Source organism: Micromonospora rubida (assembly GCF_009908295.1).
Lineage (GTDB): Bacteria > Actinomycetota > Actinomycetes > Mycobacteriales > Micromonosporaceae > Micromonospora > Micromonospora rubida.
In genome coordinates this window covers 587,762-641,630 of record NZ_JAAALO010000005.1, presented here as the reverse complement: position 1 = coordinate 641,630, position 53,869 = coordinate 587,762, and the positions used below count along the sequence as shown (strand labels likewise).

Sequence of the window (53,869 nt, the reverse complement as noted above, 5' to 3'; positions counted from 1 at the left end):
TGTCTTGCGGTCACACTCACGACCTCGGACATCGAACGACAACCCGTATTCAGAAGCCCAGTTCAAAACGATGAAATACGTGCCGGACTTCCCGGAACGGTTCGGATCACTGGCCGACGCCCGATCCTTCTGCGACGCTTTCTTCACCGCCTACAACCACGAACACCGCCACTCCGGCATCGGAACGCACACCCCAGCGTCGGTCCACTACGGCACCGCCGCACAGATCCGCGAGCAACGGCAGGCCACCCTCGACGCGGCCTACACCACGCACCCGCACCGGTTCGCCCGCCGCCCACGACCACCCAGACTGCCGGAGACTGCCTGGATCAACCAGCCCGCCCAGCAGACACAACCCGTCTCAGTTTGACTTGACAACTACCGGCCTGGCGGTCAGCACGATGACCGGCGGTGGCAGCCGGACGCCCAGTAGGAAGGTGCGGCGGCGGGGCACGCAAGCTTGGGGTCATGATCTTCAGCCTGCTTTGGTCTGCTGAGGATTGGAAAGGGCGCTGGCCTGGGCTCGGGCAACGATGCGTCTACGGGCCGTGGACCAGCTGATCGGCAGCTCGCTCGCCGCGACTGGCCAGAAGTCGAATGTGGAGTCGGCCATTTTTGCGCGGTAGCGGGTCATGACGGTGCGGTGTGGCTCCTGGCCCACGGCCACCATGAGGGCTTCCCGATCACGCCACGCGCTCAGGGTCCAGAACTCGCGCCGCAGCGGGTGTGCCACGAGGGAAACCCCGAGGACGCCATCTGCGCGGCGGATCTGTCGATGAACACGCAGCGCGTCGAGGAGGAACGGCCCAACGTCGCGGAATCTGGTCAGTCGAAACCGCGACGCCATGACCAGGGCGGAATCGGACTCGAACCGGTCAGGCCCGGTCCACGGCAACGTCGGCACAGCACACCGCCTCGGCGTGGTCGCTGCCAGCGCTGCTCGGCACTAATTCGTGATGGGCGCTCACGGGCTTGCCCTTCTCTCCAATACCTGAACTTGACACTGAAAAGATGCCAGCTGGCACCCCGTCTTGTCAACGACAAGATGGGATGGATCACTGCGCCACGAAAAGGTGCGTTCGCACCCACGGGACACGTTGCGGTACGCCCAACAGGCGTTTCAACGGCGGTGGCCAACCGCCCCCGCGGAGCTGCGGCGGCGGGTACGGCTCAACCCCGGCAAGGAAGCGACTTCGAGGAGGTTCAGCAGGCCATCGCGGATGCCCTCATCTTGCCGCCCCAGCTAATAGTGGTGCTGTACGACCACGAGGGCGTCGAAGACGAGGAGCGCGAGCACGAACCACAACGGTCTGGCACCGACGGTGTGCAGGTGGAAGTCGAGTGGCGAGCCGCGCCGGTAGGTGCCGGCGTACAGGATCGGGTTGAGCACGAGGTAGAACACCACCAACGGGATACCCAGGCGGAACAGCCGGTCGCGCAGGAAGGCAACGCGGGCCTTTGCGGTCGTACGAGCCGGGCGTGAAGTAGCCGGAGAACAGGAAGAACGCGCCCATGAACCAGGCCTGGTTGACCAGCAGGAAGACCAGCAGGCCGAACCCGACCGCGTCGCTGGCCAGCTTCTCCGTGTAGTGCCAGACCTCGAGTCCGTACCTGGTCGCGATGTAGTGAAGGACCACCAGCGAGATCAGCAGGACCCGCAGGTTGTCCATGAACCACAGCCGTGGCGAGGACGCGGCGTCCCGGCTGAGCGCCGTGGCAGCGTCCCCGGTTGGGGTCCATCTCCGCCCTCGAGGGGCTCTGCCGGGCTGGGTGGTGCGATGCAGTCTCCATGTCGTCTTCTTTTCTCATCTGTCTGCGGTGATATTGACCGCATGAAGCGCGAGGTCGAGGCGGAATGCGGCTGGGCGTACAGGCTGGTGGGGCTAGACCTACTTCGCCGTGGCAGCCGTCTCAATCCGACATTCGAGACCGAAAACCGCCAGGAATTGGGTGATGTCCACTGTCGGCTCGACACATGTCGACCCTCACCTCACCTCCGACCAGCCCAGCGCACGGTGCGGCCAGCAGGTCTCCGCTGCTCGGCTGGTTCGCCGTCGCCTGCGCCGCGGCGCCCCGGTCATCGTCCGCGGCGTTCGCACGGCCGCGGACCTTCGCTACGGGTACCAGCTCGCTGCGATGAACGAGCGAGTGACGGCCATCGAGCGTGGCGAACCTGCCCGCGACACCGACGCGGCCTAGGTGCTCAAGACCCTCGTCGCCCCGATCTACCTGCGCCTGCTCCTCACCGCGGAACCGGTCGACGAAACAACTGCCGACAACGCGGTACGAGTCACCATGGCCGCCGCGCGGGCCGGCATCCTAGGCACGCCATCCGAAGACGTACCGGCCAGCGAGTAAGGGCCGCTGGCCAGCAGCAAGTCCACTCCCCTGGGGCAACCCCCCGGCAGTCGCCGACAGCGACAGCACCAGGTCCTCCATTCCGGACAACCTGCGCTGACGCTTCCTGACGATGGCCGGCTCGAACTGTCAACGCCGGCTGAAATTTGGCCCTGTCTCACATTCGGTGGTAGCAGAGAGTAGCGGCCCAGTCGGCCGGACGGCAGCACTGTCTAAACCTGCATTATCGGGGCAAAGGCGTAGCATCTCCATGGTTGCAGCCTTCACACGAAACCGGCCAGCCCTGAAGCGCCGACGTCAGAGGCTCGCGCGCACACCTGCGACGCCGCTACAGAGTGTCACCACCGAATGTGAGACGGGGCCGTTGTTGTTTTTACAGTCCCGTGGCGTCGTTATGAGCGGAAACGGTGCGTGTTGCGGGTGCACCAGTCGGAGAAGGTCCGAGGGGCGCGGCCAAGGAGGCGGCGGACCGTGTTGGTGCGAAAGCCAGTCGTGTCGGCGCGCATGAGGGTATAGCCCTCGATGAGGGCGTCAGCAAGCGCTGGTGGCGCCCCGCGCGGGAAGCGGGAGCGCACGGCTTCCTCGGGCGAGGCGACCGGGCGGACCTCGAGGTCGCGGCCGATAGCAGTGGAGAGGATCTGGACCTGCTCGATGACGGTGAGTGCCTCCTCCCCGGTGAGCACGTACTGCTTTCCCTGATGTCCTTCTTCGGTCAGGGCGACAGCTGCCACTGCGGCGATGTCGGCGGGGTCGATCGGGGCGAACCGGCCCTGGCCGATCGGGTTGAGAACGAAACCGCCCTCGCGGATGGTGGGCAGCCACTCCAGCGTGTTGGTCATGAAGGCGCCCGGCCGCAGGATGGTGGCTGGGATGCCCGAGGCGCGTACCAACTCCTCACGATCATGGTGCCATCGGCCCATGGCCGGCATAGGGTCGCCGAGCACGTTGGCCGAAGACAGGTGCACGATGTGCTGCACGCCCGCGGCTCGCGCGGCCGCGACGGCGTGTTCGGTCTGGGTGAGCCCGATACCCGGGGTGAGTAGGAAAAGCTTGGAGACGCCGTCGAAGGCGGGCGGCAGTGTCGCGGGATCGTCCAGGTCCGCGACGACATGTTCGGCCCGGCCCGCGGCCCGGGCCGGGTCGCGAACCAACAGACGCACCTTGGCCTGTTTGCCTTCGAGCGCGGCGGTGAGTTCGTGACCGATGTTCCCCGTAGCGCCGGTGATCAGTAACATAAGCCCTCCAGCGGTCGGTAACCTGTTAACGATCCTTCTCGCTGAACGTTAACTGGTTAGCGATCGACCGTCAAGAAGGAGACGCGGTGCCCGAGTTTCTGGACCTGCACAGCAGGACGAACAAGGTGCTACGCGCCGTCGCGGAGGTCGCCATGCAGCGCCACGGCCTGCACCTCGGTCAGGACCATCTGCTGGCGGTGTTGTGGAAAGAGGACGGCCGCACCCCAGGCGAGATCGCCGCCGCAGTGAACGTCTCGACCCCCGCGGTGGTGAAGATGTCCGGCCGCCTGGTCGACGCCGGGCTGATCACTCGTCGCCGCGACGACCGGGACAACCGCCTGGTTCGCCTCTGGTTAACCGGCGCTGGCCGCGCCCTTCAGGCGCCGATCGAGTCTGAACGACGCCACATCGAGAAGAAGGTGACGGAAGATCTCACCCAAGAGGAGCGCGAACTCCTGATGTCCGCCCTGGCGAAGGTCCACCGCTCGACGGTCGCTCTCATGACTGAATCCCCATGAGATCACCAAGGTCATCAACTTCCGACGCATATGGACTGACCCTCGATGAGGCAACCGCTCACGTGCGATCAAAGCAGCGTACGCGGCGACCAACCGCAACGTCGGGTATCCGGATCTGCCGCAGACAACGCGCGGTTGACCGCCAATCGCCGCCTGACAGGCGTGGGCTGCGGTTCAGGGCCCCGGTAAAGTCGTGAGGGTGTCCGGCTTGGGCGATTCGAAGTAGAAGCGTCGGTGTTGGTAGCAGCAAGACGAGCATGACCAGTTCAGAAGATCATCAAGGTTCTCTAGGCCACGATGATCTATCCGAAGTGAGCCATGCCCGCACTGCCATCATCGCTGACCTCTTCTCTGTCCTGCGCGCCGGCTCTGACCGTTCCCGGAACCGCTGGTGGGCTGCCCGCAGCACTCGCCGGTCTGCCTGATCCGCGAGCCCGGCGGGGTGTCCGGCACAGGCTGCCGGTCGTGGTGACCGCGGCGGTCTGTGCCGTGGTTGCCGGCTACCGCTCGTATACCGCGATCGCTGAATGGGTCGCCGACGCTCCGGACGCGACCGTCCTGGCCCTGGGCATCGCCCCGGATCGGCTGCCGTCCGAAGCGATGATCCGCCGACTGTTGCAGGCTCTGGATCCGCAGTTGCTGACTGCGGCGATCGGTCTTTGGCTCGACGGGCGTGCCGCGCCCAGCGCCGCGACGGGCCGGCGGGCGATCGGGGTCGACGGAAAGTCGCTGCGCGGATCCCGCATTACCGACGCTGCCGCCCGACATGTGATGGCTGCTTGCGACCAGGTCAGCAGCGTGGTCCTGGCCGACACCGACGTGGACGGCAAGACCAACGAGATCACCCGGTTCCAGCCGCTGCTCGACCAGATCGGCGATCTACGCGACAACGTGATCACCGCCGACGCGCTGCACTGTCAGCGTGAGCACGTCACCTACCTCGCCGAACGTGGCGCTTACTGGATCCTGACTGTCAAAGGCAATCAGCCTCACCTGCATCAGCAACTCGCCGCTCTTCCCTGGCGGGCCGTCCCGAACGCCACCCGCGACACCGACCGCGGCCACGGTCGTCGCGAGATCCGCACTCTCAAAATCCTGACGATCTCCACCGGCATCGACTTCCTGCACGCGGCCCAGGCCATACAGATCCGCCGCCGTCGACACCGACTCGACCAGCCGAAACGCTTCACCACCGAAGCGGTCTACGCCATCACCGACCTACGCGTGCACCAAGCGAAGCCCGCGCAACGGGCCGCCTGGATCCGGGGGCACTGAACATCGAAACAAAATTTACTGGGTCCGCGATGTCACCTACGACGAAGACCGCAGCCAGATCCGCACCGGCAACGGAACCGGGCTCATGGCCGCCTTACGCAACGCCGCCATCGGCGCACTCCAGCAGGTCGGCCGGGCCGGGCTCGAGGACCGCCAGCTTTCCGAAGTGGATGCGCACGGGCGGGCCGAGCTCGTCGACGTAGGCTGCCGCCATTAGGCCCATCACCTTCCCGTCCTCCTCGCGCTCGCCAGCAGGATGAGCAGGGCCAGGACGGCCCCGGCCGCGCCGATCGCATACATCGTGGGGAAGCCCCGGTGGAAGGTGACGCCGCCGAGGGTGGTGCCCAGCGCGATGCCCAGGTAGATGCCGGACGAGTTGAGCGAGATCACCAGCGGCGACTCGCCGGGCGCTGCGGCTATCAGGCGGTGCTGCTGCGGCGGCGTCTGCGCCCAGCTGCTCGCTCCCCACACCAGCGCCAGCAGCCCGACCAGGGCGGGCACCGCGGCGTGGGTGGCGGCGAGCCGGCCGAGTCCGGCCAGGGTGGCGGCCATCGCGACGTACGCCGTGCCGAGCACCACGGCCCAGCCCCAGCGGTCGGTGGCGTAGCCAGCCGTCAGGTTGCCGAGCACGGCGCCCACGCCGTACAGGAAAAGGATGGTGCTGGCCGCGGAGAGCGGCATGCCGGAGGCGTGCAGGGCGGGGACACTGTAGGCATAAGCGGTGTAACAGGAGGCCATGCCGATCACGGTCAGCGGGAGCACCACGAATACGCCGGGCCGGCGCAGCACGGCGAGCCGCTGCCGCAGCGGGGTGCGGGGGTTGCCGGGCAGCTCAGGCATTACCAGGTGGACGCCGGCGGCGACGAGCAGGCAGAGCATGGCGACGCCGGCCAGCACCGGGCGCCAGTCGAAAAGGCGGCCGAACAGGCTGCCCAGCGGCACGCCGAGCGCGGTGGCCACGGTCAGCCCGCCGACCACCACGGCCAGGGCCCGCCCGCGCTGCTCCTGCCGGACGAGGGCGGCGGCCGCCGCGCCGGCGTTGGGGGTGTAACCGGCGGCGCCGGCTGCCGCCAGCACCCGGGTCAGGATCAGGATCGGCAGGTTCGGCGCGAGGGCCGAGCCCAGGTTGGCCAGGAAGAGCACGGTCAGCGCGGCGACCAGCAGCCGGCGGCGGGGCAGCCGGGCGGTCACCGTGGCGACGACCGGGGCCAGCACGGCATAGGACAGGGCGAAGACCGTGACCGACTGGCCGGCCGCTGCGGTGGAGACGTGCAGCGACGAGGCCATCGCGGGCAGGAAACCGGCCACGATGAACGCGTCGGTGCCCACGGCGAACGTGCCGAGGGCGAGAACGGCGGTCGACTTCAGGCCGCGCTGGGGCGTGCCGGCCGGCGGTGGCGCGCCTGTGCCGGCAACACCTTGACTTCGGACATGTGAGACATCCCTTGCCTGTGCGCTTGTCGGGACGCCCGCTCAGCCGCGCAGTGACTGGTGACGGCGGCGGGTGCGGGCAGCCGCGGCCTGGGGTGCGGCCGCCATCAGGTCGGCCACCGTCTGGGCGGCCAGCTCGCGACGCCAGGCCAGGTCGGCCTTGCGCATCGCGGTGGTCACGGCGCAGGCGCGCCGGAACTCGGGCGCGGCGGGGTCGACCCCGCTGCCGCGCTGGCGGATCTCGGTGCAGCGGAACGCGTCCTCGCGCCCTTCGTGGGCCACGACGATGTCGAGCAGGGTGATCTGCTCGGGCGGCCGGGCGAGCCGGAAGCCGCCCCGTAATCCCGGGTGGGAGGTGAGGATGCCGGCCCGGACCAGCGCCTGCAGGCCCTTGTTGAGATAGGCCCGGGGCAGGTCGAACCAGGTGGACAGGGCGGCCACCGAGACCGGCTGGTCGGTCTCGATCCAGGCGAGGGCCAGGCAGCAGTGCACGCTCCACTCGACGCTCTGGCTCATCCGCATGACCTAGACATTACATATCTAGGTTCCGGAGCACAGGGGTGCCGGCGAACGGAATCTCCGGTGGCGGTCCGCCCAGCGAGCGGAGCAGCGCCGGGTACGCCTCGACGTCCCCCACGAGCACCCCGCCCAGCAGGACCCGGCCGGCGGCGTCGAGCACCAGGGCGGCGTACCGTCCGGAGCCCGCAACGCTGAACCGCAGGGCGCCCTCGGCGGTGGCGTGCGCGTCGCCGAAGCTGGCCACCGGGACGCCGGAGGCCTTGAGCTTGGTGGCGGTGCCGGGGCAACGCTGATCACCGTCCCGGTCAGCCGCCGCGCCCGGTCGAAGGCGTCCCGCGCGTCCTGTCCGGCGGTGACGGCGTGCATCGCCCAATGCGCGAAGACGCCGGGGATCATCTTGTAGGTCGAGCCGTTGGGCGCGGGGGTGGATCTACGGGCTAACCAGCAGCGGTGACCCGTCTTTCGTCGGGACCATGGTCAGCTGGCTGGCTGGCGCCGAGTGCGGGATCGAGATGACGCGCCTGGTCTTTCACGACATTGAGGAAGGCCGTGAGTGCGGGAGCCGAGGGGCCGTCTCGAAGGACGACGTGAAGTCTTCGTCCGAGCTTTTGTTCGGTGATGTCGCGGATCGCCAGGCTCAGGTCGGCGGTGGGTAGTGTCAGGGCTGGCAGGAGCGCGATGGCTTCGGTGGTGCGTACGAGTTCGAGCTGGACGTCCGCATCGTTGGAACGGTGTCGTAGGTCGGGCTCGTAGCCGCCGAAGGCGCGGCAGGTTTCCACGACCATGTCGTGATGACCGGTACCGCGATCCGCGGCCACCCACACTTCTTCTCGCAGTTCGGACAAGGCGATGGGCCCTTTCCGCTCGGCCAGCAGATGGTGGGACGAAAGGACCAGCCTGAGTGGTTCCTCGTGCAGCAGCGTGAACCGTAGGCCTGCGGGTCGGGGGCGGGGGTGACCGTCGTATTCGTCGCTGATCACCAAATCGAGCGCTCCGAGGCGCAGCCCTGGCAGCGCCTGTTCGAGCTCGAGTTCGGAGACCTCGGTACGGACCTGCGGGTACTGGGCCAGCATGCGTGCGACTGCTGGGACCAGCAGCCGTCGCGTCGCTGACTGCAGGCCGCCGGCACGCACGGTTCCCCGCACCTCCCCGGCCAATGCGGCCAGGTCCGCCGATGCCGCTTCAGCTGCTGTCAGCAGCACACCGGCGTGCTGGGCCAGCAGCCGCCCGGCGTCGGTGAGTCGCACACCGCGACCGGCTTTCTCCAGCAAGCACGTGCCGGCCTCCTTCTCCAGGATGTTCAGTTGCTGCGACACCGATGAGGGGCTGTAGCCCAGAGCCACGGCGACCGCGCTGAGGGTTCCACGTTGCTCAAGCTCGCGCAGCAAGCGCAGCCGCCGAAGGTCCCACATGACCATTCGGGAATCCTAACCAGTCAACCTTATGAATCGTCACTGGACCTGACGAGTAGACGCGCTGATGCTGGACAACATGGGTCCTGCACTGTGCCTGTTGTCCGCCGCGTGTTTCGGTGCCATGGCCATCTTCGGCAAGCTCGCGTACGCCGCGGCTGTCTCACCCGAAGCGCTGCTGCTGGTCCGCTTCGGCCTGGCCGCCGTCCTACTGAGCATGCTGCTGCTCCTACGACCGGGTCTGCGCCGTCACTTGGCGAGCCCGGGCCGGGTGAGCAGTTCCACACGCAGGGCTCCACGGCTGCTGATGCTGGCCCTCGGGCTGGGCGTGTTCGGGTACGCCACCCAGGCGAGCCTGTACTTCTCCGCACTGGAACTGATGGACGCCTCACTGCTGTCGCTGATCTTCTACACCTGCCCGGTACTGGTCACACTCACCGCCGCGGTGATGGGCCGGGACCGTCTGACACTGGGGCGGTGCGCCGCGTTGGCGGGCGCCTGCTGCGGGACGCTCCTCGTCTTCGCCGGTACCGGTGGTGTGCATTTTCACCCGCTGGGGGCAATCTTGGCGTTCGGTTCCGCTGTCACCTACACCAGCTACATCCTGGTGTCAGATACCGTCGTGCACCAGCTACCTCCGGTGATGCTCTCCGCGCTGGTCATGGCCGGAGCCACCCTCACGCTGACCGCCCGCGCCGCCGTGACCGGCGGAGTCGATCTCAGCTTCGGACTACGGGGATGGTTCTGGCTGGCGTGCATCGCGATCGTGTCCACCGTCCTGGCGATGCTGACCTTCTTCGCCGGCCTGCGCCGCACGGGGCCTTCGACCGCGGCGATCCTGTCGACGTTTGAGCCGGTCGTCACCATGGTGCTGGCGGCGCTCACGCTCGGCGAATTCCTCACCCCCCTACAGGTAGCCGGTGGTGTGCTGGTGCTGTCGTCCGTGGCCGTGATGCAGATAAGACGGACTGGCCGGGGCGCCGGATCGCGGCAGGTCCGGGATCCGGTTGAGTTCGATGGCCCGAAGCAAACGGTGGCTGGCGGCTGAGGCGATGCGGTAGACCGTGTCCGACGCCGCGTCGGGCGATGACCGGGGTGATGCCCCTGGCCCGAAGCTGTCGGCGGTAGCAGTCGTAGTCGTAGCCACGGTCGGCGTAGAGCCGCTGCGGTCGTTGCCGGGGACGGCCGCGGATGCCCCTGATCCGGGGAAGCTTGTCGACCAGGGGCTGGTCGGAGAGCACCTTTCCGACGAGCCCCTGGGCACCGGGGGCGACCCCCTTGTAGCGTCCGCCCGACGCCGCGCCGGTCCCGACGATCGTCGAGGCCACGTGGGTACCGTGCCCGTGCCCGTCGGCCAGGGCCGACGCGCTGGGCACGAAGCTCTGCGCGGCGGCCACTTTGCCCTTCAGGTCCGGGTGGTTGGCGTCGATCCCGGTGTCCAGGACCGCCACCTTCACCCCGGAGCCGTCGTAGCCGGCGGCCCAGGACTGTGGCAAAGGGCCGTACCAATGCGTCTTCCGACGGTGAAGGCGCTGCCTGGGCCACGGCGTCCTGCCGTCTCGGAGGAGAGACTCATCGCACTCCTCCTCTCCGGCATCACCGATGAGGCCATCGCCCGGCATCTCGGCATCAGCTACCGGACGGCACAGCGTCATATCGCCGCGCTGATGGCGGGGCTCGGCGCGGACACTCGGTTCCAGGCCGGCGTCCAGGCCGCCATCCGTGAGCAACGCAACCTCGGGATACCACCGGGCGTACGGGACGAGGCCGATGGTGAGCAGCACCAACCGTGAAGACGGCGCCGGCGGGACGCGCGCCACATCAGGGCCACACCATAGTGCGGTCGGCACGCTCAGGCGGGCTCTGGATCGAGGTCGGCCCGGGCAGTGTGGAGTCGTCGCAGGTGCTGCTGAACGGCGTCTCGGCTGAAGCTCAGACACGTGACCTGACTGTCGAGCCGGGCAAACTCAGCGGCGAACAGTGCGATCAGTTCGTCGTCTTCGTCGTCTGTCTCGTCCCCGTTGACCGGGCTCGGCTCGTGGAGCAGCGGCATGATCAGCCTGGTCGGCAGCCCTGATCTGACAAGGCTGCTCACCAGCGCCGCCTGTTCGACGTCCGCCTCCTGGTAGTGCCGGTAGCCGCTCGGTGTGCGCTGCGGTGTCAGCAGCCCTCGCTCCTCGTAGTACTGCGGCATCTGGAGGCGGTCGTGACGGACGCCGTACCAGAGAGGGCGGCCGCCGCCGCAACCGCCGCCGACCTGATCCGCGCCAACGTCAGCGAGTGGTTCGGCGCACCCCGGGTGCTGCGTACGGTCCGGCTTCCACGACCCACAGGAAGACCCGTCGGGGACTCGGGCCGCCACCGTTTGCGCTCGGCCGGGCCTGGCAGCGGTAGACGGGTGATGTAGCCCACCTCGGCTATCGGCACCCCAGTTCCGTTATGGCGCCGCATCGTGCTAAGTTCCAACCTAACGGGACTGCGGGCCCCTTAAGGGGTTCGGAATTCTTCGGCAATGCCCTGTCCTTGACTCTTCGTCCCCCTGTCCCTATGGGGTGGACTCGAATGGAGCAGCTGTCATGTCCACAACCAGCGCCGCCTCGCGACGCACCGCACCCCTCGTCGCTGACTCCCCGCAGTCGCAGCGGCTGACCGGCCGACTCAAGCTGGTCCTCGCCGTTCTGCTGGTCACCCAGTTCATGCTGGCCGTGGACTTCTCGATCCTGAACGTCGCGTTGCCCGCGATCGGCGACGGTCTCGGCTTCTCCCTGGCCAACCTGCAGTGGATCGCCACCTCGTTCGCCCTGTCCGCGGCCGGGTTCACCCTCTTCTTCGGCCGCATCGGCGACCTGCTCGGCCGCAAACGGATCTTCCTCGGCAGTATCGGTCTGCTTGGTCTGGCCTCCCTCGTAGGAGGCCTCTCCACCAGCCCCACGCTCCTGATCGTCGCCCGCGTCGCCCAGGGCCTGGCCACCGCAGCCGCCACCCCGGCCGGGCTCTCCCTGCTGACCACCGCCTTTCCCGAAGGCCCCCTGCGGCAGAAAGCCCTCGGTCTCAGCGGCGCGTTGATGTCCGCCGGGTTCACCACCGGCGCCATCCTCGGCGGCGTGCTCACCGACCTGCTGTCCTGGCGCTGGGCCTTCTTCATCAACGTGCCCGTCGCCGTCGCCGTCCTCCTGATCGCCCCCTCGGTCATCCAGGAATCAAGGCCCACCGACCGTCCCAAGCTCGACCTGCCCGGTGCCCTGACCGTCACCCTCGGTCTCCTGGGACTCGTCTACGGCCTGACCCAGGCCGGCGAACACGGCTGGACCAACCCACATGCCCTGACCGGGCTGATCGCCGGCGTCCTACTGCTGGTGGCGTTCTACCTCATCGAGCGAAAGGTGACCCAGCCACTGGTTCCCCTCCGGGTCCTCCGACGCCGCAACGTGGCCTGGGGCAACATGCTGGGCCTGCTGGCCTTCGTCACCGAAACCTCACTGGTCTACCTGCTCACCCTCTACATGCAGAAGACCCTCGGCTTCTCCGCACTGCTCGCCGGAATCTCCTTCGGCGTCCTGGGCCTCGGCACCGTGGTCGGCGGCCTGCTAGCCCCCAAAGCGATCGCCAAAACCTCCACACTGACCGTCCTGATCACCGGCGGCCTGATCCAGACCCTCTTCACCGCCGCTCTGATCTTCCTCGGCCCAAACACCGCCCCCTCAATGGCACTACTCCTGCCCGCCACCTTCTTCGGCGGCGTCGGCAACATGCTGGTCATCGTCGGTTTCATGGTCACCGCCACCAGCGGACTACCCGACAAAGAACAAGGCCTAGCCACCGGACTGGCCACCATGTCCCAACAAATCGGCATCACCATGGGCACCCCGATCATGGCCGCGATCGTCACCGCCGCCACCGCGGGCGCCGCCACCGCCGCAGCCGTCCTGGACGGCGTCACCACCGCCATCGCCGTCAACGCCGCACTCGTCGGACTCGGCGTCCTCATCGCCGCCACCTTCCTGCGCACCAAGCGACAGCACCAGTAGACCCGAACTCCAGCAGGCGAAGATTCGGCAGACAGACCCTGGCGGGTACGGCACCCGCGTCTGAACGACGGCGAAGTCCCCGGACAACCTCGCCACCGCCACTGACACACCTCGGGGGGTGCCGCTACCAGCGGGGCGACCGCGACGCCGGAGCAGGTGCGGGCCTGGTGGTGGGCGACAAGAGCGGCAGGCGCTGACCCGTCCGGCCCGGTCCCACTGCCGAGTTCCCTCGACTGCCACCACCAGTTGCCGGTACGGCGACACCGCATCGAACCGCCATCCGAGGGGCGGACGACACCCACCTCGTCCGCCCCTCACGCCCTCCACTCCTCGAGAGGAAAAACCCATGGACCTGCAGCTCACCGGCAAGGTCATCCTCGTCTCCGGTGCCACCAGTGGAATCGGCCAGGCCACAGCCCACCTGTTGGCGGCCGAAGGAGCCCGCGTGGTCGCCGTCGCCCGCGGCAGAGTCGACTCCCGTGCCCTTCCTGACACGGCCGACTTCCACCCCGCTGACCTCACCGACCCCACCACCGCCGACGAGCTCGTGGCCCACGTGCTGGACAGGCACGGGAAGCTGGACGGACTGGTCAACAACGCCGCAGCCCTGGTCTCCCGCGACAGCTTCGCTGACATCGACGACTCTCAGTGGCACGCCACCTTCGAACTCAACCTGCACGCCGCCGTACGCCTCACCCGTGCCGCCCTGCCCCTGTTGGCGACGAACCCCGGCGGCGGCAGCATCGTCCACGTCGCCAGCGAAGCCGCCCGCCTTCCGGACGCCTCGATCGCCGACTACGCCGCTTCCAAGGCCGCCGTGCTGTCGGTGTCCAAGTCCCTAGCCACATCCCTGGGAGCGAGCGGCATCCGATCCAACGTCGTCTCACCCGGTCCGACCCGCACCGCCCTGTTCGACGCCCCCGGCGGCTTCGCCGACCAGCTCGCCAGACGCTTCAACATGTCGGCCGACGAGGCTGTGGACCACTTCATCCGCAACGAACGCCGACTGCCCACCGGCCGCATCGGCACCCCCGAGGAAGTAGCCGGCGTCATCGCCTACCTCCTCAGCCCACGGGCCGTCCAGGTCACCGGCGCCGAATGGGCCATCGACGGCGGCGCCCTTCGCCAGCTGTAGCCGGCACGCCACCGCCGGTAGCCGCTCGTCCCATTCAGGCCCGCACCAACACTCGAGTACGCCGTACCCCGGGTGCGGGCCACCCTCCCGCACGAAGGACCTGAGACGTCATGTCTTCCACACCCCGCACCACCGGCACTCTGCTCGACTGGGAAGCACGCACTCTGCCGGCACCGATCCCCGTACCGGTCCGCGTGTACCGGCCCGCACCCGCCGCCCACAACCCAGCGAGCGGGTGGCTCGTGTGGGCGCACGGGGGAAGCTGGCAGTACGGCTCCGCCACCCAATGGCATACCGTCACCAGCACCCTGGCCACCCTGTCAGGCTGGACGGTGGTCAGCGTGGACTACCGGCTCGCCCCTCGCCACCGCCACCCAACGGCTCTGGAGGACGTGCTCACCGCGTTGTCGTGGACGCGCCGCCGGGCAGGAACGTCGCCAGTGGCGGTGGGTGGCGACAGCGCGGGAGGAACCCTCGCCGCGTGCGCGGCACTGGCCGAACGCGACCGCGGACGGCGCCTGGCCGCACAGCTGCTTGCCTACCCACCACTCGACCCGGACTGTTCGTCGGCCACCTACCGGCGCGACCTCACGGCGTTCCCGCAAGCAGCCCACCTGCGCCGGGCCTGGCGCACATGGCGCGGCACGACGAGCACGGCGCAGGCAGTTGACGGCACCACCCTGTACAGCACCCCGTTTGACGCCCCCACCCTGGTGGGACTCGCCCCCGCCGTACTGGCCGTCGGCCTCACCGACCCCGTCCGCGCGGAGGTGAACGAATACGCCCTCCGGCTGCGCGCCGCCGACGTCCCCGTACGCCTCCTGCAACCGCCCGCAGCCGGTCACGGTGACGTCCTGCAACCCGGCAGTCGCCTCCTCCAACAGCTCGCTGACGCCCTGCACCACCTATCCACCGCTGGAGAGGGAAATCCGCTGTGACCAGCAACGCCACCGAAACCGCCAACATCCCCGCCCCGTTGGAAGCTCTGGTACGCCACTTCACCGACCTGCGCGACGGCACCCACGGCGGTCATAGCACCCGCCCGGGCAAGGAGTCCGCCTTTCACACAGCGACCGACCTGCTGGACGGCCCCGCCCGCCAGGTGCTCGGCGAGTTCAACACCCATCTACTGCTGGGTACGGGCACGATCCGTGCCACCGGCTTACGCCACAATCACCACGGCGGAACCGAGGCGGTGTGGCAGCTGACCTGGCCCGGGCAGCGCCACGCCGGAATTTCCCCGCTCACCCTCCACGCCCACTACGGGGCCGGGTTCCACCACCCGCATCTACGCGGCGCCACGGTAGCCGACTGGCCCCTGAACGTCTCCAACACGGAGCAGGCCACGGAACTCGTCCCGACGCTACGCGCCATCGTCGCCTCCGACCTGCATAACCTCGTCTTCCAACGGGACTGGCGCATCGTTCCCGCACTGCGCCACCCCGGGCACGCCGAGCACCACACAACCCGACGAGACAACTGATCATGTCCACACGGCAGATCCGACTATCCGTCCTGCGCGGTCCTGACCGAGTCGTTCCGGCACCTATGCGAGTGCGGTGCGGGACGCAGCAAGTGCGCGCTCTACTGGTGCCCGGCGGATCTCGCGGCCAGCCGAGCCGCGGGAGCTGGCAACCTGGCTGAGCCCCGCGCGACGGTTTCGGCTTAATCCGGGCGTTCTGGGATACCACCGGGGGAGCGCAGTTCGGCTATCTACCGACAGACGACGCGGAGACTTTCGCCGCTCGAGTGCCTGGCTCGGATGCGCTGGTCGACGCCGCTGCGTTCCAGGGCGGCGGCACCTATACCAGCGCCGAATATTCTCTGCGGCACGTCGTAGCAGCGCCCTCTGTCCCCCTCCCGAGGACAAGCATCTACCCAACGGCGGTGACAGCCGCTCTTTGGCACGATCGCGCATCGACATCCGTGGACAGCGGCTCCGCTCTGTGACGGGTGGTCGGCGGCAGATGCGAATGGGGTGTGTTATCGGTTAGGACCGCTGGTGAGCGTGTAGACGCCGGCGTGGGCGGCTGCCGCTGCCGCTTCGGCGGCCCGGTCTGCCGTGGCCCTGTCGATGGGGTCTCCGCTGACGAGCAGTCGGTAGTAGAGCGGTGCCGAGACGGCGCGGATGACCTCGGCCGCGTCCGTGCCCTGGGGGAGTTCCGCCCGCCGTACGGCCTGCTCCACGCAGGGGGCCCACTCGGCGATGCGGACGGCGTAGAACCGATGGAGAGCCTCGGCGGCGCGGGGGTCGCAGGTGGCAGCGACGATGACCGCTCGGAACAGTGCACCCTGACGCGGATCGACCAGGGTGCGTTGCACGAGCCGGGCATTGGCGCGTAGGTCATCGATCAGCGATCCGGTGTCGGTGCGCGGCAGCGACTGCTCCGCCATGTCCGTCAGTAGGTCGGCGACGAGGCCGGCGACCGTACCCCAGCGGCGGTAGACCGTTGTCTTGCCCACCTCGGCACGGCGTGCTACATCGGCGAGGTCGAGACGGTTGAAGCCGTGCTCTACGAGCGCGTCAGCGGCGGCTCGGAGCACGGCGGCGCGGACCCGAGCGGTCCGTCCTCCGGGGCGGGTCGCACCGACGGTCATAACGGGTCTCCAGTTCCCTTAGCTGCGAATGGCTGACAGTGTAGCCGATGCATTAACGAAACTGGAGCACCCTTAACAACAGGCTGTGATCATGGAGTATCGATGACTCGGGCATCCGGACTCACCGTGCCCGCCCTCTACGGCCCACGAGCCGGCTGCATGCGACCGCCGCCTACGGCCCGCCGGTCGAGGACGAACACCTGTTCCGCGTCGTGGACGTCCTCGAAGAACTGTCCCGCGAGACCGGCTGAGCACCGTCTTCGGCCGGCTGCCGTTGCAGATGTTGCCCGCACCCGTCGCGGTCGAGCCGTGTTTCTCATAGCCGAGGTGCTCGGTCATCTTCGTGCCGAGCCCAGTCAGCCCCTCGTCACAGCCCGAATGCCGGCGTCGCTCACCCCAAGACCGCCGCGCGGTCGGCGACGATGCCGCCAACTAGGTGCCCTAGCGTTTCCGGCGCCTCGACGTGAGCGAGGTGACCCTGCCCAGGCAGGATGTGCACGGTCGCGTCCGCCAGCATCCGCTGGACCGCGGTGAAGGCGGTGCCGTAGGGCTCGCCATCCCGGCTTTGCTCACCGACGACGAGGTCGACCGGTATCCCCAGCCCGGCCCACCGCTCAGGCTCCGGTGCAAAGGCATTCAGCGCCGCAAGCTCCTCCGCCACCGGCGCCGCCCATAGCCGCAACGATGCCCAGGCGGGAGTGGCCCGCAACGCCGTGACATACTCCGGCGAGTACCTGGAGACGTCGAGGTTGACCACTTCGACAGCCCGGTCCAGGTCACCGGAGGCAATCGCCGCACGCAGTGTCGGCACAGCGGCGGCCCCGAATGGACGCAACACCGGCTCGTACGCGATGACATGCCGCACCGCCGCCGTCCGTGTTGCCGCCTCAATGGCGACGAGTCCGCCGTAACTCCAGCCGAATAGCCGCGCAGGCTCGTCCAGCCATTCGAGCCATGCCAGCAAGTCGAGCACCTCGGTCTCGACACCGTAGTCGATTCCGAGCTGCCCGCTGGGCGCCCGGCCTCGCCGATCGAGGATGAGGACTGGTTCGGGTCGGTCGACTGCCACCGCGACACGACGCCATCCTTTCGCGTCGGTCATGACGCCGGGGACGACCACCAGCGGCGTGCCGGTCCCCGGCTTCGAAAGAGCGTGCAGGCGGGTGCTGTCACGGTCGATATAACGAGACTCCACCCAAGAGAATTTATGTGGGCCCGAGCTGTCCCAAGCCGGGGCAGTCCCATAATGTGATCGCGATCAAGTCCGCTCATCCGCCGATGGTGGTGCGCATGAGCCGACAGCCCACTTGTCCGCTGGGCGCGTTCCGCACGGTTTGCGTCCCCCCGGTCAGCGCGATCGATGCGACCACTCGGGTCCATCGGACACACAAGCGCGTCGTCACTTCCAGCCACCTTCTCCACGGGCAGGCAACACCGGTCGATGGCGCCGCGGGCCACTATGCCCTGTCTGGAAAGGGTTGCGCGACCCACCTCCGACGCCGGCCGGAGGACGCAATCGATGCCCCTACGACTCCCGTACCCGGTTACGGCGGTGGTGGACGATCAGCGCGACCGCGCAGAGCGCCGCCACCAGGCCGAACGCCGAGCTGACCCACTGGTTGTCCGTGGCGGTCGACAGCACCACGTTGGCCGCCGCGCTGACGAAGAGCACCAGCCACAGCAGTGGACGTAGCAGGCCGCCCAGCTTCTTCGGTGCGGCGACCGGTGCGTCGGTGATGCGGTACGGATCGGTCATGACTGCCTCCTTCGGCGAACGTTCCTCGACGCCGTCAACGCTAGGCAGGCGGCGCGGCGGGGACGATCCCGCCAGCTCGACGACCCTGGTACAGCAGGCTGTACCTTCCGCGCCGGGCGTTGCCGGACGGGACCCGCGGTGCCCTATGTTGGCGGGGGAGGTGGGGTCGATGGCGTACGTGCGGGGCCGGCTTCGCGCCTCGGTCGACGCCCTGGAGCACCTCGTCGGCGGGCTGGGCACTGCCACGCTGGCGCTTGGCGCGTTGCTCTGGGCGGCGATCGTGGCGGTGACCTGCCTGGTCGGGGTGGGGCTGCTGGCGGTGCCCGGTGCGTTGCGGGCGGTGCGCTCAGTGGCCGACCGCGAGCGCACCCGGCTGTCCCGCTGGGGCGGGCCGATCCCCACCCCGGGGCCGGTGCCAGCCGGGTTGCGCACGGCGGCTCGCGATCCCTTCGTGCGCCGGGAGCTCGGCTGGGTCGCGCTGTACTCGCTCACCGGCCTGGTGACCGGGCTGGTCGGCCTCGCGCTGCCGATCTATGCCCTGCAGGACGTCACATTCCCGCTGTGGTACCGGCTGATCCCCGCCGACGCCGGCGCGCCGGGGATCGTCTGGTGGCGGATCGACGGATTGTCCGAGGCGCTCGCGGTCGGGTTGCTCGGGGTGGGCTGGCTGGCCGCCGTGATCTGGTTCAGCCCGGTCCTGGCCCGTCTCCAGGCATGGCCGGGCCGGTGGCTGCTGCCTCCGCCGCCGGGTGTCGACCTGTCGCTGCGGGTGGCCGAGCTGACCGCCACCCGCGCTGCGGCGCTGGACGCCCACGCGGTCGAACTGCGCCGGATCGAGCGGTCGCTGCACGACGGCACCCAGAACCGGTTGGTCGCGGTCAACGTGTTGCTGGGCGCCGCGCGGCGGGCCGTGCGCCGCAATCCGGACCGCGCCGACGAGATCCTCGGGCAGGCGCAGGACGCTGCGGAACAGGCACTCGGCGAGCTGCGTACGGTGGTGCGCGGGATCCTGCCGCCCGTGCTGGACGACCGGGGTCTCGCCGGCGCGCTGGCGGGCCTGGCCGGCAGCTGCGCGGTGCCCTGCCGACTTGAGGTCGACGTGGCCGTGCGGTGCGCGGTCTCGGTCGAGGCCACCGCGTACTTCGTGGTGGCCGAGGGGCTGACCAACGTCGTCCGGCACAGCGGTGCGAGCCGGGCGGACGTGGCCGTGCGCCGCGAGCGCGGCCGGCTGCTGGTGAGCATCGAGGACGACGGGCACGGCGACGCGGACGAGGCACGTGGCTCCGGGCTCACCGGTATCCGCCGACGGGTCGAGGCGTACGACGGTCGGATGACACTGACGAGCCCACCGGGAGGGCCGACGAGGATGGACGTGGAGCTGCCGTGCGGATCGTGATCGCCGAGGACGACCCGCTGCTGCGTGAGGGGTTGGCGCTGCTGCTGCGGGCGGAGGATCTGGATGTGGTCGCCACGGCCGCTACTCCGGGCGAGTTCCTGGCCGCCGTCGACGAACACGCGCCGGACGTCGCGATCGTGGACGTACGGATGCCGCCGACCCACACCGACGAGGGCATCGTGGCCGCGGTGGAGGCCCGGCGGCGCCGCCCCGGCCTCGCGGTGCTGGTCCTGTCGGCGTACGTGGAGCAGGCGTTCGCCACCGACCTGTTCTCGGTCGGCGCCGTCGGGCTCGGTTACCTGTTGAAGGAGCGGGTGGGCCGGGTCGAGGAGTTCCTCGCCGTGCTGCACCGCGTCGCGGACGGCGGCAGCGTGATCGACCCGGAGGTGGTGGCGCAGCTGCTCGCCCGCAACCGCCGGACGGACACGGCGCTGAGCGAGCTGACGCCGCGTGAGCGCGAGGTGCTGGGGCTGATGGCCGAAGGGCTGGGTAACAGCGCGATCGCCGAGCGGCTGTTCGTCACCGACGGCGCGGTGCACAAGCACATCCGCAGCATCTTCTCGAAGCTTCAGCTTCCACCGGACGACCATGCCGACCGCCGGGTCACCGCGGTGCTGCGCTACCTGAACGGGGATCGGCGGTAGCGCCTGCTGTACCCGGACCCGGCAGCCCGCGGGATGGCCGCCGTTCTCCCACGTCAATAGCGTTTCTGGTGCGCGCAGTTTTTGCCGATGACACGGAGAAAGGCCACCAGAATGCCGGATCATCCGGGACAGACCATCGAACCGGCGGTACGCGTCGAACACCTCACCCGCGTGTACGGCGCCGGGCGTAACCAGGTAACCGCGCTCGCGGGCATCGATGTCGGCTTCGACCGGGGCACCTTCACCGCGGTGATGGGGCCCTCGGGGTCCGGCAAGAGCACGCTGTTGCAGACCGCGGCCGGGCTCGACCGGCCCACCTCCGGTCGGGTGGTCATCGGCGGCACCGACCTGTCCGGGCTGTCCGAGACCCGCCTGACCGAGCTGCGTCGTACCCGGATCGGGTTCGTCTTCCAGGCATTCAACCTGATCGGCGCGCTCACCGTCGAGGAGAACATCGTGCTGCCCCTGCGCCTGGCCGGCGTCCGTCCGGACCGGGCCTGGCTGACCCAGGTGGTCGAGCGGGTGGGCCTCACCGATCGACTGCACCACCGGCCGGCGGCGCTCTCCGGCGGCCAGCAGCAGCGGGTGGCGATCGCCCGGGCGCTGGCCACCCGCCCCGAGGTGATCTTCTCGGACGAGCCCACCGGAGCCCTCGACTCGCGGACCGCGGCGGAGGTGCTGACGCTGCTTCGCGCGGTCGTGGACGAACACCGGCTGACCGTGGTGATGGTGACCCACGATCCGATCGCCGCGTCGTACGCGGACCGTGTGCTCGTGTTGGCCGACGGTGCGATCGTCGCCGACCTTCCGCAGCTCGGAGCCGCCCGTATCGCCGAGCACCTGGCGTCGCTGGATCGGCGGGTCCTCCGATGACCGGGCTCGCCGCTCGCCTGCTGCGGCACCGCGCCGGCCCCGCCGCCGCGACCCTGCTGGCCCTGATCGTCGGCGTGCTGATCCTGGTAGCGATGGGCACCCTCGTCGAGTCCGGGCTGCGGTTCCGCGCGGAGCCACGGCTCTGGGCGACGGCCGACGTGGTCGTCGCCAACCGCACGATCAGCCACACGTTCAGCGAGTTCGACGGCGACACCACCACGAGCACGGTCACGCTGCCCGAGGGCGGCACGGTGGACGCGGCCCTGGTGGACCGGATCCGCCGGGTGCCGGGCGTCGCGGCCGTCACCGGCGACGAGGGGGTGGTGATCGGCTCACCCGCCGCCGTGGGACACGGCTGGGACACGTACGCCTTCACCGGTCGTCCCATCGCCGCTGGTGCCGCGCCACGGGCCGACGACGAGGTGCTGGTCGACACCCGGCTCGGCGTGGCACCCGGCGACCGCATCGACCTGGTCGTCGGCGGGGCCGGGCAGTCGTACCGGGTGAGCGGAACCGCCGAGACCGGTGCTGCCGAGGTGTTCTTCACCGACGCGCAGGCCGCCCGGTTGTCCGCCCACCCGGGACGGGTGGACGCGATCGGCGTACGGATGGCGCCCGGCGCCGACCTCGGCGCGGTACGCGAGATCGCGTCGGCGGCCGGCGCCACGACGTACGCCGGGAAGGACCGTGGCAACGTCGAGGAGTCGGAGAACCAGGCCGCCCAGAAGTTGCTGGTCGAGGCCGGATCGGCTTTCGGGGGGTACGTCGTCCTGCTGATCGTCTTCGTGGTGGCCGGCACCATCGGGCTGTCGGTCCGGCACCGTCGGCGTGACCTGGCGTTGCTGCGCGCGGTCGCGGCCACGCCGGGGCAGGTGCGCCGTATGCTGATCGCCGAGGCCGCGCTGCTCGCCCTGGCCGGTTCCGCGATCGGCGTCCCGGCCGGCCTGCTGGCGGCCCGCTGGGTGCACGGCGAGCTGGTCGGGCGGGGGTTCGTGCCGGCCAGCTTCCCGATGGCGGGCGGCCTGTTCGCGGTGCCGGTCGCGGTCGGTACGGCGGTCCTCGTGGCGGTGCTCGCCGCGTTGGTTGCCGCGCGCCGGGTCACCGGGATCAAGCCGGTCGAGGCGCTCGGCGAGATCGCTGTCGAGCCTCGGCGTAGCGGCCGGGTGCGGCTGATCGCCGGCGTGCTGACGCTGGCGGCGGCCGGCACCTCCGGGGCGTTCACGCTCGGTGCCGCCGGGTCGACCGGGGCACTGGCCGGCGCGGTCGGCATGCTGTACCTGTTCGTCATCGCGGTGGCGCTGCTCGCACCGAGGATCAACGCATACGCGGCACGCCTGCTCACACCGTTGCTGCCGAGGGTGTGGCGGACCGGCGGCTACTTGGCCGCGGCCAATCTGCGGGCCAACGCGCAGGGCATGGCGACCGTCCTGACTGCCCTCGTACTGTCCGTGGGATTCGGCGGATCGGTCTGGTTCCTGCAAACCAACCTGGAACGGCAGACCGCCACGCAGAGCAGCGCGGGAACCCTGGCCGAGCGGGTGCTCGTCGCTCCGGGTGGGCTGCCGGCGGACGCGGCGCGGGAGATCCGCGAGTTGGCCGGGGTGCAGGCGGCCACCGGTGTGCACCGTACGCAGGTGGTGGTGCGGGCGCTCGACGGAATCGAGCAGATCAGCGCGCAGTCGGTCGACCCGGCGGGCATCACGTCGACGATGGACCTCGCCGTGCGCGAGGGCAACCTGGCCGACCTGCGGGCGGGCACGGTCGCCCTGTCCGCGATGCAGGCGTCCTCGTTCGGCTGGGACGTCGGCGACCAGGCGGAACTCTGGCTGGGCGACGGCACCCCGGTCACGTTGGACGTCATCGCGATCTACGACCGTGGCCTCGGCTTCGGCGACGTCACGCTGGCTGCCGAGACGGTCGCCGGGCACACGGCCGCGGATACCGACGACGAGGTCCTGGTCCGCGCCGGCCCGGAGGCCGACACCGCGTTGGCCACGTGGTCGGCCGGGCGACCGGGCACGCAGGTTCTCGACGCCGCTACCCGCACGCGCCTGGTCAGCAGCGATCTGGCGCTCGGCGCCTGGCTGAACCGGCTGCTGATCGGCGTGATGGTCGGGTACGCGGCGTTGGCGGCGACCACCACGATGGTGATGGCGGCGCTGGCCCGCCGCCGGGAGTTGGCGTTGCTGCAACTGGTCGGGGTCACCCGCCGTCAGATTCGGGGGATGGTCCAGGCCGAACAGGCCGGGCTGCTCGGCACCGCGGTGCTGATCGGCGCGACGATCGCGGTGCTGACCCTGAGCGCGATCGTCAACGGATTGACCGGCAGCCCGATCCCGTACGTCCCGCCGCTCGGCTGGGTGGCGGTGCTCGGCGGCACGACACTGCTGGCGTTGGTAAGCACGGTGTGGCCCGTCCGACGGCTGCTCAGCGCCCCTCCGATCGACAACATCGGTGTGAAGGAGTAGTCGCGGAGCTCTTTCGGGCCCTGGTGTCGTGTGAAGAGGGGACTTGCTGGCATCCCTTCGGCGCGATCATGGCCCAGGCCGCCGACGGCATTGACGACTCGGAACAGGGCCTGGCCTCCGGCTTGGTGCACTCCTCCGGCCAGGTCGGTATAGCCTTGGTCCTGGCTGTCGTCACCGCCCTGGTCGCCGCAGGCGCCGGCGGTGACGATTTCGGGCAGTTCCGCCCCGGCGTCAATCTGATCACCCCCGTAGCCGTGGTCGGCCTTCTCCTCAACCTGATTCCTCTACTCGCCCGGCGGCGTCGATCCTGACCCTTTCGGGCATCGCGCTGAGCGGGTCGCGCGGGTGATGCGCCGCTTCGACGTGCAAGGGCTGCGGCTGCGCAGGCGAGTTCGGACGACGGTGCCGGACCCGGCGGCGAAGGCCCCGGATCTGATCGGCCGGGACTTCACCGCCCGACCTGTGATCCGCGGGGCGCGCCGTAGGGGGGTCTTGAGTTCGCGGTAGTCGTGCTCGATGCGCCAGCGGCTCTTGGCCAGGCGGACCAGTTCGGTCAGTGGGGTGTCGGCGGGCAGGTCGGACAGCCAGTAGTCGGTGGGCTCGGCGTGGCCGGGTGGCCATTGCACGAGCAGCCAGCACTCAGGCAGGACACCCTCCTGGCCGCGTGCCAGTCCACGTTGGATGGCCCGGCCCGCGGCCGGACCCGCAGGGCGAGGAAGTGCCCGGCTAGTTTGCGCGTGGGTTGGCCGGGGCACGATCGGCGGTGGTGAGTCGGTCGCGCCAGCGCACCAGTCGTGTCGTGTCGTGTCGGTGCCGTGGGCCAGGGCGAGGTCTTTTGATGCTGCGGGCGGGGTGTGGGTACTTCGGGGTGGGGTGCTTGCCGGCTCCGGCGTAAGGGACCTCGACAGGTTGAGCGTCGCCGGGTTGGGCGGTGGTGGACGAGGCCGTCGCCACGATGTAGGGGATGCCGCGTTCGGTCAGGCCCTGGCGGAACTCCGCGACCTGCCCGTAGCCGGCGTCGGCGGTCAGCAGCGGCGGGCGTATAGCCCACCCGGCCAGCTCGTCGAGCATTTCCAGGGCCATCATCCACTTTGGCCGGTATCGCTTGGTCCTCGGGCAGCTTCGATGCCGCCCGTCGTCGTCGGAACCCGGGTGGAGATCCGGCCCCCCGAGTCGAAGGCGATGCATGCGCGGGGGTTCTGTGTTGCCTGGAATGGACATGACCTCGGCTGCGACGGCCGATCGGGCGCTGGCGATGCTTGCGGCCTCCGTCATTGGGGCGTCCGGTGGCCCTGTCCGCTCCAACGCACGTCCTCTGGTCTCTTCGGCCACTGGTCCGGCCTCTTCAGTGAGCTGCGGTCTCTGCCCCATCTCTCTAGATCTACGGGGAATGGTGATGGCTGATGACGGTACGCGACGGGATGAAGTATCGAGAGGACGTCGTCGAGACGACGGTGCGGCGAGTGGAACGTCGGCCGGCGGCTGCTGCTCCCGCGCAGCAGGCCGCTGGGATCGAGCATTCGGCCGGATCCGATGATCGGCTGCCGCCCGCCCTCGATCTCGCAACATCTACCGAACGGACCCGCCTCGACTACCAGACGCTGCGCAACTATGCCTGGGTCGCCAGGTGCTTCACGCCATCCCGCCGGAGGCCCATGCTGACCTTCCAGCACCACATGGAGGTTGCCGCGTTGCCGGAGGAGGAACAGGACCACTGGCTGGACTTCGCCCAGCGGATGCACTGGTCCCGCAACGAACTGCGCAAGCAGTTGCGAGCGAGTGTGGACAATCGCCACGAGTCAGAGGCGGAGAGTGTTCGCCTTCAGCTGCAGATCAGCCCTGAGCGGATGGAGCGCTGGGAGACTGCCGCCGCCCGCCACAACTGCACCCTGGCGGACTGGATGGCCCACGTGTTGGACCGCGCGGTGCAGACGACGCCGCCGTCGAACGCCTTGATGCAATGACAAGCCGTGGCCTGCGCGGCGGACCGCAGGCCACGTAACAAGGTACCGGCCCCGACCCGCCGAATAGGCTGGCCGGGGCCGGCGCCACGTCTGATCCGGCCTATGGCCGGCGGGGCGCGAGATCGTAGAAGCAGACCCTCGGTCCGGCTCCCGGCCGGCTGTAGATGCGACGGCACTGCAACCGGGTCTTCTCGAAGACCGAGAGCCAGGCGAATCGGTCCCGGGGGAGCCCCTGCCCGGACAGCAGATGCACCAGGAAGAAGTCATCGTGGTTCTCACTGTCTACGTACAGCATCTCTGGCTCGCCGACCAGCAGGATCTTCTGCTCGGGCAGGACTGTCGCATAGGTGTCGAGGATGTCGACGACGGCCTGTTCGCCGTCGCGGAAGTGCTCGTGCAACGCGCTGACCGAGCACAGTCCGTCCGCCGTAAACGCTGAGTCCGGCCAAGTCTGCGGCGCGAACCCGTCGGCCACCACGAACTCGACCCGGTCGTCGACCCCCTCCCGCCGGGCCAGGTCCCGGGCAACCTCGACGGCCTCCGGCGAGATGTCGAGACCCACGCCCGTGAGGCCCTCGTCCCGCAGGCAGGCGTCGACGAGCAACTGCCCGCCACCGCACCCGACGTCGAGAATGCGGGAGGCGCCCCGACCGCGCATGGCCGCCAGCACAACGGGCGTATGGAAGACGGCGAAGAGTGTGGCGCAGTGCTCGCCCAGCCGCGAAAGGACGCGCGGACACCCGCAAGTTGGCCGAGGCGGATGACAGGTGTCTGGCCCGGAGGGCTTCTGGGGCGGCGGTGATCAGACCGCGTATCTGGTTGAGTGCGGCGGCACGGCCAAATCGACGGTGAACCGCAGGATCATGTTCCGGTGCGTGGCGAAACGTTCGACCATCGCGCCGGCCCGCGACAGCCGGCCGTCCCGGTCGGGCGGGTTCTGTTCGCGGTCGTAGGCCACCGCCCCGGCGTAGCAGGTCCGGATGTGACGGATCTCGCGGCCGGGTCAGCCCGTCCGGCGCCGGAGGCTTGGAGGAGTTCGACGGGTTCAACCCCAGCCGACGCCGCAGTTCGGCGTTCTCGGCCCGCAGCAGCGCGTTGTCCGCCCGCCGTCGCTCAACCTCGGCCCGCAGCTCAGCCACCACCGCCACAAGCTGCTCATCCGGAGAAAGCTGAGGGCCTGGCTGCACGGCCAAGATCGCGTTAGCCCCAGTTACCACAGTGGACACGAGCCCTGCTCAGCCGATCATTTGAAGCTGGATACATATCATCGACGATCAGCTATTTCAACCCCGATCTGGCTAATTTGATCAGACACGCGTCGATGCGGCGCAACCCGAACGGCGCCCGTCACACCACATCGGACGGTTCCTCGAAAGAGTCGCACCCGTACGCTGTCGGTGCTCTGAGACTGGGTCTGACCAGCCCAACGAGCTGGAGCTCTTCCTGCTAGAAGAACGTCATCATGATCAACTTGACCCGGAAACCCGGGCTAGAGGAGCAACATGAGTAGTCGATATTGGCGGCGCCTAGGTGCTGTCACAGCGGTGCTGGCGGTCGCCGCGGCAGCCCCCACCGGGCTGGCCGCGGCGGCCCCCGGCGCGGGTCTTCCCGGTGCTGCGGTTCCAGCGACACCGCTGAACCCGGTCAACCTCGGCGGCGCTGCTGGGGCGGCGGTCACTCCGGTGGAGCTCGCCCAAGGTTCGCTCTCGGGCGCGACGAAGGTGACGCTGGTAACCGGTGACGTGGTGTCGTACCTGGCTGATCCTGCGGGTGGTGCCCCGCAGGTGCAGGTGACTCCTGCGCCGCGGGCGAACGGGCGCCTGGTGGCGTTCACGCAGGTGAAGGACGGGGACGCGTTCTACGTCATTCCGTCCGACACGCGGGGACTGTTGGGGTCGGACCGCCTGGACAAGAGCCTGTTCGATGTGGCGTACCTGGTGAACAACGGGTATGCCGACGACAAAGCCACCCAACTGCCCGTCATCGTGCAGTACCCCACGAGGACCTCCTCGGACGCGAGGGCGCTGTCCACCAAGGCCGACGCGCTGCCGGCCACGGCCAAGGTCACCGCACTGCCTGCGGCGCGTTCCGCTGCGGTGAAGGTGTCCAAGACCCAGGCCCGCGCGTTCTGGTCCGGTGTTGACGCGGTGAGCCCGACCTCGACCACGCTCGACGCGGGTGTGTCGAAGATCTGGCTGGACCACCGGACCAGGGCCACCCTCGATGTGAGCGTGCCGCAGATCGGCGCGCCCGAGGCGTGGCGGGCCGGCTACGACGGCACCGGGGTGAAGGTCGCGATCCTCGACACCGGTATCGACGAGAGCCACCCGGACTTCGCCGGAAAGATCATCGAGGCCCGCAGTTTCGTCGAGGGTGAGACCGCTAGGGACGGGCACGGCCACGGCACGCACGTCGCCTCCACGATCGTGGGTTCCGGTGCGGCGTCGGGCGGCAAGTACAAGGGTGTCGCCCCGGGGGCGAAGCTGCTGATCGGCAAGGTTCTCGGCGACGCCGGTACCGGTTCGGACACGGAGATCATCGCCGGGATGCAGTGGGCCGCCGAGCAGGGCGCGAAGATCGTCAGCATCAGCGTCGGCGGCGCGTTCACCGACGGCACCGACCCGATGTCCCAGACGGTGAACGAGTTGTCCGCCACGTACGGCATGCTGTTCGTGATCGCGGCGGGCAACAGCGGCCGCGGCGGCCCGCGCACGATCGAGGCGCCGGGTGTGGCCGACGCAGCGTTGACCGTCGCGGCGGTGACCAAGCAGGACGAGATGGCGGACTTCTCCAGCCGCGGTCCGCGGTTGGGCAACTTCGGTCTGAAGCCGGACATCGCCGCGCCTGGTGTGGACATCACCGCGGCGAAGGCCGACGGCACCGCCCTCGGCCCGGTCGTCGACGACAGCTACACCACCATCTCCGGTACCTCGATGGCCACCCCGCACGTCTCTGGTGCCGCCGCGATCCTCGCCCAGCAGCACCCGGACTGGCCCGGCCAGAAACTCAAGGCGGTGCTCACCAGCACGAGCAAGGACGACGGGTTCAGTTCCTATGAGCAGGGCGCCGGCCGGGTCGACATCGCCCGTGCCGGCGGCCAACTGGTCCACGCGACCAACAACGTCGACTTCGGCCGGGTGGTGTTCCCGTACCCGACCCCGGTGGGCAAGACCCTCACCTACGTCAACGACGGCGACGCACCGGTCACCCTGAACCTGACGAGCAGCCTCAGGCCCAACGGCGGCGGGACCGCGCCCGAGGGGATGCTCACCCTCGACCGCGACACCGTCACCGTCCCCGCGCACGGCAGCGCCGACGTGACGACGACGTTCGACGCCACCAAGGGTGGCGCGACCACCTGGTACGGCGGCGCGGTGGAGGCGATCGACGCGGCCGGCGCCGTTCGGGTGCGTACCGCGGTGGGCGCGTACAAGGAACCGAAGATGTCGAACCTCACGACGCGCTGGGTCGACCCTGCCGCCGCCAACGACATCCAGTACTTCGGCATCATGCTGCTGCGGCTCGACGCGGCGCCCGGCGTCGACAGCAACTTCATGTCGCTGCCGGCCAAGGAATACACCGGCCGGATCCCGGCCGGCACCTATGCCGTCGTGTCCGACGCGAGCTGGTTCGACGCGAACGGCCAGCTCAACTACGCGATGGTCGGAGAACCCACCGTCGTCGTCGACGGCGACACCACCGTCACCTTCGACCTGCGCAGGCTCAAGCGGGTACAGGTCACGACTCCGAAGAAGGCCGTCTCCTACGAGATGGTGGTCGGCGCCAAGCTCGTCTCGGAGAACGCCAAGTCCGTCATGCAGGACTTCTGGAAGGTTCCCTACGGCAACGACCAGAACATGTGGTCGTTGCCGTCGAGAAGCAAGGCCACGCTCGGCGACTTGACCTACTACAGCGAGTTCTTCCTCGGCCCCGACCCGGTCACCATGACAGTGCCCGGCCGGCGCGGCAGCAAACCGATCCGGCTGCACCCGAGGTACGCGAGTATCCACACGGACAGCTACGGCCAGCCGGTGGCCATGCTCGACAAACGAGGCTCAATGCCGCTGGTCCATGCCGGACACGGGCGGCCGGAGGACTTCACGAACGTCGACGCGCGCGGCAAGCTGGTGCTGCTCGACCTGTCCGACATCTGTCCCGCGGATGCCGAAGCGAAATTCGGCTTCCCGTGCGAGACCGGTGGTCTGGACCGGGTGGAGAACGCCCAGCGGGCCGGCGCTCTCGGGGTACTCGGCTACGGCGAGGTCGGGCGGTCGTTCCTCGGTGGGCTCGGCCGCATCGGCATCTACTTCGGCTGGGAGGTCTACCCCATCCCGACGATGGGCCTGATTGCGGACGAGGGCAGGATGCTCGCCGACCTGCTGTCGCGGCAGCCGGTCACGCTTGATGTCACCGCGTCGTCGACGACACCGTATGTCTACAACCTGTTCTACACCGACACCAAGCGGTTCCCCTCCGCCGTCAACTACAGGCTCACCGACCGGCAGCTCTACGCGATCAAGAACCGCGTGCACGGCGATGCTCCCGGCGAGGCGGGTCTGAGTTGGACGCCGAACTCGGACAGCGGCCTCATATTGCTGGGGGCGAGCCTGCCCCTTCGCGGCCAGAGCGCCGTCACGTCCTACTTCGGCCCGGTGGGCAGGGGCCTCGGGTGGAACCGCGGGGCCGGGTATGTGTACGACACCGGTGGGCAGGCGTGGAGCGCCGGCACGAGCGATCGCTTCACCCGGGCGGGCAGCCGGGTCCAGGACTGGGGCGAGCAGCCGCTGGTGCCCGCGGTCCAGCGAATCGACCCGAAGCAGACCCGGCACGGCCTGTACTTCTGCACGTCATGTCGGTCCGGGGACATGTTCAACCCCGCACACGTTCTCACCCGTGACGGCGAGGGCGGCGGCCTCGCCCCCTACCGGTACAACGCGAACCAGCCGGAAATCACCAAGGTGCGCCTGTACAAGAAGGACGGCACCGAAGTCCCGCGCAAGGACGGGCAGTGGTTCTTCTTCCTCTCGGGTTTCCTGAACCCGTACTTCGACCTGCCGGCCGAGAAGGCCGAGTACCGGCTGGTCGAGCGTTTCGATACACCCCTCGACCAGCGCTACGCCCGCACCGTCGACACGACCCGCACGTTCACCTCGCAGCGGGGGACCGGGGGCATCGTCGGACCGCGCAACGTCGAACGCGGGCTGAACTGCTACTCGTGGTTCACCTACCTCCGCAACGCCGACGGCACGTTGAGCCCGCCGTCGCAGGAGAGTTGCCAGCCGAACAGGGAGTTGTACCTCGGGTACGACTTCGACCTGGATCTGGACAACACCCTGCCGGCGGACAGCAAGCAGAAGTTCACCGTGAACGGCTACTACAGCCCGTACCTGACGAAAGCCCCGAGGATGACGTCGCTGAAGCTGTGGATCTCCACTGACGACGGCGCGCACTGGACCGCCATCCGGACCAAGGCGGCCGGAAACGGCACCTTCACCGGCACGGTCACCCACCCCGCGCTGTCCCAGACCACCGGTGCGGTGAGCATCAAGGCCGAGGCCACCGACTCCGAGGGCGGCACCGTCTCACAGGTCGTCCACCGCGCCTACGGCCTGCGCGCCAACTGACCACTCACCCGTGACAACTGACAACTGACCGAGCTTCACCAGAGCACCACTTACGTACCAGACGGGCGCCGGGGTGGGGAATGATCCTCTCCACCCCGGCGCCTTGTCGTCTGCGGGCAGCCGCCACCGGTCGTGAGCGCATAGGGACGCTGTAGGCGTCGATCCCCGCCCGGCCGGTCGGCCGATCGGCGCGACCGCGGCCCGTGATGCCGGGCGGAGCGCCGGTCCGAAGCGGACGGACCCGCCGCCCCGGATTCGTCCGGGGCGGCGGGCCGTTTCCGTGCGACGGGTCACCTGACCCGCAGCCACCACACAGAGTGGTTGTTCGACGGATCCGGGTCGGGGGTGTCGCTGTGGATGTCGGTGGTGAAGCCCCAGTCGGTCACGCACGCGTCGGTCTTGAACGTGTACGTGAGCGTGACGCTCTCCCCCCGCTTCAGCCCCCGGTGGCCGCCGTTGCGGGCCGGGTCACCCGGGGTGTCCAGCCAGTCCGGGCTGTCGTACGAGCCGTTCGGCAGGAACATGCCGCCCCGCCACTCCAGCCAGAACCGGCCCGAGGTGTGCGTGCCGTGGTTCTTGACCGTGAACGCCACCGACACCTTCCGGTACTGCCCCTCGCACTTGCCGGTCACCGGCCCGGGAACCGGGGTCGCGACGGTGAGCCCCAGGTCGGCCGGGTACACCCTGGGCGGGAAGCCCGTCGGCCCGTCGACCTGCGTGAACCGCGAGCCCACCCAGTCGTACGACCTGCTCTGGCGCCGCTGGTCGTCGGCGGCCCGGGTGTCGGCGACGGTGGCCGTGATCCCGCCCCGGGACCGCCGGCTGACCTCGACGATCGACGGCATCGCCGCCGAGGTACCCACCACCCGGCCGAGGGTGATGATCTGCCCGTCGTCGTCCCGGTCGTACGCCACCACCTGCTCTGCCCCGTACCCGCAGCGCAGCAGGGCTGCCGTCTCCGGGGCCGGGTCGTCGTCGAGGTCGGCCTGCACCAGGGCGACCACGCCGACCCTGGCCCCGTCGACCGAGCCCGACGGCTGCAACCGGATCCGCCCACCGGAACAGGTGACCTGCCCGGGGCCGCTCCACGCCCACTCGGGCACGCCCACGACAGCCGAGGTCAGCTCACCGAGGCTGATCGCCCGGCCGGGGCTCCGCGACGCGCTCGGCGACGGGGTGGGGCTTCCGGAGGTCGGGCCGGCGGCGCTCGGTGACGCAGTCGCGGGCGCGCCGGCCACCTCGGGGATCCTGTGTCCGGAAGCCGTCGTCGGCCCCGGGTCGCCGCGGCCGGTGCCCATGAACGCCGCGATCGGCAGCACGAGCGCGAGTCCACCGGCGACCATTGCCGTGGTGACCCGGTTGCGGTGCCGTCGCAGCACCGTGTCGCGCACCCCGTCGGCACCCGGTGGGCTCACGGACGGGCCCCCGTCGGCGAAGTCCGCGAACGCGCGGCCGAGAAGCTGGTCGTCGTCGTGTTCGGTCATGACAGTTCCCCTTTCAGTTGGTTGGCCAGGGCCGCCCGGCCCCGGCTCAGCCAGGATTTGACGGTGCCCTCGGCCACGCCCTCCTGGGCGGCGATCTCCGCGACGGAGAGTTGCGCCATGTAATGCAGCACCACCGCCCTGCGGTGCTGCGGGGAGAGCGTGGCGAGGGCCCGTACCAACGCCACCCGATCGGCGTCCGGGCCGGCGACGACGACCTGACGCTGGCTGCGCAGGAACGCCGCCGCGGTACGCCGTCGCCGGAATCGGCTCTTCGCCAGGTTCCACGCCACCTGTCGGACCCATCGGGCCGGGTCGTCGTAGTCGCGGAGCTTGCGCCACCGGACGTACGCCCGGCAGAACGCCTCCTGCACGAGATCCTGGGCCTCCTGTAGGTCGCCCACATAGGCGTACAACTGGAGGGTGAGCCCCCGGAACCTGGTGCGGTAGAACTCGTCGAAGTCGCCCGGACGGGCACCGTTTGGTGCCAGGGTCATCTCTGGGGCCGCCATCTCATCACGCCGCCTTTCGCTCCCCGTGTACGCGGCTCAGCCAGCCGTCGGAGCCCACACGCCCGACCATCGGCATCGGTTGCACCCGAGTCCGGATTTCGTCGTCTCCCCGACATCCAGTCGCAAGGACATCACCGAGACGTTGTCGGACTACCTCGCATCCGCGACGCCCGCCGAGATCGAGCATGCGCTCGGGCTTGCACCGGGCGACCGCTCGAGTTCTGGCCGGACGGGGACACACCGACCAACTGGTGGAGCACGGCGTCGGGGCAGCCACGACCCGGCGGCGTGGGGTGACCACAGCCGGCACGCTGCACTCCGCATGGACGCGGGCCGCAACAGGCGATGTTGGTGACGGCTCACGCAGGCATCGCGACCGACGCCCGCCCGCGGTGGAGAGCGGGCTCTCCACGGACAGGTTGCCGCGGGCGGTCCTCGGTCATCAAGGGGCCGCCCGCGGCCGGTCACTGTGCGGGTGGTGTCACGGGGTCCAGAAGTTGCCGGAGACCACGATCATCGTCTGTAGTTGCAGGCTCGCCGAGTAGTAGCCCGAGGTGTCCAGCAGCGTCGACTTGATCTTGTTCCAGAGTGCGTCGAGCCAGGCCTGGCTGCCTGGGTCGGTCATCGCGGTCACCGCGAACGGCGCGAAGAACGCCGCTTCGGAGCCCGAGCTGAGCGCGGTGCCGTCGAGGGAGTAGCCGACGGCGATGTTCGACGGGTTGCCGCCGGTCTTGGCCTTGACCCAGGTGTTCAGCTTGCGGGCCGCGGCCAGCGACTGCGCGTCGCCGCTGGTGACCGCGTCGGCCCCGATCCGCCACGGGTCGCGGCAGGCGTTCCACCAGTACTTGCCGTCGTTGGGGTCCTCCAGCACCTGCCCGGTGGCGGGTTTCGGCGTGGTGTTCGTGTTGATCACGAAGTCGGGCAGCAAACCGGTGTTGGGGGCGTAGCCGCTCTGCAGCGACGCGGTGACGGACTGGTGCTTGGCCAGGATGGTGTCCCAGGCGGTGTCGCCTGTCGCCTTCCGGTAGGCGCGGAAGTGTCCGGGCATCCAGTCCGAGGTGCGGCTGAGGTAGTAGTAGGAGTCGCCGGCGCTGCTCCAGTCGCCGAGCAGGGTCAGCTTGGTGGTGGCGTTGATCTCGCTGGCCTTGATCGCGTTGATCCGGGTGACGGCGAGCGACTTGTAGTTGTAGGCGCCGGTGCTGCCCCACTGCTTGTCGGCCAGCAGCAGCCCGTACGCGATCTCCAGGTCGCCGTCGGTGGCGGAGTCGGAGCCGTTGACCGAGGTGCAGGAGGTGTTCTGCTCGGCGGCGTGCAGGTTCGGGTTGTTGACCGACGGGTGCGCCAGCACGTACTTGAGCAGGCCGTCGAACTGCGTCTTTGCGTTGGGGTCGGCGCCGGCCATCAGCGCGGTGATGGCCATGCCGTAGCCCTGCGCCTCGGCGACGTACGGGTGGTCGGCGTCGGGGGAGTAGACCTCGTACCAGCCGTTGCCGCAGTTCTGCTTGATGAACGCGTTCTTCCAGGTGTTGTAGTAGCTGATCACGGTCTGGTCGTGCGTGGACGCGGCGCCGGACAGCTTGAGAGTGCCCGCGGCGTACGGCCGCAGGTGCGAGCCGAACGGCACGGCAACTCCGCCGGGCGGGGGAGAGGAACTCGGGGAGGGGCTCGGCGACGGCGTGCCCGTCGGCGCGTAGACCTCGAACTCGTACAACGAGTACCCGTACGTGGTGCCGCGGGCGGTGCCGTACATCCGGATGTAGCGCCCGCTGGCGGTGAGTCCGGTGAGGTCGTCGGTACCGCCGTTGCCGGTGGTGGTGGAGTAGATCGTGGTCCAGGCGCTTGCGTCGGGCGAGACCTCGATGCGGTATGCCTTGCCGTAGGCGGCCTCCCAACGCAGTGTCACCTGTCCGATCTGCTGGCTGCTGCCCAGGTCGATGCGGATCCACTGCGGGTCGCTGCCCTCGGTGCTGGCCCAGCGGGTCGAGGTCGAGCCGTCGACGGCCTTGTCGCCGCCGAGCGAGGAGGTTTCGGTGGAGGAGACGGCGGTGGTGCGGCCCAGAGCCAGGTTGGTGGCGGCCTCGGCGGACGTGGCGAGGACGAGCCCGCCGAGAAGTGTGCCGGCGGTGGCCACGGCGACGGCCACGAGCATGGGGCGGGCCCGTCCGGGCCAGGCTGTTCTGCGCATCATTGCGGGACTCCCTACGGAGGGTCGCGGTGCGTGCCGCAGCTGCGGAACGCGGTGATACGAGCGGACATGTGACCGCACGAGGGGCGTCGGCGAGCGGTCGCGATGGCCCAGGGCCCCGGGCTCGGGGGGAACGTATGCCAGGAGACGCCCGTCACACAAGATGGTTAGGAAGATTGCCTAACGATTCTGTCGCACCTATTGACCACTGTGGACTCGTCGCCCTAGTCTCCGGCATCAGTAAATCTGATTGCCTAACGTTCCTTGACACAAGCGAGGGCGGATGACCCGACCAGCCGGTTCGTCGAAGCTGCTGCGCGCCATGAACGAGAGTGCGATCCTGGCCCACCTGCTGGACCATGGCCCGCTCACCCGTGGCGAGTTGCGGGAGCTCACCGGGCTGAGCAAGCCGACAACCTCGGACGTGCTGCGCAGCCTCACCGATGCGGGGCTGACGATGGTGGTCGGACGCAGCTCGGGTGGCCCGGGGCCGAACGCCGAGATCTACTCGGCGAATCCGAAGGCGGGGTTCGCGGTCGCGATCTGTATCCGGGAGGTTTCCGAGATCCCGGGGCCGTCGCTCATCGCGGCGCTGATCGATGCCGGTGGTGTGGTGCACGCCCGGATCGAGGACTCGATCGACCTGACGACACTCGACCCCGTCGACGCGATCACCGACACGGTCACCCGGGTCATCGGGCGGGCGGGGGTCGGCGCTTCCGCGGTCCGCCACGTAACGCTCGGGGTGCCGGGTTCATACGACGCGGCGAGCGGGGTCATCCACTACATCGACGTGCCCGGGTTCGACCGGCCCGGTCTCGTCGAACGAATCGCAGCACGGCTGGGCACCGTGGTCGAGGTCGAGAACGACGTCAACCTCGCCGCGATCGCCGAACGTACGCACGGGGTCGCCGCCGGGGGCGCCAGCTTCACACTCTTCTGGATCGGTGACGGTCTCGGCTTGGCCATCGACCTCGGCGGCACGCTGCTACGCGGGGGGCGCGGCGGCGCAGGCGAAATCGGCTACGTGCCGGTGTCGCTGCCCTCAGACTGTCCGCCTGCCGACCTGCAGAGCCTGATCGGTGGTCCCGCCGTTGTAGCGCTCGCGGCTGAGCACGACATCGCGGCCGCCACCCCGGGCGCCGCGATCGGTGTGGCCGTCGCCTCGGCCCACCCTCGGGCCGGACGGTTCCTCGACGCGGTGGCCGCCCGCATCGCGCTCGGTCTGGCCGCCGTCGCGGGCGTGCTCGACCCGCCGCTGATCGTGCTGGCCGGCGACGTCGCGCAGGCCGGCGGGGAAGCGCTCGCGCAGCGGGTCCGTGCCGCGCTGCCCGGCACGACCCCGCTTGACATCACCATCGCCGTCACCGAGGTCACCGACGACGCCGTACTGCTCGGCGCGCTCGAAGCCGGACGGCGAGCGGTGCGCGAATCCTTGATCGACAACCAGCGCACCGCCATGCAGGCCGGCTGACCGCCGTCTGCCGCGGCGCGCTCAGCCCTGCTCCTCCGATCAGCACCACCGATCAGCACCACCGTGTGGCCCGACCGGCGTCCCTGCCGCACCAGGCGAAGGGCTCGGTCGAGCCGCGACCCCGCAACTCCGAATTTCTGATTCCGGAGAGGAACACTTCATGCAGCGCTTGCGGAACCGGCGTACGACCATGATGGTCGGCATAGTCGCAGCATTGGCAGTGGTCACGGCGTGCACCCCTAGCGAGGCGCCGAAGCCGATCGCGACCTCGGGCGTCGAGCCCACCGGCGCGGTCGAGCTGTGGCACTTCTTCACCGACCGTGAGGCCAAGGCCCTCGACGGGACGCTGGCCAAGTTCAAGGCGAAGTACCCGAAGGTCACGCTGACCGTCAAGGGCGGGCAGGACGACGCCAAGGTGACCACCGCGATCGGCGCCGGCACCGGTCCGGACGTGGCGATCAGCTACTCGACCGACATCGTCGGCAAGTTCTGCGCCGCGGGCGCGTGGGTCGATCTCAACCCGTACCTGCAGCGCGACGGCGTCGACCTGAACGCGATCCCGCAGGTCGCCCGTTCCTACACGGAGTTCCGGGGCAAGCGGTGCACGATGCCGTTCCTGGCCGACGCGTACGGCTTGTACTTCAACAAGGGAATGTTCGCCGAGGCGGGGCTGACCGAGGCCCCGAAGACCCTCGCTGAACTGTCCGAGATGGCCAAAAGGCTGACCAAGCGCTCGGCCGACGGCACCATCGAGCGGGCCGGCTTCCTGCCCCTGTTCGGCTTCTACGAGAACTCCCCGTCGCACTTCGCGCCGATGGTCGGCGCGAAGTGGCTCAACGACGACGGCACCTCGGCGATCGGCTCCGACCCCGCCTGGAAGGAGCTGCTCACCTGGCAGAAGGAACTCGTCGACTGGTACGGCTACGACAAGCTGGAGAAGTTCCGCGCCTCGCTGGGTGACGAGTGGTCGGCCGACAACGCCTTCCACAAGGGCAGGGTCGCGATGGCCGTCGACGGCGAGTGGCGGTTGGCGTTCCTCAAGGACCAGGCGCCGAACGTCGAGTTCGGGGTGGCCACGCTGCCGGTCAACAAGGCCGAACGCGCGGGCGCGGGCTACATCTCGGGCAACGTCATCGGCGTCTCGCGGACCGCCCGCAACCCGGAGGCGGCCTGGGCGCTGATCAAGTTCCTGACCACGGAGACCGACAGCATCGTCGACCTGTCCAACGGCATCCGCAACGTGCCGACCACCACCGCGGCGCTGACCTCGCCGCGGCTCACCGCGGACCCGGCGTTCAAGGTGTTCCTCGACATCTTCGCCAACCCGAACTCGGGCACCACCCCGCCCAGCGCGATCGGCCCCGGCTACCAGGAGACCTTCTCCGAGTTCCTGCAGGGGTGGCAGTCAGGGACGCGGAAGGACCTGAGTGCCGGACTGGCCGACGTCGACGTCCGGGTCAACAAGATGATCAAGCTGGCCGGCTAGCAGCGATGCCGACCGCAGCCAGCCATGGGCGTGCCGGCCGGGTCCGGCGCTTCCTCGTCACCCTCACCTTCATCGGGCCCGCGCTGATCGGAATCCTGATCTTCCTGGTCTACCCGCTGGCCGCTGCGGTCTACTTCTCCTTCACCCGCTTCGACATGTTCAACCCGCCGGTCTGGGTCGGGCTGGACTTCTGGGAATACGTGCTGTTCGACGACCCGACGGTGCGGATCGCGGCGAAGAACACGCTGGTGTTCGTGCTGCTGATGGTCCCCGCCAGGACGGTCGGCGCGCTGCTAACCGCCATGCTGCTCAATGCGATGAAGCGATCCCGCAGCATCTACCGCACGCTGTACTACCTGCCCGCTCTCGCGCCCCCGGTCACCGCCACCATCGCGTTCGTGCTGCTGCTCAAGCCAGGCACCGGGCCGGTCAACACGCTGCTGGCGCAGTTTGGCGTCGAAGGGCCGGGCTGGTTCAACGACCCCGACTGGGCCAAGGCGTCGCTGACACTGCTGGCCCTGTGGGGCGTCGGCGACCTGATGATCATCTTCGTCGCGGCGCTGCTCGACGTGCCGCAGGCCCTCTACGAGGCCGCGTCGCTGGACGGCGCGGGCCGCTGGCACCAGTTCCGCTACGTCACCCTGCCCACCATCTCGCCGGTGCTGCTGTTCGCGACCATCACCGGCATCATCGGCACATTCAACTACTTCACCCAGGCCGCGGTCGCCGGCAGCGTCGCCTCCGGCCAGGTCACCTCGGGCAGCGGCATCGCCGGCACGTTCGGCTACCCCGAGAACTCGACGCTGACCTACCCGATGCGGCTCTACTCCATCGGCTTCGGCAACAACCTGTTCGGGGCCGCGAACGTCATGGCGGTCATCCTGTTCGTGGTGTCGATGACCGCCACGATCATCCTGCTGCGGCGGTTCAGGGAGTTCAGCGGAGGCGACTCATGACCCAGTCCATACCCGGCGGCCGCGGACACCACGTGCTCGGCTTCGTCGCCCGCCACGCGATCGGCATCGCGATGGCCGTCATGTTCCTCGCCCCGATCGTCTTCCTGCTGCTCACCTCGTTCATGACCAGCGACCAGACGTTGACCGCGAACATGTGGCCGCAGAGCTGGCACCCGGAGAACTACGTCGAGGTGTTCCGGAAGACGCCGCTGCTGAGGTTCATCGGCAACACGTTCCTCTACGCGATCCTGGCCACCGGGTTCATGCTGCTGGCCAGCGTGCCGGCGGCGTACGCGCTGGCCAAGCTGCGGTGGCGCGGCCGCAACGCGACGATGGTCCTGATCATCTGCATGATGATGCTGCCGCCGCAGGTCACCACGGTCCCGCTCTACATGATGTGGGCCAACACCGGGCTCACCGGCACGCTGTGGCCGCTCATCCTGCCGATGCTGGCCGGAGACGCGTTCTCCATCTTCCTGCTGCGCCAGTTCCTGGTCACCATCCCCGACGAGTACCTCGACGCGGCCCGCGTCGACGGCTGCGGCGAGTGGCGCACGCTGTTGCGCGTCATCCTGCCCATGGCCAGGCCCGGCATCGCCGCCGCGGCCATGTTCCAGTTCTTCTACGCCTGGAACGACTACTACGGCCCGTTCCTCTACACCAGCGAGAACCAGGATGCCTGGACCATCTCGCTGGGCCTCGCCTCGTTCCGGTCGCTGCACCACGTCGAATGGCATCTCGTCAGCGCGGCGACCCTGCTCACCATGGTCCCGGTCATCGTCCTGTTCTTCTTCGCCCAGAAGGCGTTCGTCCAGGGTGTCACGCTGACCGGCGTGAAAGGATAGCAACTCCATGAAGATCGCTGTGGTCGGCGGAGGGTCGACCTACACCCCCGAGCTGATAGACGGGTTCGCCCGCCTCGACGGGGCCGTCACCGAGATAGCGCTGATCGATCCGGCAACCGACCGGCTGCCGATCGTCGGCGGGTTCGCGCAGCGGATCTTCCGCCGCCACGGACACCCCGGGCGGATCACCTGGACCACCGACCTCGACGCCGGGCTCACCGGCGCCGACGTCGTCGTCATCCAACTGCGGGTCGGCGGGCAGCGCGCGCGGATCAGCGACGAGACGTTCCCGCTCGAATGCGGCTGCGTCGGGCAGGAGACCACCGGAGCAGGCGGTCTCGCCAAGGCCCTGCGCACCGTTCCCGTCGTGCTCGACGTCGCCGAACGCGCACGCCGCCACGCCGCACCCGGAGCGTGGATCGTCAACTTCACCAACCCGACCGGCATCGTCACCCGCGCCCTGCTCGACGCCGGGCATCGGGCCGTCGGCTTGTGCAACGTCGCCATCGGCTTCCAGCGGCGCTTCGCCGCGCTGCTCGGCGTGGCACCCGGGCAGGTGACCCTCGACCACGTCGGCCTGAACCACCTGACCTGGGAACGCGGCGTACACGTCGACGGCGTCGACCGGTTGCCCGAGCTGCTTTCGGCGCACCTGGACGAGATCGCAGGCGAGGTGAAGCTGCCGCCGGCGATCCTGGCCGCACTCGGCGCGGTGCCGTCGTACTACCTGCGCTACTTCTACGCCCACGACCAGGTCGTCGAAGAGGAACGCGGCGCACCGACCCGGGGCGAGCAGGTCGCCGAACTGGAAGGTGCCCTGCTGTCCATGTACGCCGACCCCACCCGCGACACCAAACCCGACCTGCTCGCCAAGCGCGGCGGCGCGTACTACTCCGAGGCCGCCGTCGGGCTCATCGGCTCGCTGCGCAGCGGCGACGGCGCCACCCACCCGGTCAACGTGCGCAACAACGCAACCCTGCCGTTCCTGCCCGACGACGCCGTCATCGAGGTCAGCTGCCGGGTCGACGCCGACGGCGTGGCGCCGCTGCCGGTCCGGGCCGTCGGCCCCCACATCTCCGGCCTCATCTCCCACGTCAGCGGGTACGAGGAGCTGGCCGTGCACGCCGCCGTGGCCGGTGGACGGCAGCGGGTCTACCAGGCGCTGCTGGCACACCCGCTGGTCGGCCAGCACGACCTCGCCGAGAGCCTCACCGACCGGCTTCTCGCCGCGAACACCGCGCACCTGAGGTGGGCCGCATGATCGGGGAAAGGACCGTGGTCGCGGTCGACGGCGGCAACTCCAAGACTGACGTCATCATCGCCACCGGCGCCGGAGCCGTGCTCGGGCGTGCCCGGGGCCCGGCGTCCTCGCCGCACCTGATCGGCGTGCCCGACACCATCGGCCTGCTCGGCCGGCTCATCGCGCAGGCCAAGCAGCACGCGGGGCTCGGCACGGCCGCAGTGTTCGACCGGGCCGAGGTCTACCTCGCCGGCGCGGACCTGCCCATCGAGGTGCGGATCCTGACCGAGGCAGTGACCGCGGCCGGGTGGGCACACCAGAACCGGGTCGACAACGACACCTTCGCTCTGATCCGCGCCGGCACCGACGCCGAACGCGCGATCGCGGTCGTGTGCGGTGCCGGGATCAACTGCGTCGGCCGCGACGCCGACGGGCGAACCGCACGGTTCCCCGCCCTCGGGATGCTCACCGGAGACTGGGGCGGCGGGCACCACCTGGCCTCCCTGGCGCTGTGGCACGCGGCACGCGGTGAGGACGGCCGCGGGCCGGCCACCCGGCTGACCGAGGCGGTCATCGACCACTTCGGGGTGGCCACGGTCGAGGAATTCGGCATCGCCGTGCACCTCGGCGAGGTCGCCCCCGCCCGCGTCGACGAGCTCACCCCGGTCCTGTTCGCCGTCGCGACCGGCGGGGACCAGGTGGCCCGTCGCATCGTGGCGAAACAGGCAACGGAGGTGCTGTCCCTGGCCCGGGTCGCCGCCGAGCGGCTGGGCATGCGCGAGAAACGGCTGGCTCTCGTGCTGGGCGGGGGCGTGCTCGCCGCCCGGCATCCGCTGCTGCACCAGTCGATCGTGGAGGGAATGCCGGCCGCGCTGCCCCGCGCCGAGGTGGTGGTGTCGGCGCAGGCACCGGTCGTCGGCGCCGCCCTGGCCGGCCTCGACGCCCTGGGTGCCACGATGGACGCGAAGTCCGCGCTGAGGACCGCCGTCTAACCGGCTGTCGACGCCTTCCCGGGGCCCGTCGAGCAGAGACGGGCCCCGGCGTGCCCACCCGTGCCCATCCGCCGCCATGCCCCCTGCGCCCGAGTGTCGAGCACTCGGGCTGACGCTGCCCCGCATTGTCGAATATTGACCGATATGCATGGTCGGCCGTAGCATCAGCGACTGTCAGTCAGTTTGACTATCTATCAACCTTCGGGAGAGAGGCACGCGATGGTACGAACCAGAGCGGGCATGAGACTCATCGCCGCGCTCAGTATGGAACTCCTCATCGTCGGGTCGGCCCTCATGGCGACTCCCGCCCATGCCGCACCCATCCGCTACGAGGCCGAGAGCGCCACCATTGGTCAGGGCCTCGCCGAGTCCAACCACCTCAACTTCTCCGGGACCGGCTTCGCCGACACGGACAACGTGGTCGGCAGCTACGTGCAGTGGACGATCAACGCCGCGACCGCCGGCACGGCGACCTTCACGATCCGCTACAGCAACGGCGCCGCGGCAGACCGGCCCGCCGACATCGCCGTCAACGGCAGCGTCGCCGCCGCGGCGGCGGCGTTCGGCAGCACCTCCGACTGGGACACCTGGGCCGACAAGACCGTCACCGCCCCGGTCAGCGCCGGCAGCAACACCGTCCGAGTCACCTCCACCTCGACAGCCGGCACCGCCAACCTCGACTACCTTGAATTCGAGGTCGCCGGAGCGCCGGCCTTCACCGACTACCAGGCGGAGAACGCGGTCATCGCTCAGGGCGCGGTCGAGTCGAACCACGCCGGCTACACCGGCACCGGCTTCGTCAACACGACCAACGCGGCGGGGGCGTACGTGGAGTGGACGGTGACTGCGGCCGCCGCGGGCACCGCGCAGCTGGCGTTCCGGTACGCCAATTCCGGCGGGGCGAACCGGCCGGGAGACATCGCGGTCAACGGCAACCTCGTCGGCAACCAACCGTTCCCGGCGACCACCGCCTGGACCGACTGGGCGGACGTCACGGTCAGCACGACACTGGCCGCGGGAGCCAACACCGTGCGGCTGACCGCCACCGGCGCGCTCGGCCTGGGCAACATCGACCGGCTGCGCATCACCGGGCAGAGCGACTCGCAGGCGCCCAGCACACCGGGCGCCCCGAGCTGTTCCGCCGTCACCTCCAGCAGCATGACGCTGAACTGGGGCGCGTCCACCGACGACGTCGGGGTGGTGGGATACGACATCTACCACGACGGCAACCTGCTGAGTCAGACGACGGGCACGGGAACCTCGCGGAACCTGACCGGCCTCTCGCCGAACACGGAGTACCGCCTGTCGGTGTTCGCCCGGGACGCGGCCGGCAACGTCTCGCTGTCCAGCGCGCAGGCGATCTGCTCCACCCTGGCCAGTTCGGACACCCAGGCGCCGACCGCCCCGGCGAGCCTGGCGTACTCGAATCTGAGCGGCAGCAGCGTCACGCTCACCTGGACGGCGTCCACGGACAACGTCGGGGTCACCGCGTACGACGTGCGCACCGGGACGACCGTCGTCAAGTCGGCCGTCGGCACGCCCCCGGCGGCGACCACCTCTGTCACCGGGCTCGCCTGCAACACGGCGTACAGCCTGAACGTCGTCGCCCGAGACGGTGCAGGCAACACGTCCGGGCAGAGCAACACGGTGTCCTTCACGACCGCGACCTGCAGCGGCGGCGTGCCGTCAGGGATCACCCAGATCTCCACCGGCTGGACGATCCCCTGGGGCACGTACTTCATGCCCGACGGGCAGACCGCCCTCGTCACCGAGCGGGACGACAAGGTCACCTCCGGCCAGTTCAAGGTCTTCAAGGTGACGCTGTCCGGTGTGCGTACCCAGGTCGGGACCGTCCCGAACGTCGTCACCACCGACGGTGAGGGAGGACTGCTCGGCGTCGCTGTGGACCCCGGCTGGGCGTCCAACCACTACGTCTACTTCATGCACACCGCCTCGGAGGGCAACCGGGTCGCCCGGATGACCTACGACGGCAGCACCCTGACCGGGTATTCCACGATCCTTTCCGGGATCGCCAAGAACCGCTACCACAACGGTGGCCGCCTGGCCTTCGGGCCGGACGGGTACCTCTACGTCTCCACCGGTGACGGGCAGACCAGCAGCCGGGCCCAGGATCTCAACTCGCTCAACGGCAAGATCCTGCGAATCACGACGACCGGTGCCGCGGCACCGGGCAACCCGTTCGGTACCCGGGTCTACAGCTACGGCCACCGCAACCCGCAGGGCCTGGCGTTCGACTCGCAGGGCCGGCTCTGGGAGGCCGAGTTCGGCAACAGCATGTACGACGAACTCAACCTCATCAAGCCGGGCAGGAACTACGGCTGGCCGACCTGCGAGGGCACCTGCGGCGTCGCGGGCATGGAGAACCCGAAGCGGCAGTGGTCGGTGTCGACCGCCTCGCCCAGCGGTATCGCGATCGTCCGCGACGTCGTCTACATGGCGACGCTGCGCGGCGAGCAGATGTGGCGCATCCCGCTGCTCAGCGGCGAGACCACGGGCACTCCGACGGCGTACTACACGGGCACGTACGGACGCCTACGCACGGTCACTAAGGTGCCCGGCTCCGACCAGCTCTGGCTCAGCACCACCAACTGCGACAACAACGGCGGGGCCGCGAACGGCGCCGACCGCACCCTGCGCATCACCATCAGCTAGCGAAGTGCCGCGCCGCACGGGTCCCTGATCCGATCCGTGCGGCGCGCACCCGCACGGCGTCGCGGGCTCGCTGTCTCCGACACCGATCACAGCAGTACCTGAACCTGCCGAACGCTGCTGATCGAGAGGTGGCCGACCTTTCGTCACGGGCCGGCGCGGCGAACACCGGACGACCCCGATGCGGCACGCCGGGGCACCACGCCGACGACGCGGCAGGCCGGTCGGGGATGCAAACAGCGGCGACCACCGAACGCTCCGAGCCCACGCCGACGGGGGCGACCGAAAAGGCAAATTGTTTTCCTAATCCCTTGACATCGAAGTACGTAATTGGAAGCCTCTTCCCAAGCGGCTTGGCGCGGCTCCGGAACACCTTTGGACGTGACGCGCTTCAGTGAACAACTGCCCCCGGCCGGTTGAACCCCCTCCCCAAGGAGGCGCCGTGCGCTGGAAGAGAAAACTACCCACCCTCGCTGTAGCCAGCACCATGCTGGTGGCTACGGCACTGATCGTCATCGTCGACCGGGCCGACGCCGCCGACGTGCTCCTGTCCCACAACCGGCCCGCCACCTCCTCGTCGACCGAAAGCAGCGCATACGGCCCGGAGAACGCCGTCGACGGCAGCGCCACGAGCCGCTGGGCAAGCGTCGAAGGATCGGATTCGCAGTGGCTCCGTGTCGACCTCGGCTCGTCCGTCGCGATCAACCGGGTCAAGCTGACCTGGGAGGACGCGTACGGCTCGGCGTACCGGCTGGAGACCTCGCCGGACGGGACCGCCTGGACCACCGTCAAGACCGTGACCGGCGCGGACGGCGGGACCGACGACCACACCGGCCTCAGCGCGAACGGACGGTACCTGCGCGTCTACGGCACCGCCCGCGGCACGTCCTACGGCTACTCGCTCTGGGAACTGGAGGTCTATGGCCCGGACGGCGCCCCTGACCCCGGTGGCACCGACCACCAGGCCGAGAACGCCACGCTCTCGCAGGCTGCCGTCCTCAGCAACCATGCCGGATACACCGGGACCGGGTTCGTCGACTACACCAACGTCGTCGGTGGCTACATCGAGTGGACCGTGACCGCGGCTGCGGCCGGCAGCCGGCCGGGCACCTTCCGCTACGCCAACGGCACCACCGCGGGACGGCCGCTGAGCATCGCGGTCAACGGCGTCACCGTGACGTCCGGGCTCACCTTCAACTCCACCGGTAGCTGGAGCACCTGGACCGACCAGACGATCAACGTGCCACTCCAGGCCGGCGCCAACACGATCCGGGCGACCGCCACCACGGCGACCGGCGGCCCCAACATGGACAAGCTCACCCTGGGCACGGCACCGACCGCCTCGCCCACCGCCTCTCCCTCGCCCAGCCCGACCGGTGGGACCACCTTCACGGTCGCCGCCGCAGGTGACATCGCCGACCAGTGCACCGCGAGCTCCAGCTCGTGCCAGCACCCGAAGACGGCCGCGCTCGTCACGGCCATGAACCCCGAGTTCGTCATCACCATGGGCGACAACCAGTACGACGACGCCCGCCTGTCGGACTTCCAGAACTACTTCGACAAGACCTGGGGCAAGTTCAAGTCGAAGATCCGGCCCGCGCCGGGCAACCACGAGACGTACGACCCGGCCGGTGAGTACGCCGGCTACAAGTCCTACTTCGGGTCGATCGCCTACCCGCAGGGCAAGAACTACTACAGCTTCAACCACGGCAACTGGCACTTCATCGTCCTCAACTCCAACAGCTTCGACGACAGCGCGCAGATCTCCTGGCTGCGGGCCGACCTCGCCGCGAACACCAAGGGCTGCATCGCCGCGTCCTGGCACCACCCGCTGTACAGCTCTGGCGACCACGGCAACGACCCGGTGAGCAGGCCGATCTGGCAGATGCTCTACAACGAGGGCGCGGACCTGGTCCTCAACGGCCACGACCACCACTACGAGCGGTTCGGCCCGCAGGACCCCAACGGCGACGCCGACCCGAACGGCATCGTCGAACTGCTCGGCGGGATGGCCGGCGCGCCGCCCTACCCGATCGTCAACGTGCAGCCCAACAGCCTAAAGCGGCTGTCCGGGACGTACGGCGTCATCAAGCTGACGTTCACCGACAGCACCTTTTCCTCCCAGCTGATCGGGACCGACAGCGCGGTCAAGGACACGAGCCCGACCTACACCTGCCACTGATGTACATCACCGCCAACCGTCCGCCGGGACGGGCGCTGCTGCGCTCCGTCCCGGCGAACGTCCTCGCCCTCGGCATGGTCAGCATGGTCACCGACATCTCCGCCGAGATGGTCACCGCCGTCCTGCCGCTCTACCTCGTGCTCGCGCTCGGGCTCAACCCGTTGCAGGTCGGCATGCTCGACGGCCTCCACTTCGGGGTGACCGCACTGGTCCGCCTCGCCGGCGCGCACGCCTCCGACCGCTGGCGCCACCGCAAACTCGTCGCCGCGAGCGGCTACGGCATCTCCGCCCTGGCCAAACTCGGTCTGCTGCTGGCCGGGACCTCGGTCGGCGCCCTCGGCGCCGTGATCACCGCAGACCGGGCCGGCAAGGGACTGCGGACGGCCCCGCGGGACGCGATGATCTCGTCATCCACCCCGCCGGACCGGCTGGGACAGGCGTTCGGCGTGCACCGGGCCATGGACACGCTCGGGGCCTTACTCGGTCCGCTCGCCGCGTTCGGGGTGCTCGCCGCCACCGGCGGGTCCTACGACGCCGTATTCATGACCTCCTTCTGCGTCGCGGCGCTCGGGCTGGTGTTGCTCGCGCTCTACGTCCGCGACCCGCGCACCACCCTCGCGGCCGAGCCACCGCGGATCGGGACGGCCGTGCGCGCCATCGTCGGCGACCCCGCGTTCCGGCGGATCTGCGCCGTCACCATCCTGCTCAGCCTGGTGACGGTCAGCGACTTCTTCGTCTACCTGCTGCTGCAGAAGCAGCTCGCGATGACGCCCGGCCTGTTCCCGCTGCTGCCGCTCGGCACGGCTGCGGTGTACCTGCTGCTCGCCGTGCCGCTCGGGCGCCTGGCCGACCGGCGGGGCCGCGTCGGGGTCTTCCTCGGCGGGCACGTCACCCTTTTCGCCGCCTACCTGCTGCTCGCGGGTGCGGCGACCGGCATCGCGCTGCTGATCGTGGTCCTCGTGCTGCACGGCACGTTCTACGCGGCCACGGACGGCGTCCTGATGTCCGCCGCCGGACCGTTGCTGCCCGAGGCCCTGCTGACCAGCGGGATGGCCGTGCTCCAGACCGCGCAGGCGCTCGCGCGGCTGGGTTCGTCGGTCGCCTTCGGCGCGCTCTGGACCGCCTGGGACGCCCGGACGGGCCTGCTCGTGATGGCGGGCGGGCTCGCGCTCTCCCTACTCGCCGCCCGGAAGGTGATCCTGTGAAACGTGCCCTGGTCCTCGCCGCGTCGATTGTGGCGCTCGCCTCGGTCGCGATCACCTATGCCGTGCTGGCCTCGGCCGATCCGTCGCCGGCCGGCGCGGCCCTCGACACCACCCGCTCGGGGCAGTTGCTGTTTCTCGACGCAGGCGGCCGGGTCGCGGCCGTGCCGTCGGACGACCCGGGCGCAGCCCGCACCGTCGGAGACCTGAAGTGCCGGCGTTTCCACTCCTCCGGTGGGACGGCGGTCTGCCTGGCGGCCGAGGTGCGCGGCGGCCTGCCCCGGACGAGCGCGCTGATTCTCGACAGCGAGCTGCGCGAGACGAACCGCCTCAACCTCGCAGGCGTCCCGAGCCGGGCCAGGGTCTCGCCCAGCGGCAGGATGGTGGCCTGGACGGTCTTCGTCACCGGTGAGTCCTACAACGCCACCGGCTTCTCCACCTGGACCGGGATCCTCGACACCAGGACTGGCTATCCGATCGTCAACATCGAGACGATCCCGCTCTACATCGACGGCAGGCGTCACCACGCCGCGGACGTGAACTTCTGGGGCGTCACGTTCGCCGCCGACGACAACCGCTTCTACGCGACGGTCTCCACGCGGGGCCGGACCTACCTGGTCGAAGGTGACTACGCCAAGTGGGAGGCGCGGACGCTGCGAAACAATGTGGAATGCCCGTCGCTCTCGCCGGACGGGACCCGGCTCGCGTTCAAGAAGCGGGTCTCGCCGTCGGCCGCCGAGCCATGGCGACTGCACGTGCTGGACCTGGTCACGATGCGCGAGACCCCGCTGGCGGAGACCGCCAGCGTTGACGACCAAGCGCAGTGGCTGTCCGACAGCGAGGTCGCCTACGCGAGACCCGGCGCAGCGGGCGGCTCGGGCATCTGGGCCGTTCCCGCCGACGGCTCAGGAAGCCCTCGGCTGCTCATTCCCGCCGCGTCCTCACCCAGCATGCCGATCCGCGTCGACGGGCCGTAGGGGTCGACATCACCTGCTGGCTGCGGCCGGACGTGCGACCCCCTCACGTCCGCAACGAGCTGATCCCACTGACCAGGGCTGACGGCGATGCCGGCAGCCCGGTGGGGGACCGGGCTGCCCCGGCGGATCCACATCCGTGGCACGACCCAGGCGTTGTCGCGTGACCTTGAGGGTCTCCGGCTTGGCAGGCCCCAGGGGATACGTGCGCCACCGACATCGTCGGCCCCTGCCGGGTCGGTCTTCGCCGGGTCGGCCCCGTCGGCGAGCCGGTCGAGGCCGGCGTGCGCGGCCGGCGTGCGCGGCCGGGGTGCGCGCCGTCGGGTCGGTCCACCCTCCGTCGGCTCCCTTTGGAGCTGCCCCGTTTGTGCTACTGGTGGAGCGGGCGCATATACGGGGCAGCTCCAAAGGGAGCCGACAGGCAGGTCCCCGACCGGATGCGGGGGGCAATCGTCCGGCTGCCACCCGGACTGCCCGATGCGCGGGGCGGTATGGGGCGGCGTGGCGGCGACCTCCCGGGGCATTCGCGGGAGCAGAGGCAGAGACAGTGCAGGACCGGCGAGACCGTGACCAAGGCCCTGGCCCTGCCCTGGCCCTGGCCAGAATCTCGGATCATCCTCAAGGAGCGGAACAGGAATCCCGGAGGGTGTTGCCGGAGTGCCGCCGTCCCTGCGCGGCGAGCTCAGCGCGTACCCGAGGAGCACCGAGGTACCTGCTCCTGGCTCGGATCAGGCGACGTGGCCACGATGAAGCAGACCGGGTTCGTGAGCCGGATACAACCGTCGGCGTCCCGCCGGGTGTCCAGCTCCGCAGCGAGCTGACGTTCCAGGTCAGGACGCCGCTCCTGCGGGATCATGTCCCAGAAGAGGCGTAGACCCTGCGCGTACGTCCAGCGGACGAACTCCTCCCCGGACGCCGCGACGAGTGGCACATCCTCGACCACGATCCGCGGCTCGGCGAAGCCCGCGCCCCGCAGATGCCGGGTTATGGCATCGACCTCGTCGGCGGCGTCGAGTGCGTCAGCCGTACCGGCTGCGGCATCGGTCGCGGCGAAGTCACGCATGGCTCGTTGGAAGAACTCCAGCGCGATCTGCGACCCGTCCCCTTCGGTGCCGGCTCCGGGGACGGCGAGGGCGATTCGCCCCCCGGGACGCAACAGCCGGGCGTAGTTGGCCAGGGTGGCCGGGTGATCCGGGACAAGGGGGAGACTCATGCTGGCGGTGATCAGGTCGAACGTCCCCGGAGCGAAGGTTGGTGCCCGGCCGTCCATGACGACCGCCCGAACGTTGACGGTCCCGCGCCGGGCGATGTCGTCCCGAAGGAACTCGATCATCCGAGGTGCCAGGTCAATGCCGGTGACCTCACCGTCCGGGCCCGTCGCGGCCGCGGCCGGGAAGAGGACGGCGCCGCGGCCGGTGCCGACGTCCAGGATGCACTCACCAGGCGCTACCGCCGCGTGGCCGACGAGCCTGCTGCCGACCGGTTTGAAGAAGGCGGGACCGATCTCGTCGTACACGTCGGCGACCGTGTCGTAGACGGCCCACAGCTGATCAGTCATGGTCACTCCGTACTAGCGGCGGCGCGGTGGTCACCGTGCCGATGGTTCCGGGGCCGTTGGTGCCCGGCTGCTTTCTCCGCACGCTGAGGAAGTGCAGCTGGAACGGCAGGCCGACGACGACCTGGGGCAAGACCTGCTGGGCATGGAACAGCAGCGCAAAACCGAGGGCGGCGTCCGGCGCGACGTGCAGCAGACTGAGGCAGTAGACGGCACCGACCTCGAACGTGCCCAGGTTGGCGGGTGCGCCGGGCAGGACGTTGGAGAAGTCGATGAAGAAGACCACCAGGACGACGGCGGCCACCGACAGACCGATGTGCAGCGCGCGCATGACCGCGTAGGCGGCGGCCGCGTCGATCATCTCGCCGACGAGAATGAGGCAGGAAGCCGAGCTGAACCGCATCCGGTCCTTCAGGAAGTACATGCCGTCGACCATGCTGTGCAGCATCTTCGGCAGTCGGTTCGCCCGGGCCCGGTGGGCGGTTACCACGAGCAGACCGAGCAGCACGAGCATGAGGGCCGACACGCCGAAGACGAAGCCGGTCACCCAGCCGGGCAGTCCGGGGACCAGGAACGGCGTGGCCAGTGCCAGCAGACCCATGCAGGCCGCCCCGATCGTCTTCTTCAGCACGATGAGCGCGCCGGTGATCCCGACCGGGACGCCCTCATGCTTGAGCATCCACAGGCGGAGCAGCTCACCGGCGCGGGCCGGGCTGATCGACGACGCCGCCTGCGCGGCGAACTCGTATCGCAGGAGCCGGCCGGCCGGCGGCTGATGTCGGGGGCCCAGCATCACCACCCAACTGCCGGCCCGGACGACCTGGGCGACAAGGTTGAGCAGCACCGCGACCACCAACAGCGGCACGTCCACGCGGGTCAGCGTGTCGCTGAACGCGCGCGCGTCGATCCCGCGCAGGAACCACCACAGCGAGATGACGGTTGTCGCGATCAGCAACACCCGGACAACGAGATCCCACCGTTTCTTCGGCGCCGCCCGGGTCTCACTCATCGGGGCAGACGTGGTCGGCGGCCACGGAGGTCGGCAGCCGCCGGGCAGCGGCACTGTACGGCCACAACGCGCGCTCGGTGGCGTAGAAGCGGAGCAGGTCAGGGGTGTGGATGCCCAACTTCGCCCGAATCTCGCCCAGCGGCCAGGCGAGCAGGTCGCGCCACGACACGTCGCCGAGCGGCTGGATCCTCTGGTGAGCCGCGAAGCGTACGGCCATCTCGAACAGCAGCAGGTCGTCGGGGCTCAGCCGCCACGGCCCGCGGTACAGCTTCGTGGCCGCGAGGGTGAACAGCCTCTGCTGCCACCGACTGAGTCGTCCGCTGGAGCCCATCGTGGCCCCGATCACGAAGGCCTCATCGGGCGGCAGGGTGCCGCGGCCGAGGATGATGTGGATGCTGTCGTGGCCGAACAGATCGACGTGGCCGGGCAGGGCGACCGGGCTCGCCGGGTTCTCCAGGAGCCGGACGTACCACGGGACGACGGAGGGGTCGTCGCCGGGCATCCCGGCGTGCGCCTCCGCGAGCGTCGGGGAGTCGTCGAGACTGGGTACCCAGTCCGACAGTGCTGGCGGGGTTGTCACGAGGTGCTCCCCTCTGTCAGGTAGACGAGTCCGCGGGTCCCGTCGACGGTGACGGTCTGGCCGTTCTGAATGACCTTGGTGGCGTTGCCGGTGCCCATCACGGCGGGGATGCCGTACTCGCGGGCGACGATGGAGCCGTGTGACAGTGCGCCCCCACTGTCGGTGATGATGCCGCCGGCGATGCCCAGCAGCGGGGACCAGGCAGGCGTGACGTAGCTGGCGACCAACACGTCGCCGGATCTCACCTCGTTGAAGTCCCGTACCGAACTGACGTGCCGAGCGGTCGCGGTGACCTGGCCGGGACTGACCGCGAACCCGCTGAGATCGGCCGACGACTCGTCGAGGTCCTCGCTGCGGCCGAGGAAGGCGACCGGTAGGAAGTCCACGCCGGCCACCTCCACCCGCAGCCCTCGGGGCACCTGGGCGGGCGGTGACATCTGACGCTGCTGCTCCCGCAGTTCCTGCCGCAGGCGCACGGTTTCGGCGAGATCGGCCGGCCGGTCGCCGGCCCCCAGGACGCGCAGCTGCTCGATCAGCTCGTCGCCGCTGAGGAAGAAGACGTCGTCGGCGGCGCTCAGCCCGCCCGCATCGGCCAGCCGCCGTCCCAGCTCGAGGTACCCACGCCGGATGGTCGGCCAGCCCATCGTGAAGTAGTGCAGCGCCTCGTCCCGGACGTGGGCGTAGTAGCGGGTCCAGCGCAGCAGGGCCCGGAGCACGGCGCGTCGGACCGGCTTGCGGCGCAAGCCGCGCAACAGCGTCGTGCGGGACTCTTCCCGCTGGCGGGCCAGGTCGCGCAGGCGGTCGGGCGGCGAGCGGAAACGACCCTCCCGGTACGCGTCGAGGGTGGTCAGGAACGCCGACGGGTCCTCGACCGGCGTCGGCTCGGCGAAGTCCAGCTGGTACGCCTGATGTGCGTACCGCTCCAGGAACTGGTCGAAGCCGTCCGGTGGCCCGTCCCCGGGCCCGCCGGCCGTGGCGAGCTCGAACAGGGCGAAGTCTATTTCGGAGGTCTTGGTCGGGTATCCCTGCAACAGCACCGCGAAACCGCCCTCGGCCGCCTCGGGCGGGGCCAGGGAGCGGTACAGGCGGTCGAGCAGCCACTCGCCGCCGTTCCAGTACCAGGCGAGCCCGCCGAGCAGCGCCCAGTACACCGCGCTGAGTTCCTCGGCCTCGTCGATGACGGCGAGCACGTCGCGGGTGGTCAGCGTGGCCGGGCTGATCGCGCGCAGCGCCTCGATCCGCTCGATGTGGTGCGGCAGCAGGGCCGTACGCCACTGGCGGTCGAGCCGGGC

47 protein-coding genes and 3 pseudogenes (1 of these 50 only partly in view) are annotated in these 53,869 nt (G+C 69.5%); 27 read left to right on the top strand and 23 right to left on the bottom strand.

The genetic code is table 11. The annotated features are described in order from the left end of the window. A partial coding sequence (locus GVV04_RS21860) for an integrase core domain-containing protein (protein WP_161689916.1) occupies positions 1-370 on the top strand: 370 nt, incomplete at its 5' end. Between the two features lie 105 nt (positions 371-475). Here GVV04_RS21860 and GVV04_RS21855 read toward each other — a convergent pair. Both GVV04_RS21855 and GVV04_RS21850 read right to left on the bottom strand, forming a co-directional pair. Beyond that, complete coding sequence (locus GVV04_RS21855) at positions 476-904, bottom strand: DUF3291 domain-containing protein (protein WP_161689915.1); 429 nt, start codon at positions 902-904, stop codon at positions 476-478. Positions 905-1,243: 339 nt separating this feature from the next. After that, the gene (locus GVV04_RS21850; RefSeq protein WP_161689914.1) at positions 1,244-1,405 is read right to left on the bottom strand and encodes a hypothetical protein; all 162 of its coding nucleotides are present in this window, start codon (positions 1,403-1,405) and stop codon (positions 1,244-1,246) included. Positions 1,406-2,199: 794 nt separating this feature from the next. Between GVV04_RS21850 and GVV04_RS21845 the strand changes: the two genes are divergently transcribed. Further along, positions 2,200-2,358, top strand: a complete 159-nt coding sequence (locus GVV04_RS21845) for a hypothetical protein (protein WP_161689913.1) — start codon at positions 2,200-2,202, stop codon at positions 2,356-2,358. Between the two features lie 392 nt (positions 2,359-2,750). Here the strand turns inward: GVV04_RS21845 and GVV04_RS21840 are convergent, their stop codons facing one another. Next, positions 2,751-3,593 carry an NAD(P)H-binding protein gene (locus GVV04_RS21840; protein ID WP_161689912.1) on the bottom strand — a complete coding sequence of 281 codons (843 nt, stop codon included), beginning with the start codon at positions 3,591-3,593 and terminating at the stop codon, positions 2,751-2,753. An 86-nt stretch (positions 3,594-3,679) separates the two neighbouring features. On the opposite strand from GVV04_RS21840, the gene GVV04_RS21835 reads away from it, so the two are divergent. Beyond that, complete coding sequence (locus GVV04_RS21835) at positions 3,680-4,111, top strand: MarR family winged helix-turn-helix transcriptional regulator (protein ID WP_161689911.1); 432 nt, start codon at positions 3,680-3,682, stop codon at positions 4,109-4,111. Positions 4,112-4,576: 465 nt separating this feature from the next. Next, complete coding sequence (locus GVV04_RS21830; protein ID WP_328822506.1) at positions 4,577-5,386, top strand: ISAs1 family transposase; 810 nt, start codon at positions 4,577-4,579, stop codon at positions 5,384-5,386. Positions 5,387-5,608: 222 nt separating this feature from the next. On the opposite strand, the gene GVV04_RS21825 is transcribed toward GVV04_RS21830, so the two are convergent. The 4 genes from GVV04_RS21825 to GVV04_RS21810 all read right to left on the bottom strand — a co-directional run bounded on the left by GVV04_RS21825 (position 5,609) and on the right by GVV04_RS21810 (position 8,754). Continuing rightward, the gene (locus GVV04_RS21825) at positions 5,609-6,754 is read right to left on the bottom strand and encodes an MFS transporter (protein WP_161689984.1); all 1,146 of its coding nucleotides are present in this window, start codon (positions 6,752-6,754) and stop codon (positions 5,609-5,611) included. Between the two features lie 105 nt (positions 6,755-6,859). Then, positions 6,860-7,339 carry an RrF2 family transcriptional regulator gene (locus tag GVV04_RS21820; protein WP_161689910.1) on the bottom strand — a complete coding sequence of 160 codons (480 nt, stop codon included), beginning with the start codon at positions 7,337-7,339 and terminating at the stop codon, positions 6,860-6,862. Between the two features lie 10 nt (positions 7,340-7,349). Continuing rightward, the gene (locus GVV04_RS34460; protein WP_328822505.1) at positions 7,350-7,580 is read right to left on the bottom strand and encodes a hypothetical protein; all 231 of its coding nucleotides are present in this window, start codon (positions 7,578-7,580) and stop codon (positions 7,350-7,352) included. Positions 7,581-7,773: 193 nt separating this feature from the next. After that, on the bottom strand, positions 7,774-8,754 hold the full coding sequence (locus GVV04_RS21810; RefSeq protein ID WP_161689909.1) for a LysR family transcriptional regulator: 981 nt from the start codon (positions 8,752-8,754) through the stop codon (positions 7,774-7,776). A 61-nt stretch (positions 8,755-8,815) separates the two neighbouring features. Here GVV04_RS21810 and GVV04_RS21805 point away from each other — a divergent pair, with 61 nt between their 5' ends. Beyond that, positions 8,816-9,796, top strand: a complete 981-nt coding sequence (locus GVV04_RS21805; protein WP_235966521.1) for a DMT family transporter — start codon at positions 8,816-8,818, stop codon at positions 9,794-9,796. Positions 9,797-9,809: 13 nt separating this feature from the next. On the opposite strand, the pseudogene GVV04_RS34825 reads toward GVV04_RS21805, so the two are convergent. Together GVV04_RS34825 and GVV04_RS34820 are read right to left on the bottom strand one after the other, a co-directional pair. Then, positions 9,810-9,974, bottom strand: a pseudogene (locus GVV04_RS34825) (IS5/IS1182 family transposase); the annotation flags it as partial. A gap of 3 nt (positions 9,975-9,977) precedes the next feature. Further along, positions 9,978-10,241: pseudogene (locus GVV04_RS34820) on the bottom strand (S8 family serine peptidase); the annotation flags it as partial. A gap of 15 nt (positions 10,242-10,256) precedes the next feature. On the opposite strand from GVV04_RS34820, the gene GVV04_RS33325 reads away from it, so the two are divergent. Beyond that, positions 10,257-10,541 carry a helix-turn-helix domain-containing protein gene (locus GVV04_RS33325; RefSeq protein WP_161689908.1) on the top strand — a complete coding sequence of 95 codons (285 nt, stop codon included), beginning with the start codon at positions 10,257-10,259 and terminating at the stop codon, positions 10,539-10,541. Between the two features lie 59 nt (positions 10,542-10,600). On the opposite strand, the gene GVV04_RS21790 is transcribed toward GVV04_RS33325, so the two are convergent. Then, positions 10,601-10,942, bottom strand: coding sequence for a MerR family transcriptional regulator (locus GVV04_RS21790; protein WP_161689907.1), 342 nt, complete (start codon positions 10,940-10,942; stop codon positions 10,601-10,603). 382 nt (positions 10,943-11,324) lie between these two features. On the opposite strand from GVV04_RS21790, the gene GVV04_RS21785 reads away from it, so the two are divergent. From GVV04_RS21785 to GVV04_RS21770, 4 genes are all read left to right on the top strand, one after another. Beyond that, on the top strand, positions 11,325-12,776 hold the full coding sequence (locus GVV04_RS21785; RefSeq protein WP_161689906.1) for an MFS transporter: 1,452 nt from the start codon (positions 11,325-11,327) through the stop codon (positions 12,774-12,776). A gap of 346 nt (positions 12,777-13,122) precedes the next feature. Further along, positions 13,123-13,911, top strand: a complete 789-nt coding sequence (locus GVV04_RS21780) for an SDR family NAD(P)-dependent oxidoreductase (RefSeq protein WP_161689905.1) — start codon at positions 13,123-13,125, stop codon at positions 13,909-13,911. Positions 13,912-14,021: 110 nt separating this feature from the next. Continuing rightward, the gene (locus GVV04_RS21775) at positions 14,022-14,849 is read left to right on the top strand and encodes an alpha/beta hydrolase (RefSeq protein ID WP_161689904.1); all 828 of its coding nucleotides are present in this window, start codon (positions 14,022-14,024) and stop codon (positions 14,847-14,849) included. Next, a complete protein-coding gene (locus GVV04_RS21770; protein WP_161689903.1) occupies positions 14,846-15,394 on the top strand; it encodes a hypothetical protein in 549 nt (182 codons plus the stop codon). Before GVV04_RS21775 ends, GVV04_RS21770 begins: the two co-directional genes overlap by 4 nt. A 500-nt stretch (positions 15,395-15,894) precedes the next feature. Here GVV04_RS21770 and GVV04_RS21765 read toward each other — a convergent pair whose 3' ends face one another. The 3 genes from GVV04_RS21765 to GVV04_RS21755 form a co-directional block, all read right to left on the bottom strand. Continuing rightward, complete coding sequence (locus tag GVV04_RS21765; protein ID WP_161689902.1) at positions 15,895-16,509, bottom strand: TetR/AcrR family transcriptional regulator; 615 nt, start codon at positions 16,507-16,509, stop codon at positions 15,895-15,897. Positions 16,510-16,900: 391 nt separating this feature from the next. After that, positions 16,901-17,704 (bottom strand): alpha/beta fold hydrolase, encoded by an 804-nt coding sequence (locus tag GVV04_RS21760; RefSeq protein WP_201753873.1) that lies wholly within the window; start codon positions 17,702-17,704, stop codon positions 16,901-16,903. A 330-nt stretch (positions 17,705-18,034) separates the two neighbouring features. Further along, positions 18,035-18,265: a hypothetical protein gene (locus tag GVV04_RS21755; protein ID WP_201753872.1), complete on the bottom strand. Its 231-nt coding sequence runs from the start codon at positions 18,263-18,265 to the stop codon at positions 18,035-18,037. 169 nt (positions 18,266-18,434) lie between these two features. Between GVV04_RS21755 and GVV04_RS21750 the strand changes: the two genes are divergently transcribed. From GVV04_RS21750 to GVV04_RS21730, 5 genes are all read left to right on the top strand, one after another. Further along, the gene (locus GVV04_RS21750; protein ID WP_161689901.1) at positions 18,435-19,661 is read left to right on the top strand and encodes a sensor histidine kinase; all 1,227 of its coding nucleotides are present in this window, start codon (positions 18,435-18,437) and stop codon (positions 19,659-19,661) included. Then, positions 19,649-20,305, top strand: coding sequence for a response regulator (locus GVV04_RS21745; protein ID WP_161689900.1), 657 nt, complete (start codon positions 19,649-19,651; stop codon positions 20,303-20,305). The genes GVV04_RS21750 and GVV04_RS21745 overlap by 13 nt, the downstream gene beginning before the upstream one ends. 111 nt (positions 20,306-20,416) lie before the next feature. Beyond that, the gene (locus GVV04_RS21740; RefSeq protein WP_161689899.1) at positions 20,417-21,178 is read left to right on the top strand and encodes an ABC transporter ATP-binding protein; all 762 of its coding nucleotides are present in this window, start codon (positions 20,417-20,419) and stop codon (positions 21,176-21,178) included. Then, a complete protein-coding gene (locus GVV04_RS21735; RefSeq protein WP_161689898.1) occupies positions 21,175-23,646 on the top strand; it encodes an ABC transporter permease in 2,472 nt (823 codons plus the stop codon). Before GVV04_RS21740 ends, GVV04_RS21735 begins: the two co-directional genes overlap by 4 nt. 68 nt (positions 23,647-23,714) lie before the next feature. Next, positions 23,715-23,957, top strand: a complete 243-nt coding sequence (locus GVV04_RS21730) for a hypothetical protein (RefSeq protein WP_201753871.1) — start codon at positions 23,715-23,717, stop codon at positions 23,955-23,957. Positions 23,958-24,128: 171 nt separating this feature from the next. On the opposite strand, the pseudogene GVV04_RS21725 reads toward GVV04_RS21730, so the two are convergent. Further along, a pseudogene (locus tag GVV04_RS21725) lies at positions 24,129-24,793 on the bottom strand (transposase); the annotation flags it as partial. Between the two features lie 256 nt (positions 24,794-25,049). Between GVV04_RS21725 and GVV04_RS21720 the strand changes: the two are divergent. Further along, positions 25,050-25,610, top strand: a complete 561-nt coding sequence (locus GVV04_RS21720) for an LmbU family transcriptional regulator (protein WP_161689897.1) — start codon at positions 25,050-25,052, stop codon at positions 25,608-25,610. Positions 25,611-25,710: 100 nt separating this feature from the next. Here GVV04_RS21720 and GVV04_RS21715 read toward each other — a convergent pair whose 3' ends face one another. Both GVV04_RS21715 and GVV04_RS21710 read right to left on the bottom strand, forming a co-directional pair. Then, positions 25,711-26,280, bottom strand: a complete 570-nt coding sequence (locus tag GVV04_RS21715) for an SAM-dependent methyltransferase (RefSeq protein WP_328822504.1) — start codon at positions 26,278-26,280, stop codon at positions 25,711-25,713. Between the two features lie 132 nt (positions 26,281-26,412). Then, positions 26,413-26,568: a hypothetical protein gene (locus tag GVV04_RS21710; protein ID WP_161689895.1), complete on the bottom strand. Its 156-nt coding sequence runs from the start codon at positions 26,566-26,568 to the stop codon at positions 26,413-26,415. Between the two features lie 544 nt (positions 26,569-27,112). On the opposite strand from GVV04_RS21710, the gene GVV04_RS21705 reads away from it, so the two are divergent. Further along, a complete protein-coding gene (locus tag GVV04_RS21705) occupies positions 27,113-31,234 on the top strand; it encodes a S8 family peptidase (RefSeq protein WP_161689894.1) in 4,122 nt (1,373 codons plus the stop codon). Between the two features lie 290 nt (positions 31,235-31,524). Here GVV04_RS21705 and GVV04_RS21700 read toward each other — a convergent pair whose 3' ends face one another. The 3 genes from GVV04_RS21700 to GVV04_RS21690 all read right to left on the bottom strand — a co-directional run bounded on the left by GVV04_RS21700 (position 31,525) and on the right by GVV04_RS21690 (position 35,415). Beyond that, entirely contained in the window at positions 31,525-32,718 is a 1,194-nt protein-coding gene (locus GVV04_RS21700) for a hypothetical protein (protein WP_161689893.1), read from the bottom strand. Continuing rightward, on the bottom strand, positions 32,715-33,212 hold the full coding sequence (locus tag GVV04_RS21695; protein WP_235966519.1) for a SigE family RNA polymerase sigma factor: 498 nt from the start codon (positions 33,210-33,212) through the stop codon (positions 32,715-32,717). The genes GVV04_RS21700 and GVV04_RS21695 overlap by 4 nt, the downstream gene beginning before the upstream one ends. A gap of 496 nt (positions 33,213-33,708) precedes the next feature. After that, positions 33,709-35,415, bottom strand: coding sequence for a glycosyl hydrolase family 8 (locus GVV04_RS21690; RefSeq protein ID WP_201753870.1), 1,707 nt, complete (start codon positions 35,413-35,415; stop codon positions 33,709-33,711). A gap of 280 nt (positions 35,416-35,695) precedes the next feature. On the opposite strand from GVV04_RS21690, the gene GVV04_RS21685 reads away from it, so the two are divergent. The 10 genes from GVV04_RS21685 to GVV04_RS21640 all read left to right on the top strand — a co-directional run bounded on the left by GVV04_RS21685 (position 35,696) and on the right by GVV04_RS21640 (position 49,436). Continuing rightward, a complete protein-coding gene (locus GVV04_RS21685; RefSeq protein WP_161689891.1) occupies positions 35,696-36,886 on the top strand; it encodes an ROK family transcriptional regulator in 1,191 nt (396 codons plus the stop codon). Positions 36,887-37,046: 160 nt separating this feature from the next. Continuing rightward, entirely contained in the window at positions 37,047-38,372 is a 1,326-nt protein-coding gene (locus GVV04_RS21680; RefSeq protein WP_235966517.1) for an ABC transporter substrate-binding protein, read from the top strand. A 5-nt stretch (positions 38,373-38,377) separates the two neighbouring features. Further along, complete coding sequence (locus GVV04_RS21675) at positions 38,378-39,328, top strand: carbohydrate ABC transporter permease (protein ID WP_161689890.1); 951 nt, start codon at positions 38,378-38,380, stop codon at positions 39,326-39,328. Then, a complete protein-coding gene (locus GVV04_RS21670; RefSeq protein ID WP_161689889.1) occupies positions 39,325-40,173 on the top strand; it encodes a carbohydrate ABC transporter permease in 849 nt (282 codons plus the stop codon). The genes GVV04_RS21675 and GVV04_RS21670 overlap by 4 nt, the downstream gene beginning before the upstream one ends. A gap of 7 nt (positions 40,174-40,180) precedes the next feature. Continuing rightward, positions 40,181-41,434 carry a 6-phospho-beta-glucosidase gene (locus tag GVV04_RS21665; RefSeq protein ID WP_161689888.1) on the top strand — a complete coding sequence of 418 codons (1,254 nt, stop codon included), beginning with the start codon at positions 40,181-40,183 and terminating at the stop codon, positions 41,432-41,434. Further along, the gene (locus GVV04_RS21660; protein WP_161689887.1) at positions 41,431-42,405 is read left to right on the top strand and encodes an N-acetylglucosamine kinase; all 975 of its coding nucleotides are present in this window, start codon (positions 41,431-41,433) and stop codon (positions 42,403-42,405) included. The genes GVV04_RS21665 and GVV04_RS21660 overlap by 4 nt, the downstream gene beginning before the upstream one ends. Before the next feature lie 240 nt (positions 42,406-42,645). Further along, entirely contained in the window at positions 42,646-45,078 is a 2,433-nt protein-coding gene (locus GVV04_RS21655) for a PQQ-dependent sugar dehydrogenase (RefSeq protein ID WP_201753869.1), read from the top strand. A gap of 490 nt (positions 45,079-45,568) precedes the next feature. After that, positions 45,569-47,257 carry a discoidin domain-containing protein gene (locus GVV04_RS21650; protein ID WP_328822503.1) on the top strand — a complete coding sequence of 563 codons (1,689 nt, stop codon included), beginning with the start codon at positions 45,569-45,571 and terminating at the stop codon, positions 47,255-47,257. Continuing rightward, positions 47,257-48,462, top strand: a complete 1,206-nt coding sequence (locus tag GVV04_RS21645; protein WP_161689885.1) for an MFS transporter — start codon at positions 47,257-47,259, stop codon at positions 48,460-48,462. Before GVV04_RS21650 ends, GVV04_RS21645 begins: the two co-directional genes overlap by 1 nt. Next, complete coding sequence (locus tag GVV04_RS21640) at positions 48,459-49,436, top strand: TolB family protein (RefSeq protein WP_161689884.1); 978 nt, start codon at positions 48,459-48,461, stop codon at positions 49,434-49,436. Before GVV04_RS21645 ends, GVV04_RS21640 begins: the two co-directional genes overlap by 4 nt. A gap of 679 nt (positions 49,437-50,115) precedes the next feature. Here the strand turns inward: GVV04_RS21640 and GVV04_RS21635 are convergent. The 4 genes in view from GVV04_RS21635 to GVV04_RS21620 are tightly spaced (each overlapping or abutting the next) and all read right to left on the bottom strand, a layout consistent with a single transcriptional unit that may run on beyond the window. Beyond that, a complete protein-coding gene (locus GVV04_RS21635) occupies positions 50,116-50,991 on the bottom strand; it encodes a class I SAM-dependent methyltransferase (RefSeq protein ID WP_161689883.1) in 876 nt (291 codons plus the stop codon). Further along, positions 50,984-51,997, bottom strand: a complete 1,014-nt coding sequence (locus GVV04_RS21630; RefSeq protein ID WP_161689882.1) for a lysylphosphatidylglycerol synthase transmembrane domain-containing protein — start codon at positions 51,995-51,997, stop codon at positions 50,984-50,986. The genes GVV04_RS21635 and GVV04_RS21630 overlap by 8 nt, the downstream gene beginning before the upstream one ends. After that, complete coding sequence (locus GVV04_RS21625) at positions 51,990-52,577, bottom strand: hypothetical protein (protein ID WP_161689881.1); 588 nt, start codon at positions 52,575-52,577, stop codon at positions 51,990-51,992. The genes GVV04_RS21630 and GVV04_RS21625 overlap by 8 nt, the downstream gene beginning before the upstream one ends. Beyond that, positions 52,574-53,869 carry the 3' portion of a PEP/pyruvate-binding domain-containing protein gene (locus tag GVV04_RS21620; protein ID WP_161689880.1) on the bottom strand. It continues 1,224 nt past the right edge of the window, so only the last 1,296 of its 2,520 coding nucleotides appear in the window; its start codon lies beyond the right edge, outside the window — the gene reads right to left on this strand; it ends in the stop codon at positions 52,574-52,576. Before GVV04_RS21620 ends, GVV04_RS21625 begins: the two co-directional genes overlap by 4 nt.

Excerpts from the sequence above, each read along its gene's own strand:
- GVV04_RS21840 (WP_161689912.1), bottom strand. The coding sequence starts at position 3,593 with ATGTTACTGATCACCGGCGCTACGGGGAACATCGGTCACGAACTCACC.
- GVV04_RS21820 (WP_161689910.1), bottom strand. The coding sequence starts at position 7,339 with ATGCGGATGAGCCAGAGCGTCGAGTGGAGCGTGCACTGCTGCCTGGCC.
- GVV04_RS21810 (WP_161689909.1), bottom strand. The coding sequence starts at position 8,754 with ATGGTCATGTGGGACCTTCGGCGGCTGCGCTTGCTGCGCGAGCTTGAG.
- GVV04_RS21805 (WP_235966521.1), top strand. The coding sequence starts at position 8,816 with ATGCTGGACAACATGGGTCCTGCACTGTGCCTGTTGTCCGCCGCGTGT.
- GVV04_RS33325 (WP_161689908.1), top strand. The coding sequence starts at position 10,257 with ATGCGTCTTCCGACGGTGAAGGCGCTGCCTGGGCCACGGCGTCCTGCC.
- GVV04_RS21790 (WP_161689907.1), bottom strand. The coding sequence starts at position 10,942 with ATGCCGCAGTACTACGAGGAGCGAGGGCTGCTGACACCGCAGCGCACA.
- GVV04_RS21785 (WP_161689906.1), top strand. The coding sequence starts at position 11,325 with ATGTCCACAACCAGCGCCGCCTCGCGACGCACCGCACCCCTCGTCGCT.
- GVV04_RS21780 (WP_161689905.1), top strand. The coding sequence starts at position 13,123 with ATGGACCTGCAGCTCACCGGCAAGGTCATCCTCGTCTCCGGTGCCACC.
- GVV04_RS21775 (WP_161689904.1), top strand. The coding sequence starts at position 14,022 with ATGTCTTCCACACCCCGCACCACCGGCACTCTGCTCGACTGGGAAGCA.
- GVV04_RS21765 (WP_161689902.1), bottom strand. The coding sequence starts at position 16,509 with ATGACCGTCGGTGCGACCCGCCCCGGAGGACGGACCGCTCGGGTCCGC.
- GVV04_RS21755 (WP_201753872.1), bottom strand. The coding sequence starts at position 18,265 with ATGACCGATCCGTACCGCATCACCGACGCACCGGTCGCCGCACCGAAG.
- GVV04_RS21750 (WP_161689901.1), top strand. The coding sequence starts at position 18,435 with ATGGCGTACGTGCGGGGCCGGCTTCGCGCCTCGGTCGACGCCCTGGAG.
- GVV04_RS21740 (WP_161689899.1), top strand. The coding sequence starts at position 20,417 with ATGCCGGATCATCCGGGACAGACCATCGAACCGGCGGTACGCGTCGAA.
- GVV04_RS21735 (WP_161689898.1), top strand. The coding sequence starts at position 21,175 with ATGACCGGGCTCGCCGCTCGCCTGCTGCGGCACCGCGCCGGCCCCGCC.
- GVV04_RS21730 (WP_201753871.1), top strand. The coding sequence starts at position 23,715 with ATGGCCCAGGCCGCCGACGGCATTGACGACTCGGAACAGGGCCTGGCC.
- GVV04_RS21720 (WP_161689897.1), top strand. The coding sequence starts at position 25,050 with ATGACGGTACGCGACGGGATGAAGTATCGAGAGGACGTCGTCGAGACG.
- GVV04_RS21705 (WP_161689894.1), top strand. The coding sequence starts at position 27,113 with ATGAGTAGTCGATATTGGCGGCGCCTAGGTGCTGTCACAGCGGTGCTG.
- GVV04_RS21700 (WP_161689893.1), bottom strand. The coding sequence starts at position 32,718 with ATGACCGAACACGACGACGACCAGCTTCTCGGCCGCGCGTTCGCGGAC.
- GVV04_RS21695 (WP_235966519.1), bottom strand. The coding sequence starts at position 33,212 with ATGACCCTGGCACCAAACGGTGCCCGTCCGGGCGACTTCGACGAGTTC.
- GVV04_RS21690 (WP_201753870.1), bottom strand. The coding sequence starts at position 35,415 with ATGATGCGCAGAACAGCCTGGCCCGGACGGGCCCGCCCCATGCTCGTG.
- GVV04_RS21685 (WP_161689891.1), top strand. The coding sequence starts at position 35,696 with ATGACCCGACCAGCCGGTTCGTCGAAGCTGCTGCGCGCCATGAACGAG.
- GVV04_RS21680 (WP_235966517.1), top strand. The coding sequence starts at position 37,047 with ATGCAGCGCTTGCGGAACCGGCGTACGACCATGATGGTCGGCATAGTC.
- GVV04_RS21675 (WP_161689890.1), top strand. The coding sequence starts at position 38,378 with ATGCCGACCGCAGCCAGCCATGGGCGTGCCGGCCGGGTCCGGCGCTTC.
- GVV04_RS21670 (WP_161689889.1), top strand. The coding sequence starts at position 39,325 with ATGACCCAGTCCATACCCGGCGGCCGCGGACACCACGTGCTCGGCTTC.
- GVV04_RS21665 (WP_161689888.1), top strand. The coding sequence starts at position 40,181 with ATGAAGATCGCTGTGGTCGGCGGAGGGTCGACCTACACCCCCGAGCTG.
- GVV04_RS21660 (WP_161689887.1), top strand. The coding sequence starts at position 41,431 with ATGATCGGGGAAAGGACCGTGGTCGCGGTCGACGGCGGCAACTCCAAG.
- GVV04_RS21655 (WP_201753869.1), top strand. The coding sequence starts at position 42,646 with ATGAGACTCATCGCCGCGCTCAGTATGGAACTCCTCATCGTCGGGTCG.
- GVV04_RS21645 (WP_161689885.1), top strand. The coding sequence starts at position 47,257 with ATGTACATCACCGCCAACCGTCCGCCGGGACGGGCGCTGCTGCGCTCC.
- GVV04_RS21635 (WP_161689883.1), bottom strand. The coding sequence starts at position 50,991 with ATGACTGATCAGCTGTGGGCCGTCTACGACACGGTCGCCGACGTGTAC.
- GVV04_RS21630 (WP_161689882.1), bottom strand. The coding sequence starts at position 51,997 with ATGAGTGAGACCCGGGCGGCGCCGAAGAAACGGTGGGATCTCGTTGTC.